The organism is Aliibacillus thermotolerans (assembly GCF_027853235.1).
Taxonomy (GTDB): Bacteria; Bacillota; Bacilli; order Bacillales; family Marinococcaceae; genus Aliibacillus; species Aliibacillus thermotolerans.
In genome coordinates this window covers 1-57,135 of sequence record NZ_WKJG01000108.1, presented here as the reverse complement: position 1 = coordinate 57,135, position 57,135 = coordinate 1, and the positions used below count along the sequence as shown (strand labels likewise).

Sequence of the window (57,135 nt, the reverse complement as noted above, 5' to 3'; positions counted from 1 at the left end):
AAATCGCGCTTCCAAAGCTTCCCATCAAGGACGCTTCTTCCAATGTTAATATCGGTTTATTTTCTTGCATAAACATTGCCATCATTTCTTCGTCTAACGGCTTGACGGAACGAGCATTCACGACCCGAACATGTATTGAGGATTTTTCCAATGTGCGTGCTGCTTCCATTGCCATTGGCAAGAGAGTACCGAATGTTAAAATGGTTGCATCGCTTCCTTCTTTTTCAACTTCCCACGATCCGATCTCAATTTCTTGAAATTCTTCATCCATTGGAATTCCGTAACCATTTCCCCGTGGATATCGAACAGCAATTGGTCCGTCATCATATTGAATGGCTGTGTAAATCATATGTTGCAGTTCATTCTCATCTTTTGGCATGAGTATTTTCATATTTGGTAAATGACGTAAATACGCAATGTCAAATACGCCTTGATGGGTTTCCCCGTCAGCACCAACGAGCCCTGCTCGGTCAATCGCAAAGAAAACATTTAAATTTTGTCGACATACGTCATGAACGAGCTGATCATACCCTCTTTGTAAGAAGGTAGAATAAACCGCAAAAACCGGTTTCATTCCTTGGGCTGCCAACCCTCCGGCCATCGTCGTGGCATGCTGTTCTGCAATACCGACATCAAACATACGATCCGGAAACTTTTCACCAAATTGGTCCAGCTTCGTGCCTCCTGGCATGGCAGCGGTAAGTGCCACAATCCGCTTATCTTTTTCTGCCAAACGAATTAACGTATTGCTAAAAACGGAACTATAGGAAGGAGGACCGGGTTTTTTTATGACTTCCCCGGATTCCATTTTATAAGGACCAAGACCGTGCCATGTTCCTTTCGCATCATTTTCAGCCGGGGCGTACCCTTTTCCTTTTTTCGTCATGACATGGACTAACACCGGACCGTTTGTATCTTTCGCATATTGAATGTTTGCGAATAAATCGTCATAATCATGTCCATCTACTGGACCGAAATAAGTAAATCCCATCTCTTCAAAGAACATTCCGGAAACGAGCAAATACTTTAAACTATCTTTCACCCGCTCTGCAACAGTAGCAATTCTTCCTCCAAAAGCAGGGATTTTTTTCAATAAATATTCGACGTCTTCTTTCACTTTTTGGTACTTTCCAGCTGTGCGAAGACGACCGAGAATACTGTGAAGAGCTCCTACATTCGGAGCGATGGACATTTCGTTATCGTTTAAAATAATCGTGATGTTTGTTTTTTCATGTCCGATGTGATTTAACGCTTCCAGAGCCATCCCACCAGTGAGAGCTCCATCCCCAATAATTGCAACGATTTCTTCGTCTGTTTGTTTTAAGTCTCGTGCGACAGCCATTCCCATCGCAGCGGAAAGAGAAGTAGAGCTATGGCCTGTTTCCCATACGTCATGCTCACTTTCAGATCGCTTCGGAAAACCGCATAATCCTTTATATTGACGCAGAGTATCAAATTGGTTTGCTCGTCCGGTTAAAATCTTATGAACATACGCTTGGTGACCAACATCCCAAATGAGCTTGTCCTTTGGGCTGTCGTATAACGTGTGCAGTGCAATCGTTAATTCAACGACCCCTAAGTTCGGACCAAGATGCCCACCGGTAACAGATAATTTTTCAATTAAAAATTGACGTATTTTTGTTGCGAGCGTTTCCAGGTCGTTACGACTACAATTTTTTAAAAACTTCGGGTCCTTTATTGTCTCTAGATTCATTCAATGGAACCCTCACTTTCGATCATGTATTCATGTGAATTATTTATTTTTTGTCGGATAGAAAACTTTTTTTATCCAGTGATACAAGTGCCCGACTTGAAAAATAATTTTATTTGCGTTCTCGATGGCAAAAGTTTTTCCGAGAGCTTTCCCTCCGACAGTAAGTGCAGCGACTAATGCGGTAAAAATAACATTGACAACGAACTGAAAAGTAGACCCATCCCCAGCATTTGCTGCCAAAGTTAATTGAATCACCACAGCAGAAGCAGCCGTCCCACTCACTACCCCGGACACATCTCCTACAACGTCGGCACAAAAATTAGCCACTTTGTCGGCATTTCGGTTAATGAAAACCGCTTCTTGTGCTCCTGGAATTTTTTTCGCTGCCATCGCATGGAAAGACGCACTCGTTGCAGCAGTAGCAGCTACACCGATAATATCAAAAAACACACCGATAAAGATGATGACCAAAACAACAAGCATGCCGGCAGCCCAGCCAACTCCAGATAATAAAGCGGTTGAGATGATTGTAAAAATAGCCGCTAACACGAACGTGATAACGGCAATTAAAATACTCCATTTCAGTGAGTTTTTCCACATATTATTCATTATTTCCCTAATCACCTAATATCGAGACGTCTTTTGGTTATCATAATTAAAAACTTGGCTTATCGCCAAGTTTTTGATGGCGAAAGCATATCCAACTATGTACGCGTTCGGATGGTCGGTAAAAGTGTAAATCTTGTGCCTTAGGTCCAGTAGGATTTCCCAATCACTTACCATGTGTTGCCACGATGGCGGTTTCCCTTTAAAAGTGATTTGATGCCGTCGCCGAACATCAGACTGGATTGCCACTTAGGACACACTGCAATCCACTTTTACCGTCCGAAGAGCAGTCTAGGAGCTTTCCTCAACAATTCCGTGCCACTCTCTTAGCCTCTTTTGCAGAGCAGGTTTCAGGTATAAAGAAAGCACTCGTTGGCCAGCGAATACTTTCTTTCTTTAGAACCATCCCCCTTGCTCCACTCAAGGCAGGCTACACTGCAGCCAGACTTTCCCACAGCCTGCCATGCAGGTCTAACCTTGTTCTTCTGTAGTATGTCCTGGAAAAACAGAGAACAAGGCCTCCGCGGCGAAAAGGGTTCACGCCCACATGCCATTGTAGATCGCCCTTAACGCCTTTACTCCCAACATTGACCCAAGGCTGGGCGCCTCGAGCCAACACCAGGAACTTCATCGATGTGCCCTTTAGCGGATTTTTAGGCCCGCCCTCGAGAATGGAGAATTGACTAGAATACTGCACCATCCGAATTTTGTACTTTTATTATATCATGGATATCAACACCTGCACAAACAAAATATCGCCCTCTTAGTGAGAGCGATTCGTAATGTATTCTACAAATTGCGCCAATAATGAAACATCCTTTTCGATCGAGTGTAAACTGGAAAGCGCTTGGTCGGCGTGTATTTGTAACTTCTCTTTTGCTCCTTCCAATGAGAGTAAACGTGGATAGGTGCTTTTAAGTTTACTTTCATCGGAACCTATTGCTTTCCCCATTTGATCAGGATTTCCTTCCACATCCAAAATATCATCTTTAATTTGGAAGACAAGCCCTAGCTGTTCTGAAAATGTCCGTAAATGAAAAATGTCTTCCTCCGTCGCTTTTGCTAAAATTGCTCCCGCTACGATCGCATATCGTAAGAGAGCCCCAGTCTTGTGATGATGGATATATTCCAATTCCTTTAATTCAAGCTCTTTTTTTTCCCCTTCCAAATCGGCAACCTGTCCTCCGACCATTCCTTCTGCACCGGAAGCTTCCGCCAATTGTTGTACTAATGTCATTTTCACTTCCGGGGAGACGCCTTCCAAAGTACTAACCAGTTCAAAAGCGCGAGTCAATAGCCCGTCTCCTGCCAAAATGGCCATCGCTTCTCCAAATACGCGATGATTGGTCGGTTTTCCCCGACGAAAATCATCATCATCCATCGCCGGTAAATCATCGTGAATGAGTGAATATGTATGAATGCATTCCAACGCACAAGCGACTTGATAATCTGTTTCCTCAATGTCACGGTACGTGGCAATGGTTGCTAACATTAATAATGGTCGTACCCTTTTCCCACCAGCGTTGAGAGAATACAACATGGCCTCTTTTAAACGGCCGGGGCAAGATAAATTTTCGATAAATAGCGGAAGCCTTTGATCAATTTCTTTTTTATATGCTTCGATAAATGTTTGTAGTGACGTCGTATTCAACCGTCGTCCTCCTCTGTCTGTAATGAGGTGATCTCCCCATCTTCCGTAATGATGCGATCCATTTGTTTTTCTACTGTTTTTAATTTTTGATGACATACGTTCGATAACGTCATCCCTTCTTGATACATTTGGATCGCTTTTTCAAGTGGTACTTCTCCTTCTTCTAGCGTTGTCACAATCTTCTCTAATTGTTCCATCGCTTCTTCAAAAGATAGCGTTTTTTCTTTGTGATCAGTCATTCTTCTCTCCTTCCTTTTCTTCCGGGAAAATCGTGTTTTTCGAGATAGAAGATACCGTTCCTTTCACCGTACCATCCGATACATACATCCGAAAGGACTGTCCGATTGATAGCTGATCGACAGAAGTAATGAGCGTGTCATCTTCAGTATAAGAAACTTGATATCCTCTTTCCATAATAGAAAGCGGGTTTAATAGTTCCAACTTCTGTAAGTTTGCATGAAAGCGTTCCTTCTTCATTTGGAAAAAGTGATTCATCCCTTGCGTGAGTCGTCGATTGTATTCTGTTAATTTTTCCGTTTCTCTTTTTGCCAATTGTAATGGATGCTCACGTTCCAGTCGTTTTTCTAACGTGCGTAATCGTTCTTCCTTTCCCCGTTGGATGTCATGCATCTGTTTATGTAATCTTTCTATTAACCGATCTAGTTCTTGTTCTTTTTGCTGCAAGAGACGGGCAGGATAACGAAAAGCATAAGAACGTTGTAACTGATACAGTTTGTCCCTACGGTGATTGATTTGTTCTCGTATGACCCGTTCCAGACGATGTTGCCATTGCTTAACTTTTTCGAGCATTTCTTTTTGTTCAGGAGCAACTAACTCCGCCGCTGCTGTTGGCGTTGCGGCCCGAACATCTGAGACAAAATCCGCAATCGTTACGTCGGTTTCATGTCCGACTGCTGACACAACCGGCATGGACATGGAAGCAATTTTTCTTGCTACGATCTCTTCATTAAAAGCCCACAATTCTTCGAGCGAACCTCCGCCCCGTCCGACAATAACAACATCAAACTCCCCCATTGCTTCCACTCGTTCAAGCCCCGTCACGATCGAATGTGGCGCTTCCTTTCCTTGGACAAGCACCGGGAAAAGAGTAATCCGAGCCGGTGGGAAGCGCCTTTTTAATGTTGAAATCATATCTTGAATTGCCGCTCCTGTGGGAGAAGTGACGATGGCAATTTCTTTCGGCAACTTTGGAAGTGGCTTTTTTCTTTCTGGCGCAAACAGCCCTTCTTTTTCCAGTTGCGTTTTTAATTGTTCAAAACGTACATACAGTTGCCCCAGTCCGTCTGGTTCCATCTGTTGGACGTACAATTGGTATTGTCCGAACGGTTCATACACGGAGACGTTTCCTACTACAAGTACGTTCATCCCATTTTCGGGTTCAAATTTTAAAAAACGGTTTTTCCCAGCAAACATCACAGCGGAAATGCGGGAACGTTCATCTTTTAAAGTAAAATACATATGTCCACGACTATGTCTTTTGAAGTTGGAAATTTCCGCACGCAACAAAACATGTTGTAATTGATCATTCATTTCGAGCGTCTTTTTGATTTGAGTCGTTAATTCCGTCACCGTCGCCCATTTTTTCTCTCCGGTCAACATAACTACTCCCTACCTAGTCGTTTTTTTGCAGATAACATCGTATTGTAAAGAAGCATCGTAATTGTCATCGGTCCGACGCCTCCCGGAACGGGTGTTATGTAAGAAGCTTTTTCTTTCACTTCATCAAATAAAACGTCTCCGCACAATTTCCCGTTTTCTTTTCGATTCATCCCGACATCGATAACAACTGCACCTTCTTTTACATGCTCTTTTCGAATCATTTCTTGACGTCCAACAGCTGCAATTAAAATATCCGCTTGGGATGTATACTTTTCTAACTGGGGTGTTTTTGAATGACAATAAGTCACCGTCGCATCTGCATTCAATAACAATTGTCCCGCCGGTTTTCCAACGATATTACTTCTTCCAATGACCACTGCATGCTTTCCTCGGACATTAATATCTTTATATTCAAGCATTTTCATGATGCCAAAAGGGGTACAAGGTAAAAACGCCTCTTGGCCAGTCATCATCCGACCTATGTTAATTGGGTGGAAGCCATCGACATCTTTTTCTGGAAGAATGCGTTCAATCACTTTTTTGTCCGATATATGATCCGGTAGAGGCAACTGTACTAATATGCCATGAATATTCGGGTCTTCATTGAAACGATCAACGGTACTCAGTAACGTTTCTTCCGACGTATCTTCGGGTAGTTCAACGAGCTCGGAGTGAATACCTACTTCTTTGGAAGCTTTTTCTTTTCCTTTCACGTAAGAGCGAGAAGCGGGATTATTACCGACTAAAATAACGGCAAGTCCAGGTGTTATCTCTTTTTTTAAGCGTGCCACTTCTTCTTTTATTTCTGCGCGTAAAGATGCTGCGACTTCTTTGCCATCAATAATTTCTGCTGTCATTGTTCCCTCTCCTTTTGTTTTACTTCATCTAATATTTTTGATAAGACACCGTTCACAAATTTACTAGGTTCTTCGCCACCAAATGCTTTTGCAAGTTCGACTGCTTCATTCACACTCACATGTAGCGGAATGTCTTCTGCAAACAACATTTCATACGTTGCAAGCCGGAGCACGGCCCGGTCCACATTCCCAATGCGTTCCATTTTCCAATTGGTGACGTTTCTTTCAATACATTCGTCAATTTCTTCTTGATGTTTCAGCGTCCCTTCTATAATTTCAAACAAAAATTCACTAGCTACTTCCCCGGGTTCCACCGTGTGACGCAAAGCTTCTTCCCAATTCGCACCGATTAAATCTACTTGGTATAATGTTTGGATTGCTCTCAGCCTTGCTAGACGTCGATTCATTCATTTAATCTCCTTTTTCCAAAACTTCGAGAAAAGAAAAGAGCCTATGATTGCTCGCTCTCTTCTGTCGTATTAAGCTGTACACCGACGATATGAACATTAATCGCCTCTAATGGAATTGCTGTCATCGTTTGAATGGCTTGATGAATGTTCTCTTGAATATTTTTCGCCACTTCCGGAATGGATACACCGTAACGAAGGGTAACAGAAATATCGATTGTCGTTCCTGATTCTTCACTTCCTAAGTCAACTTTGACGCCCTTGCCATGATTTTTCCGACCAAATCTTTCTGCTACATCCGTTGCAAAGCTTCCTCTTAGCGAATGTACTCCTTCCACTTCCGAGGCCGCTAAACCTGCGATCACTTCAATCACTTCCGGTGCTATTTCAATCGTGCCTAATTCATTTTTCGTGTTTTCTAAATCAATCGCACGGTATTCACTCAATCCATCCACCCCCATACTTTATTCTATGTCTTTTGCGTCACTTTCTGCCTGCTCCTTTTGAGCTTGTTTTTCTACGTATTCATATTTATATTGACGAAAAACCGGGTACTCTGATAAATTTTCCGGAATCTTGCCATTTTCTAATAAAATAATTTTCACGATGTTTTTATTTCTTGCCATATGATATTTTTCCCCGTATTCATTATGTTTCGTAAACTGCTTTAAATTCTCATAGTCTTCTTCTTGGATCGAAACGGTATAAGCGTTATCTCCTTCCCCATATTCATGTTCAAACCCAACTTCGAATTCGACTATTTGAATTTGATCATTTTTCATATTACGGGTCTGTTCTAACACGGCTTTGGCACCGTCTGTTAAATCATTCCATTCCATGAATAAAACCTCTCCTCAATGTTAGAATCCAACAAAGTGTTGGTTAAATTATATCATGCCACTTCTTAATTTTCATTATTTCCTTCGCGCACTCCTTTCATGTATCATATAAAAAGCTTCGGAGAGTGGTCTATATCTCCGAAGCCCTTCCTCATGTATTAATTGTAGTGGCCAATCACGACATCATCTACCCCTAAATGTTTTCTTGCTAAGCGATGAAGATGAGCGGCTTCCTCTTTCGATAACTCACTCGCTTTGACAATCACTCGTGTTTGCTGATTGCTTGTAATGACGACGGCATCTTCATAACCTTCCGCTTGTACGAGACTTTCTAACGTGCTTTCATTTTGCGCGAGTTGTTGTAGCCGTTCTCTTTCTTCATATGCTTTACTTTTTTCCTCCGCAGTAAAGTCATCGGAGGCAATTTGTTCTGTATATTGTTCATTTAAACGACTCCGGATCTCTTCTCTTTCCATACGCAATTCACTAAATAAATTGTTTCCTTCCGTGTACCCTTGCACTTCTTGAGCGCTATCCTCTTGTGGTTCGGTTTCTTCGATGATTGTTTCTAATTCTTCTTCATCAAGCCACGTGGTCCACTCTTTCTCTGTCATTTCTTCTTCCGTTGCTTCTTGGGCTGTTTCATCCGGAGACATGACATAATACACCGCAAGGACAATAGTTAAACTTAACATCGTCATGAGCCAAATCGTTTGTTTTTTTAATACCATGATTTTACTCCTTTCCTTTTTCTTTCGGCAGTACCGATACTTTATGGGGAGCGACATCCATCACCCGCGTCACCGCTTCCACGACCCATTCTTTTATTTGGGTATTCTCTACTCCTTCAGCAACGACGAGCACCCCGCGAATATCGGGATTTTTAGTTTGATAAAGTACAGGTTCCTCTCGATTTTCCTTTTGTAGGACAACCATCTCCTCTTCGATTTCTCCATCTTCTACTGTGCGGCTCCCTCCTTCTTGATCTTTCTCCTTTGTCGTCTGTTGATGTACGTAGCTGTTTTTTTCATATTCTTTTTTTTCACTGCCTTCGAACGTCACCATCACCGTCGCATTTTCAATGCCAGAAATTTTAGTAAGCATATCCGCCAATCTTTCTTCCATTTCTTTTTCCGTAAAAGAATCCTTTCCCTCCGGTTTCGCCCCTGTTTTCACCACTTCGTCTTGGGAGTGATGGAGATGATTCCAATCGTCTTCCGGCACATCTGTTTTATTGATCGTTCCGAATATCATTAAAGCGATGCCAAAGAAGAGAATAACGATAAGATACCAAGGAATCGGCTTTTTCGTTGATTCCTTTTGGCCCTTCAACAAATCTTTTAAAAAAGATATGCTCGTTTTCTTATCCTCTTCTGCCACGATGGTCCCCTCCTCCCATGGTGATTTGTAATTGGGTACTATCTACTTGCCACTCTTTTTCTAAATATTTAATGATTTCTCGTTTTTGATTTTCCCGTTCCGAATCATTTTCTTCCGCTAGTTCAACACGTATTGGTTGCGTGATGTGATCGTCGGCTATTTCCGTGAGAGAAAGTGTTATGACCCACTCTTTCACATCTTCTATTTCCTCTTCGTCATACGTTACTTGAATATCCTCAATCTCCCACCCCCATCTCGACACAATCGTTTCTTCCACTTGCGCTTGCATTTGTTTCGCTACTTGATTAGAAATATATGCATCTTGTCCAGCTTCTATTTCGGTTTTATGTGCATTTATTTCTTCTTCCATCGAAACAGGGAGATAGGAAAACAAGGCAATCCCTTCTTTTTCTAATTGATTCGGTACGTTCATGAAAGAAAGAATCGGTTCAATAATAAGAAGCATCAATATAAAGGAGAGAACGAGTCGAACGTAGGTGCGAAAGGAAGAGGAAGGAAGTAATATTTCAATGAGAAAGGCGGCAATTAAAAAGATGATAAGTTGACTCATCCATTCCCCTAACCATTCCATCGACTCTCACCTCACCATCAACGAAATATTTCCGGAAGCAACGATAAATGTGATCGCAATAAAAAACATGAAAGCAACGAGAGCTAAAGAAGCGAACATAAAAATAACCGTTTTCCCTAAAGTAGATAAAGAGTCTAACAACGGACCTTCTCCAATTGGTTGAATAACCGCTGCAGTAAAATGAAATATAAAACCGATGACGAGCACTTTTAAGGCCGGGAAAGCACAAATGACAAACAAAATGACGACCCCTGCTACTCCAATCGTATTTTTTAATAATACGGAAGCGCCTAAAACCGTATCTGCTGCATCCGTAAACATCCTTCCGATCACCGGAATAAAATTTCCGGCAAAATACTTCACCGTTTTTATTGCCATCCCATCTGTCACTGCCATCGTTGCTCCTTGAACAGAAATCACACCGATAAAAATCGTAAAAAAAAACCCTAAAATACCAACGGCTGTCTTTTGTAGTAAATCAGCTAATTTTGTTACTTTGATGTGATCATTTAAACTGCTTACAATACTCATGAGAGCAGAAAAAAATAGTAAAGGCAGCACGATATGTTGCACGAGTAACCCACTCGTTTGGATGAGAAACATGACGAGTGGATGAAACAAACCTGCGGAGGAAAGGGAACCAGTAGAGGCTAAAAGAGCTAACATGAGTGGAAGCAAGGCCGTCATAAAATGAACCATGTGGGCAATCGTTTCTTCCACATAAGACATCGCTACGTAAAAACTATTGATAGCAATAACAAGCATGACAATAAAGATGACACTATACGCTGTTTTATTTACTGCTTCATTTTCAAAAGCGTGTTGAAATGTTTTTACAATTGCACTAAACAAAGCAAGAAGGATTAACGTTCCCATTAATTTCCCGTTAGCAATAATTTCGTGTAAAATAAAGCGAAAAAAAGCAATGATCCATTCTTTCAACGAAAAACCCGTGTCTTCCCGTAAAAATTCATGAAAAGAACCTTTTTGTGACTCCGGCAAAAAAGGCCCATATTCTTTTAATAACTGATCCCAAAAAGTTTGAATGTCTTCTAAATTTAATTGCTCTAATTGCTCGTCTTTTATCGCGTCAATACTTCCTTCATTCTCCTGTTCCTCCTGTTGACTTTCATCCAGCGCCGCTACTATTTCTCCCATGCTGATACAGTGAAAAAGTAAAACGAGACAAACGACCAAGATTTTTTTCCCCATCATGTTCACCTCAAGCTCCCCGAGGCATGAGCGTTAAAATCGTTTCAATTAATACTTGAAAAATTGGTATCGCTAACATAATGATGATGAGTTTTCCCGCCAATTCTATTTTTGCTGCAATGGCTTCTTGATCCGCATCTCTTGCAATGTGCGCGCCAAATTCAGCAATATAAGCAACACCGATAATCTTTAAAAGCGTTTGAATATATATGGAATTCACACCAGCTTGTCCTGATAAAGAAGAAATTAATTGTAAAGCTGATTCGATTGGTGCCAATAAGTAAAGAAAAATAAAAGCTCCCGTTGCCAGACCAATGAGGAGGGCAACTTCCGGTTGTTTCGGTTGTAACAGAAGAATTAAAAAAGTGGCGATGAGCGCAAAACCGACAATTTGAACGATCTCAATCGTCATCGCCTCCTAACCTTGTAACAAGAAAACACTTCTTATTTTCTGAAATAAATCATCTACAATCGTTGCGACCATATACAACACCACAACAAAACCGATGAGAGTGACCCAATGCGCCCAGTCTTCTTTGCCCATTTGTTTTAACACCGTATGAATCATAGCAACAACAATCCCTATTCCAGCTATTTGAAAGATGGTATTCACATCATAGGCCACTGTCATGTCCTCCTTTAATCTTTTTTAAATCAACAAAATAATAAGGAGTAATCCTGCTAAAAATCCTAACGTTTTCGTCATTTTTTCATATTTTCTTTGCGTTTCGATTGCTTCTTTTTCTTCTTTTTCTAAATGAATGATCGCAAGGCGGATATGTTTTTGTTGTTGGTGTTTTTCGTGTTGACCGAGCGTGGCTCCAAATTGACGCATAATTTCTTTTTCTTGTTCATGCATTGCGGTAGCGGGCCATGTTTCATTTAAACTATATTCCCACGCCTCTTCTGCATTTTTCTCTCCTTGTTTTAATCGTCTCGAAAAACATTGAAAAATGTACGCAACAGGGATAGGAAGTTGACGGCTAATCTTTTCGCTTATTTCTCTTAATGGGCTCATTCCATACATCATTTCAGCTTCAAAAGTTTGCAAAGCTACCTTTAATTGTCTTAATTGACGAGGACGATCTGTTAGTTTTTTTGCAAAATAAAAACCTGTCCACGTTGAGCCACATAAAATGAAAAGCGCTCCAAGCCAACTCATTTTTCTATCACCGAAAACGACGGCTTGAAAGTACGTTCTTTCACTTTTACTTTCCCTAAAGAAGTTCTATGGAGCGTTAGTATATGTTTAAAAAGGACGTCAGAAAATAATCGTTTCATCGTTGGTCTCTTTTTCATTTCTTCTTCACTATGTCCGTGTACGGAACAAATGACCGTGACACCAGCATAAGCAGCTTCTAAAATCGCATCTACGTCTTCTTCTCTCCCTATTTCATCCACAATAATGACTTCCGGACTCATCGAGCGAATCATCATCATCATTCCTTCTGCTTTCGGACATCGATCTAACACATCGGTTCTTTTCCCGACATCAAAGGATGGAATTCCTTGGTAACACGCTGCAATTTCTGAACGCTCGTCGACAATCGCTACTTTTTTAGATATGTGTTGATCGTTCCATTCACCATTGCTTAAAATACGAGCAAGATCACGCAGAAAAGTTGTCTTCCCAGATTGAGGAGGACCAATAATTAACGTATGATCCACATGATAACGATATAAACGTTTTGCACTTGGAAGCGCAACTCCCGGACGACTTCGAGCAAGACGAATGTTGAAAAAACGAACATGTTTCATCGTTTGTACTTTTCCATCTTCTTGAACGACTTGTCCGCCAAGGCCTACTCGGTGGCCACCTTTTGTCGTAATAAATCCTTGCTTGAGTTCTTCATGAAAGGCATATATGGAAAATTCACTTAATTGATTTAAAATATAATCGACATCTTCTTCTGTTAGCACATATAAGTCTTCCTTCTCATCTCGGAGATAGTAGACGCCTTCGTTCGTAATCAATTCAATGGGTGCATGAATGCGTACGCGTATTTCTTCTATGAAAGAGGGGAGGGCATGATTTGCAAAATAACCTTGTAAATGAGGCGGGAACAGATGGATGACTTCATTCAAGAACAGTCCTCCTTTCCAAAAGAGGTGTTTGTACACTTTATTCATTTTTTCTTTACATAGAACTCCATAAGAGAAAAAGAGACCAATAAAAAAGATGATTTCGTTTTACGCACGAAATCATCTTTTTCTCGTTATTTAGTTGGCACGGGAGACGTATTCTCCACTTCTTGTATCGATGACCAGTTTATCTCCTTGGTTCACGAAAAATGGTACTTGTACTTTATAACCGGTCTCTAATACAGCTGGTTTGGAACCGCCGGATGCTGTATCCCCTTTAATTCCCGGCTCTGTTTCTACTACTTCCAGTTCAACGGTGTTCGGTAGTTCTACCCCAAGGGTTTCCGATTCATATGAAATAACATGTACCTCCATATTTTCTTTTAAGAAATTCAGCTGATGTTCAATTTGCTTACTGGATAACTCAATTTGTTCAAACGTTTCTGAATCCATAAATGCATGTTGATCGCCATTTGCGTATAAATATTGCATTTTTTTTCGTTCAATGTGAGCTGTGTTCACTTTTTCACCAGCGCGAAACGTTTTTTCTTGAATGGATCCGGTACGAAGACTGCGTAATTTCGAACGAACGAAGGCAGCTCCTTTTCCTGGTTTTACGTGTTGAAACTCCATCACTTGCCAAATATCGTTATCTACTTCAATGGTTAATCCAGTTTTAAAATCGTTGACAGAAATCATCGAATCATCCCTCCGAGCATGTTAGTTTTCAATAATGATCAGTTCTTTAGTGGATGTTGTTAATCGTTCATTTCCGTTTTCAGTAATGACGATATCATCTTCAATTCTCGTTCCACCAACATCTGGTACGTAAATTCCAGGTTCCACCGTAACGACCATTCCTGGCTGCAATACAGTTTTTTCATTTTTCGATAAACGAGGACGTTCATGTACTTCCATTCCCAGTCCATGACCTAAACTATGACCAAAATAAGACCCGTATCCTTTTTCTTCAATCACTTGTCTTGCGATCTCATCTGCTTCTTTTCCCGTCATATTCGGGCCAATGGTGTTTACCGCTTGGATTTGTGCATCATAGACAATGTCATAAATCTCCTTTAACTGAGGAGACGGTTCTCCAATGGCGACCGTTCGAGTAATATCGGAACAATATCCTTGATAATACGCTCCGAAATCCATTGTGACAAGCTCGCCTTTTTCAATTTTTTTCTCAGATGCTACCCCGTGCGGTAGAGCACTGCGCCAACCAGAGGCCACAATAATATCAAAAGAGGAACCATCGGCACCTTGTTTTCTCATGAAAAATTCCAATTCGTCGCGAATCTCACGCTCCGTCATCCCGCTTTTTATTTGTTTTGTCACATGTAAGAACGCTTCATCCGCAATTACAGCAGCTTTTTTCAACATTCGAATTTCTTCTTCATCTTTTATCAGACGAATATTTTCGACGATGTCACTAACAGGAAGCAACTCCGCTTTTACGTGATTCTTTAGCCATTCATATTGCGTATACGTGATATGGTCTTTTTCAAATGCAACTGTTTTTATGCCGGTTTTCGATGCCAGTTCTCCAATCGAATCGTAACGGGAAAGGGATTCGACAATATCGAAGGATGGGCATTGTTTTTTCGCTTGTTCTACGTAACGGAAATCCGTCACAAGATACGCTTCGGTTTTCGTGATGAATAAGGCACCGGCAGTACCAGAAAACCCTGACAAGTAGCGACGGTTCGCCTCGCTTTCTACAAAAATAGCATCCACATCTTGCTTTTCCAACGCACTTCTTAGCTTTTCAAGACGTTTACTCATTGCATCCCCCTTTAACTACCTCTAATGCTAATTCATATCCTTTGATGCCAAAACCAACGATTTGTCCTTTAGAGACTGGAGCGATCACAGAATGTTGCCGAAATGCTTCTCTATTATGTATGTTTGAGATATGTACTTCAATCACATCTACAGAAATCGCTGCTATTGCATCACGGATAGCATAGCTATAATGAGTGAAAGCCCCTGGATTGATAATCACTGCATCCACGTTTCCTTCTGCTTCATGCAACCAATCAATAATGTCGCCTTCATGATTCGATTGCTTACATGTTAATTCAATTCCTTTCGTGCGGGCTTTCTCTGTTAACATGTTTTCTATTTCTTCCAATGTTGTCTTCCCATACACATCAGGCTCTCTTTTCCCAAGCATATTTAAATTGGGGCCATTAATAAGCAACGCTTTTTTCATCTCTTCTTCCACTCCCTCTCCAAAGACAATCCCCTCTTCCGTTGTATTTTACCACAACAAGGAAAAACGCACTAGCTATGATTGGGAGCGTTCCATTTCTTCATACTCAAAAGAAATCGAGTATCCGATAAACACACCATAGAGGATATATAAAGATAAAGTAGTAATGATCGTATCGGCATCCAATTCAGTTACCGGTTTTAATGACGGGAAAATGGGATGAAAGAAATAAAAAACAATCCCCCATAAAACGACACCAAATATCACTCCCGGCCAAATGGATGATAGTTTTTGTAAAGTATAACGATATAAAAATGCAACTCCAATGGAAAGAATGGACAAAAATATGATGCCGACAAGATGTCCAATATACGTTTTTTTCCAATCCGGGAGGGCCCATGGATCAAGCGCCAAAGCAGGACCGACCGATGTAAAATTTAAATAAAAAAGGGCATATCCAACCATACTCCAAATGAACCCACCAAAAAAACCAATCGAAGCGACACGTTGATGATAGCTCCACATACTCCATTCCCCCTCAATCGAATTGTCTCCTTCTTTAGTTTTTCTCAAAGAAGGAGAAATTATGAAGTAGGAAGCATAAATTTTTGAAAATAAGGGAATGAGTAATGATAAGTATAGAGTAATCGCTCGATTTCATGTACAATATAAGTTAAAGAAACTTTTTTCACATGACCGATTCAACAATGAGCGGATTGCTAGAACCTTCTTTCCAAGCTGCGCGTTCAACAATTGCTAGCGTTTTTCGGAGGTGATTTTTTGTCCCGTTTGTTACGTCATCCACTACTTACCATTGTGTTGGGTCTGGCGATGATTGGTATTGGCTATCAACTTGTTCATAACCCATTCGCGCTACTAATGTATTTGCTTATTGGCGCGGCCGTTGCTGTCGGAATGTACTTTCTCTTCACACGTGTCATTATGAAGAAAATCACAATGAACCAATATCGCGCCTCTGTCCCTCGTTCGAATCCAAATGCGAAACAGATGAAAGTTGTGAAGTCAGGTATAAATAAGAAACCAATAAAAAAACGCCCCTCCAAGTCAATCCATAGACGTCGGAAAGAGCATAATTTAACGGTAATAGAGGGGAAAAAGAACCGGAAAAAGAACCGGGCTCTTTTTTAACCTGAGCCCTGTTCTTTTTTCTTTGGAGAGAAGGAGGGGGATAAAGGAAATGTGGCCTGCTATTCAAGAAATAATATCGGTATTCACCAATGAATGGTTCTACTTAACCACCATCGCGCTTCTTTATTGGACGGTTGATAAACATATTAGTTTTAAATTATTTATCGTTCTCACCTTAACGCTTTATATTCACGCTTTTATTTATCACTTAATTGCTGAGCATTCTTTTCCTTTTCTTCCCGCAGAACCTGTGCAATTGGCAACAGCGTTTTGGGGGTACTTTATCGCGGAAGTGAGTAACCGAAAATTCACACTATTTGCTTGTGTGGTGATTTTTCTCGTCTCGCTGGTTACACTTCTCCATGGTTTTTATACACTTCAACATGTGATCATCGCAATGTTATTAGGGGTTTTTATTATTTATGCGGTGTATCGCACCCGCGATTGGATGAACAGTGCACCTGAATCACTCGTTTTTTCTTGTTCACTCGTATTACCATCAGCGCTTTTACTTCTTTTTCCTGAAGGAGCTGTCGCCTGTGGTCTTCTTCTCGGTGGAGGGGTCGGCTATAGTGTGGAAACGATCAAAAATCGCATGGTTTATCCGCACCAACTAATGAAAAGAGTCATTGCTGGCGTCATTGGTTTCATCGGATTATTCCTTCTCATTTATTTACACACATGGTTGTTTCATTCCGTTTTAACGACCTTTTTACACAGTGCGCTCGTAGGATTGTGGATTACGCTCATCTATCCACTACTGATGATTTACTTTGGCTGGTATAAACAAGACGGAGGATTGATTAGTAAATCATCATAATATTTATTTAATAAGTCCATTTTTTTAAAAAATCTTCCGTATACGTTTTCCCAATTTGAATTAATAATTCCCGATCTTTTTGCGACAAATCAAATGATGTTGTTTTTACTTGATCTACCGGTAAAAACACAATATCTTTGGCATGATACTTCGAAATATATCGTAAATCATAGGCATTTCTCATCGTATGAAACAGCGACTGATATAAATCAAGCGCATTTTTAATTTTCTTTTTTTCTTGTTCAAATATAGAAGGGGTCAATTGAAATCCGAGAATAGGACGCTTTTCTTTTTTCTTTTGATGCCCTTTAAAGAGCCACATCGGAAAATTACTTAATAAACCACCATCTACGACGAGATGTGGTTCTTTTTTCTTTTGAAAATGACAAAATTTCACCGGTTGGAAAAAATATGGAATCATGCAACTCATCGTCACTGCTTTAGCAATTGGAAAAGTTTCTTCGGTGTATCCGTATTTTGGAAGGTCGTCGGGAAAAACGATGATACTCCCCTCGGTAATATCAGAAGCAACAATTTTTAACGATCCTTTTTTTATATCTGCAAAACTATAGATGTTTTTTCTTTGCAACAAGCCTTTGATCCAACGTTCAAATACATCCCCTTTATAAAGACCTAACCTCCAATAGACAGAGAACCAAGCGACCCACGGCAAATACGTATTCAGCCACGTTTCGTTCATGATATCTGAAGATTCAAGAGACATGCCTATTTCTTTTAATTCCCGAGACGTATAGTTCGCTTGAATCAATGTGGCAACCACTGCGCCTGCGCTCGTTCCAGCTGTTCTTTCAAAACGAAAACCGTGACGCTCTAACACTTCTAACGCACCAACAAACGATAACGCTTTGACACCGCCCCCTGCAAACACACCATCAATTTTCATCCGCTCTCCGCCCCATTCATCAGTTGATATGTTGCAACGTATGAGAACAGCCGAGCGGATATGAGTCACTTAGACGATGATTTTTCCTCTTCTTCATTTTTCCGATGAATCTCACGTAAATGCTTAATTCTTTCTTCATCTTCTTGAAAATATTGCACAACATCTCCAATCCGGTCGATCGCATCCCAACTTAAATGATGTTCGATGCCTTCCACATCTTCGTATATATACTGCTCATCGACACCGATGATATTTAAAAAGTCTTCCAACAGCTCATGGCGATACACAAGACGCTTTCCGATCTTTTTTCCCTTTGGTGTCAATATGAGCCCACGGTATTTTTCATACACTAAATAATCTAATTTATCGAGTTTTTGTACCATTTTTGTCACAGAAGACGGGTGCACTTCTAGCGCCTCTGCAATGTCTGACCCGCGTGCATACCCTTTTTCTTCGATTAGCATATAAATTCGTTCTAAATAGTCTTCCATACTAGGAGTTGGCATGTTTTTGTTCCTCCCATATCTGTGTCTATCTGATTTGATATTTACATATGTAAAAAATGTTGCATTCTCTTTAGTTTACACTATTTTATGTTTATCAACAAATTTGCCAATACTCTTAAAAAGAGAAAATCTCACCCCATCTCCATCAATTTAGTATTGTGTCGAAAAAATAACAATCTTTGTAATACACGAATAAATCATCCCCATTTAATAGACAAGGAATAAAAAGATCGCAAATACCATGATAGGAGATTTGCGATCTTGTTTCATCATCAAGATTTCACTTATAATCCACATTTTAATTGAGCACCACAGTTCGTGCAAGTGTTACAGCCGCCAACTTCTTCTACCGTTCCTTCTCGACAGACAGGACACGTATCACCAATTTCATTTCCAAAATTGACTGTCGTTGCTCGTAAATCTTTAATTGTATTTACAAGGACTACTTTTTTGTCTTCACTTTCTTCTTCTACTTCCGTGTCATAGGAATCTTCTTCCATCATATTTTCTTCCGCTTTTAAACTTAATACTTGGGCATCCCGACTACCGTCAACGTACACGGTACCGCCTTTCGCTCCCCCTTTGTATAAACGTTCATATACTTTTTGTACTTGTTCCACCGTATAACCACGGGGAGCATTTACCGTTTTAGAGAGGGAACTATCGACCCATTTTTGAATAATGCATTGTACATCTGCATGCTCTTCTGGCGTAAGATCCATGGAAGAAACGAAGAACGACGGTAAATTATCACTCGTTTTGTCTGGATTGCGTTCCAAATATTCCTCGACAATTTCTGCGTTCACTTCAATAAACTTGCCAAGGCGACCACTTCGATAATATTTAAAGGAAAAATAAGGTTCTAATCCTGTGCTTACTCCGACCATCGTTCCTGTGCTACCCGTTGGCGCAACGGTTAATAAATGAGAATTGCGAATGCCATACTTTAAAATTCCTTGACGGATATCTTCCGGCATTCTTTTCATGTAACCAGATTGAATAAACCGCTCTCGTAATTTTTTCGTTTCTTCTTCCGTCTCTCCTACTAAAAATGGAAAGCTCCCTTTTTCCTTAGCAAGTTCAATACTCGTCCGATATGCCGTCGTAGCAATTGTTTCAAAAATTTTATCAATCAGTTCATTTCCGTCTTTCGATCCGTATCTTGTTTCCGTATAAATAAGCAAATCATGAAGCCCCATCACACCGAGACCGATTCGTCTTTCTCCTTTTGCTTGCCGCGTATTTTCTTCCAAAAAGTATGGAGTAGCATCTATCACATTATCTTGCATCCGAACTCCAACCGCGACGGTTTCTTTTAATTTTTCGAAATCGACGGTTTTCTCTTCTTTATTTGCCATTTGTGCCAGATTAATCGCTGCTAAGTTACAAACGGAATACGGAGCCAATGGTTGCTCTCCACAAGGATTGGTTGCGACCACTTTTTGACCATACGCTTGCGCATTTGTTTCATCATTTGCGTTATCAATAAAGAAAATACCAGGTTCTGCCGAATACGTTGCACATATATTAATTAATTTCCATAATTCCCTTGCTCGAATCGTACGATACACCCGAATGGCGTGGCCTCGTTTTTCCCATTCACGAACGTCTCCACATTGTTGCCACTCTTCGTTGTATATTCTCATTTCGTCTTCATCGTAGTTCTCTACATCCGGAAAGCGCAAATCGTACGTATCGTCATTTTCGACTGCTTCCATAAATTCTTTCGTCAGACAGACGGAGATATTGGCTCCCGTTAAAAAGTCCGGGTTATTTACTTCATACCTTCCACCTAATCGTAGCTTTTCTTCCGCTTCCCGAATCACTTTTTTCGGGAAACCCCCGTGTCCTGGAATGTTTTTATAATTTAATATTCCTTGATACATCGCTTCTTCGGTTTCAGACAGCGGCACAAATTTTAGCTTTTCTTGGATGAGTCGTTGAATTTGTTCATCCTCGGTATTTTCTAACAAATATCTTAAAATACGCGGGTTTTGCATTTTGGAAATAATAAATTCAAAAATGTCTGGATGCCAATCTGCCAGCATGATCATTTGCGCACCACGTCGCGAACCACCTTGCTCGACAAGATGAGTGAGCTTAGCAATATCGTCTAACCAAGACACGGAACCAGACGACTTCCCGTTAACACCACGAGCCAATGTATTACGGGGACGCAAGGTAGAGCCATTTGTTCCTACTCCTCCGCCGCGACTCATAATTTCCATGACTTGTTTCCGGTGTTCAGAAATCCCTTCCCGTGAGTCTTCTACATAGGGCATGACGTAGCAATTAAAATAAGTGACATCCGTTTCTGCTCCGGCACCGTATAGCACCCGACCTGCAGGAACAAAGTTCATCGCTCTTAATTCTTTATAAAATTTGCAAAACGATTCTTCTCGTTTTTCTTTTGTTGGTTCTACTGCTGAAAGACCAGTGGCGTTTCGTTTTGCAATTTGTTCGTAATAAATTTCCAGCGGTTTTTCGATCACATCAATTGGTCGCTCGACAATGCCTGTTTCTCCTTCTTCCCCTTCCAATACATGGTGAAAATCAGGATCTACTTTTACTTTTGCTTTGTTCTCTTTCCAGTTTAGTTCTATAACAAATCCGTACCCCCGTGCGGGAAATTTCGGATCTTCTTTTACTGTTAATACGACAAAATCACCTGTTTTTAGTGTCTTTTTTTCCGTATCCTTAAACGTATACCGATCGAGCATCACAAGACGAGAGACACCTTTTCTCGTAATATGCATGTCTTCTGTAATGGGATGCACTTGCGGAAAAAGGCGAATATCCTCATTTAAACGTGCTACATTAATTTTCATCTCTTCTACTGTCACACCCATGTACTCGTCCTCCATTCATTTCTAATCGTATGGTAACCATATCATACTTCCGTAAAGAAAATCAATATATAGTATTTATTTTAAAGTTACTCATACTATATATTGTGTAATATTCATTTTGTCAACTATTGTTTTTGGAGGTAGAAAGAGAAAAAGAAAGCATGGAGCGCATATTGGAATATTCTTCGCTATTTTCGACAAATTTGTTTCTTGTATGATTTTCCTATTTGTAGTCTCCACTTATTCCAATATATGATACAGTGGATATGACGCTAGGAATAAGGAGGAATGAAAGTGAGTCGTTATGTCTGGCTACATGACAAAATGATAAAAGAAGAAGACGCTCATCTTCCTTTTTTTGATCGCGGATATTATTTCGGGGATGGGGTTTATGAAGTGATTCGAATATATTCCGGTAAACCGTTTATGTTAACCGCTCATTGGAAACGCTTGGAACGAAGTGCATCGGAAATCAATATAGAAATGACTGTGACAAAGCAAGCGTTTTCTGATATCATCTTTCAACTGAAAGAAAAAAATGAGATACATAATGGGTATGTATATTTTCAAATGACGAGAGGAATAGAAGAAAGACAACATCTATACAGCAACGATTTATCTCCAGTTATTACGGCGTTTGCTAAAGAAAGCGACATTCCTCTTGATAAACAAAAACATGGTGTCTCTCTTTGGGCAATGGAAGATATCCGTTGGCTCCGTTGTGATATTAAAACCATTCATTTGCTCGCAAATGTCATGGCAAAAAACACCGCTTTTACCCACGGAGCGGAGGAAGCACTTTTACACCGAGGAAATACGGTGACAGAAGGTGCATCAACCAATATCTTCCTAGTAAAAAACGGTGTTATTTATACCCACCCAGCAGACAACTATATATTAAATGGAATTACAAGACAAGTGGTGATTGAGCTTGCGAAAGAAAATCGCTTTCCGCTCAAAGAAACACCTTTCTCCCTCATAGACATTTCTGAAAATGATGAAATGTTTATTACGAGCACGACGTTGGAAATCGTTCCTGTCACCTGTATCCGCGGTTCCATCGAAGTGACATTACAACCTGGAATCGTTACCCGAAAACTGCAAGCAGCCTTTCAAGCACGAGAAAAATAAAACCTGTCCGAAAAATCGGTAAAACCCAAGCATGTTCAGTCTTCCACATGCTTGGGTTTTTAGTCCATCCCAGACCCCTGATTCATTTTATCTACGGAAATTCCACTCATCGCTTTCATATTTATTTTTTGCTAACTCTAATATTTCTTCTTCTTGTTCTTTACTGAATGCGTATGGGGTCATATGTATATCGAGTCCCTTTTCAAACCCTTTCTTAAATGCTTCCGTCACTTCTTCTATCGACACTTTCGTACCGGTTAAATCGTTAATGGACACCGCCTTGTTTTTAAACGCGCGTTGCATGCGCTCGCGCACTCGTTCGGAAGGATATTTAAATAAATCAAATAATTGATCTTCATTCATGTCGATGACGATCGAACCATGTTGCAAAATCACGCCTTTTTGTCTCGTTTGTGCACTTCCTGCAATCTTTCTCCCTTCGACCACGAGTTCGTACCAAGACGGCGCATCAAAACAAACAGACGAACGTGGATTTTTTAACTGCTCTTCTTCTTCTTTTGTCTTTGGCACCGAAAAATACGCGTCTAACCCTAAATATCGAAACCCTTGCAACACCCCTTCTGAAATGACACGATATGCTTCTGTCACCGATTTTGGCATCGATGGATAAGACTCCGTGACAATCACACTATACGTTAATTCTTCGTCATGTAAGACAGCGCGACCTCCGGTAGGTCTCCGGACGAATCCGAGTTGATGCTTTTTCACCGCTTCCATATTGATTTCTTTCTCTACTTTTTGAAAAAAACCAATGGACAATGAAGGAGGATTCCAACCGTAAAAACGAACAACAGGAGGGATGATTCCTTCGCTGTGCCACTCTAATAACTTCTCATCTGCTGCCATATTGTAGGCAGGAGATTGATTGCCGCTATTGATAAAATACCAAGTTTGCTCTTGATCCATGTTACCACTCCTACTATCACGATAAAATAACTATCTTTTTAAAAAGAAAAAGAGGATGATTTGATTCAAAAATCCTATTTTACACTATTGACATAGTGTAAAAAGGATAATATACTAAAAATGTACGAAAGAACAGTGGTTAGGGAGTCCCCTCCCCTCATCGTTCTTTTCTCAATATGATTTACTCCCCTTTTTAAAAGATTTCCCTCCCCCAGGAAATCTTTTTTTGCTTTTTTTCTAAGCTGAACTCGGCGACAAGCCGAGTTTTCTTATGTTTAAAATCCGTTTAAGAAAGGATTGGTATCCATTTCGTGACGAATATTCGTTACTGGTCCATGTCCGCATGCCACCGTCGTCTCTTCAGGTAACGTCAATAGTTTATCGTGAATAGACGTCAATAACTGTTCGTGATTCCCTCCCAATAAATCAGTGCGTCCAATACTTCCATAAAACAATGCATCTCCAGAAAAAACCGTACTGGATGCTTCATGATAAAAAGAAACGCTTCCAGGGGAATGACCAGGTGTTTCAAGTACATCAAATGTAAATGAACCAATGGACAGCTTTCCTTCTTCCTTCAAAAGATGTTCAGCCGGTTTTGCCGTAATCGCATTCGCACCGAGAAATGAGCCGGAGCCATTTTTATGGGGATCCATCAACCAGTCTTCTTCTGCTTCATGAAGGTACACTTCAATATTGTAAGTCTTCCTGATGTGATCAACTGCGCCAATGTGGTCAAAATGAGCGTGGGTTAATAAAATAGCAGCAGGCTTTACCTTTTGTTGCTCTAGCCATGATTCAAGCTGAGGTGCTCCCCCACCAGGATCGACCACGATTGCTTCTCCTTCATGATGAAGAACGTAACAATTTGTCTGTAAAGGGCCGAGAGGAATTCTTTCCCATTTCACTTTATCCGACCTCCTCTTTATGTATCATTTCTCAACTATTATACCAATTGACAAGAGGAAGTAAAAATTTTTAATGCAAGGGTTAGGAAAAAAAGGTATAATGAAAAAGGAATCTGTATATCATACATGTGATCGTAGTTATCATACATAAAAGGGGGGAGTGCTCATGGCTGTAGGTGTAATCATGCTCGTCGTTGCAATATTAGCTGTCTTCGGCACTTTTCGCAGTTTAAAAGACAGAAACTTTTTAGCAGCAGCATTTGCTGGAATTTCTGTCCTCGTATTTGGTTGGTTCTCCATTATGACAATATTCGTAAGCGGAGCTCCTTCTATGTAGAAAAGCGAAAGCAATGGACAGTCACGGTCAAAAGAGAAGTCGATCTTTGACTTCTGACCTAACTAGATAACATAATAAACAAACTGTCCCTGTCTTTTTGTGAGTCAGGGACAGTTTTTATGAAGAAAAAGCAAAGTCTTGTAAGTAAAAGAGTCCGTAGTTCACAAGTGTCACTTGAATGTTAGGTTGGTACTGCGACATGATCGCTTTCTTTTCTTGTACATACTCTTCCTCAGAAAGAGAAGTCGCTTCATAGTATGCTTTTAACGTGTCCAATTCTTCTTCCATCCGTTTTTTTGCAACGGCTGCCCATTCATGCGTTTCCGATTGCAATTGCATCTCGAGGTGACGCTTTATCCGAGCGAGTCCACTTGCAGGCTTAATCAGTGACTTCATCGTAAAGGCATGAGGAGAAATGTCCTCACGCAAATTTTTTTCTTGTAATTGTTCCATCGCTTGGAGTACTATTTGTCCATGAATCAATTGGAGTCCATAAGAATACAAAACATCTTTTCGCTGATGCGAAAGGTAAGAGACCTTTACATTGGCAATGAGCCAAGGATAGAGTGCTGTCGGTTTTTGTTGCGGTAACGCCACTTGTTCATACAAACAAGTATAGATACCTGTATTTTTTGCTAATTGAAAAATTTGTTGCAAACGAGGAGAGCCAATGTGCAACCATTCACCTGTTTTTTCTTCCTGCTTGGCACTTGTCACAAATGAAAGAATCATCGGTTCCGGTGTTTGACCAATCTGTTTCATATATTGCCAATAAAATGGTCGGTTCATCAGCGCTTTATCCAAAGTTTCCGTTAAGCGAACTTCGAAGCCATCCTCATCTTCTTTTAAAATATCTGCTTGGTGCGAAGTAAAAAAACGTTTCGCAAATTGAACAATTCTTTGCTGTTCCATCTCTTTATTCTCTTCCCCCTTGTTCTAAGGCGTATGTCAACTGTTTCATTTTTAAGGCCATTTCTTTTTTTGAATGAGAAGTCTCTAGTACGTTATGGATGTATTTTTCCACAGACATCACTGAAGTAGAAGAAAGGATCGTATCCAATTGACCGATCACATTCTCAAATAATGCAATTTTTTCATACAACAAAGAAAGAATATGTTCTTCAATCGTTTCATTCACTGCAAAATGATAAATTTGGACGTCCTTTTTTTGCCCAAGCCGATGCAAGCGCCCAATTCTCTGTTCTAACCGCATTGGGTTCCAAGGTAAATCATAATTAATGATGATGTTACTAAATTGTAAGTTAATTCCTTCTCCTCCTGCTTCCGTTGCGATAAGCACTTTTGCTTTCGTTTGAAAAAGCTGTTGCATCCATTCTTTTTTACTTCTCTTAAATCCACCTCGAAAAGGAACAGAAGAAATGCCATGTTGAGCAAAGTACCATTGCAAATATAATTGGGTTGCTTTATATTCGGTAAATAACACAACTTTCTCTTCTTCACTCGTCGAAGCAATAATCTCTAATGCTTTTTCCGCTTTCGTGTTTTCTTTTACTTTTTCCACGGCAGAAATGATACGAGTAAACACATCTTCCGTGATAACATTTTCTTCGTATAAATTTTTCAACGTCAAATACACTGCTTCTTTACTGCTACACGCTTCTTTGAGTAATGTCGTCATCGTTAAACCTTTTAAAGTGGCATCTTCTTTTAAAGAAAAAAGAAGGTTGTATAATTCTCTTTCTTCTTTTGTAAAATCTAAATATATCGAAGAAACACGCCGTTTTGTCCATTGAAACCCCGTTTCTTCTCTGCGATGACGAACCATTACTTTCGCCACCATATGCTTTACTGCTTTTTCACCACCTTGTTCAAATAAAGTTCGGAATTCTTTATAACTTCCTAACAACCCCGGTTTCAGTAAATGTACGAGATGATACAATTCACCAGGATGATTTTGAACAGGGGTTGCGGTTAACATTAAACAAAATTTTCTTTCTAAAGAACGGGCAAATTGATAGTTTTTTGTTTTGGCATTTTTTAAACGATGGGCTTCATCAAAAATAATCATGTCATAAGATTGTTGTAAAACAATATCACGATGTGGGGGGCGTTTTGCTGTATCAATGGAGCCGACAACGATAGGATGCGCTTTCCATACGTAAGATTTTTTTTGTTCGACAGCTGGGATGTGAAATTTTTCATTTAGTTCCTTTACCCACTGCCTCACAAGGGTAGCAGGAACGAGAATTAACGCTTTGTTAACCAATCCGCGTACCATGTACTCTTTCAAAATAAGCCCTGCTTCAATGGTTTTTCCTAAACCGACTTCATCTGCCAATATCGCCTTCCCATCCATTTCTTCAATGACGCGTTTTGCTGTTCGTTCTTGATGAGGATATATGTCTAGTTGAGGGAGATGTTGTTTACAAAGTAATCCGTCAAAGGTGGGGATACTCGTCCAATTTGTCGCTTCATACGCAAGCTGGAACTGCTCCCATGTAGCTTGTTGTCTCTGGTCCTTTTTCCATGCCTCATTCCAGCTATCACTAAATTGAATATCTACTTCCATCGTATCTCCCCCTTCTCTACGTCCTTCACCATTAGTATGTATCCTTAACGCTTCTTGTTATGCATGAATCATCAAATTATCAATATAAAAAGGGATGGCCATCCATCCCCAAAATTCCACGTGTCAAAAGTAATATACGAGTTGCAAAATGATTCCGATGACTCCTACCAGGAGCCATATATAAACCCCGGGTCATATCGGTGGAAACTTATTTTCTTTCCGGGGTTTTTGATCGATTCCTCATGTACCTGTTTGACACGGATTTTTTTCTTTTTCTTTCATAACGCAACACCTGCTTTCGTTTTTATTTTCATCTTATACCCCTATATGTATAATGTCAAATCAAATGAAAGATGACCTCGAGCTTGAGGTCATCTTTTTGACTTATATTTCCTTCATCGTCCAGAATAGTAGTTGTAACCATTACCATCACACAGTTTTGGATTTCACCAATATCCATTTGCAAGCGGATTGAGCGGAAACATTCATCCGTTGTTGCACTGCGATGATATCCGATAAGAGACTTTTTCGGAGACAAAAACTCGTGACAATCTTTGTCGGGACTTTGCTTCTACCCGTACGAGCGCGATATGGGAACTCAAGGTCAAAAATCTGATTTTTATTTTTTAATTTTCCCTGTCCACTTTCTAAATCCTTTTTGTAAGTGGTAAATATCTTCTGTCCCTCGTTCTTTTTTTATGATACGAGCTGCTTGGCGACTGCGGTTACCTGATTGACAATATAAATAAACGGGCTGGTCTGTGCGAATTTCATTTACTCGCTGTTTTAATTGTGATAACGGAATGTTTCTCGCTCCGAGGATATGTCCCGTTTTATACTCTCTCGGTTCACGCACATCGATTAACTGTGCTTTTCGATATCCTTCTTTAAATTGTTCGTTCGTAAGATTTGTTAAGTAACGAGGGCCAACGGAACGGCGAATCATCCAAATAACGATAATGGCTAGTATGATCCCCCATAAGATCCAATCCATCATTCAACTCCCACTCCTTTAATCTTTGAAGCCTCTCTTTACATTATAATCCGCTTTATTTTGTGAGACAAAACATATACATCATTCTCAGATTGAAAAAAGAGCGGAAGGCTCCGCTCTTTTTTCTCGTATATGTAATTGTTTCGGCAATTAAGAGAAGGCTGGTTCCATCACGAACATGGTGTAGTAGGTAAATCCAGCAAAAAAGACTGTCAAGTAAGCTCCGAAAACATACATATACATGCGCTCCGATAACTTCATGTACCCAAGACCGACAAACATCACTGTTTGGGCAAAGAAGAGTACCGCCATGCTGAACATGTCCCCTACAAAAAATAAAATTGCGAAAATTGCAGTCCAGAAACCAAGCATACGATACATGCGATCCATTGTCTCCAACCCTCCTCTTCTCAATATGGAATGAAACATTTTTACAAACACTCTATTTCATCATAGCAAAAAAAGAATAATAATTCACCTTCGTCATGGACCGTGACGATTGTTTTTCTCTCATTATATCGGTGTTCAAAATAGTTGTAAATAATGTTCAAGAATTCTTCTCATTTAAATGATGGCAGTTGTATAGGAACAAAAAGAAAAGTCTCCCGAAGACATGAGCGTTTCTTCCTTAAGGGAAGCTTCCGGAAAAACTTTTTGAAACATCCCTTCTAACATCGCGTGGTGCATGCTGCATAAAAAATGACCATGTTCTTCTACCATTTCTTTGAACGGACAGTTATATATACGAAAATGAACGGTATCTTTGTTTTTTCCTAACGTTATTTCCGGATTTAAGCCTTGTTGCGTCGCTACCATTCGTAAGCATTCGATTTTCTCTTCTGTGCTTAGTTCATCTATATCTTGTTTTAATGAATATACGTGGCGTTCGAGGGCTTCTTTACCAAATTTTTTCCCTATGTTTTGTAATGCCCGTAATCCATCCTCACCAAACTGTAGAAGTGCTTCCATTGCCATCTTTGCCAACTGTTCATAATCCCGAAAAGGAAATTGGATTTGGACGACTTGGTCTGAAATGGTGTAGTACCGACTTGGGCGTCCACCTTTCCCACTTTTCTTCGTTTTTGACTTTAACATATCTACATCTTCTAATTTCGTCAAATGAAGACGTGCAACATTTGGATGAATATGAAAAGCATCCGCAATATCTTGAACAGTCACTTCCCGGTGACGTTTCGATATATATTGATAAATAGAAAACCGTGTCGGGTCCGAAAGCACACTCGTTAATTTTAATGTTTGTTCCAACTGGATACACCCTCCTTACTATTACTATTATAGTATAGGAGGAAGACATCTTGAATACCTTTGACTAAAATAACCATTAACGTTTTCTTTTCTGTATAAAAATATAAAGTGATAAAGGAATCATGCCAAACCATTTCACCCATTTATTTTCCTTCTTTTTGTCTATCTTGTCTGTTGATTTCGTCGTCAATCGTTTATCCATTGCTTGGACAAATTCTTCTGTTAAATATTTAACGAGTGGATGAGGTTCGATACGATCACATCCTTCCACATCATTCTTTTAACAGTGTTTCCTCTTCTTCATTTTCTATACTTTCTCTCATTACATCGACGTAAAAAGCATAGGTTCGCTGATGGCCTTCTGAATGGGTAGCTCGTAGCTGTACGATCAGTCTATCTTTGTTTTGATAGCGGCTTTGATACGTGACTTTTCCATTTGGATAATGAAAGACCCCTTCATCTTCTTCCATCCAGAGATCGCTTTTCGTTTCGATCCATTCTCTTTCTCCATTTCGCAAAAGCCAATCTAGCATGAGTACTTGTTCTTGATCGGCAACCTGTTGTTTTTCATTCATGTAAACGGTCACTTCAAAGATGATCATCGCAGAAAATAAAAAGTAAATGATTAACATGAGTGGCATGACAGCTCCTCTTTCACCCAAAACCTCTCCCCCTTTTCTAACGATGGCCGAAATCCTATCGGTTGTCGCCAAACAACGCCATGAACATCCGTTACGTATATATCCGCTCCATAAGATGTTTTCTTCCCTTGAAACTGTTTAATATTTTTTAGTGCAATTTCATGGCCTTCCCCATTTTTACGACGAATAACGTTATTACCAGACTGAAGAAACGTGTAGCGATTGCCGCTATCCTCGGTAATATCGATTCGGGCCTCCGTTACGTCGATTTTGTAGGCATGCATCATATCTTCTTTCACCAGTTGAAAAAACATTTGAATTTCTTGACGATTCGTGTTGTCTATTTGAAAAAAAGGAAGATACAACAAAAAGAGATGCGTACATACGAGGAGTATGAGAAAAGAGATTAAAACTTCAAATAATGTCATTCCTTTTTCATCGTTTCCATACGAAAAGACACGTTTCATATTGTCTTTTATTAGCCCCTCTCCAACGGACACATATGTCAACTCCTTCTTTTTTTACATTTTTGTGAAGGACATATTCCGTATCCATTTTTTCTATGTGAATTTTCTCTTCTTTCTTTTCGATTTCTCCTTGCAATGCCTCACGTTCCAACAGTTCATATGCTACGCGTGTTTCAGATAAAGTCTGTTTTTCTAAGAGAAGAGCCGAATAAATAGGGAGGAGGATCGTTGCAACAAAAGTTATCAAACTTAATGTTGCAACTGCTTCGATGAGAGTGAGTCCCTTTTCATTATTCAATGTAAAAACCTCCTCTACCAATGAGAAAAACTAATCGATATCTTTTCTTTGGTGTCTCAATATGAATCGTACCTGCTTTAGAGACATTTCCTTTTGAATTAAATCGTATCTCATTTGGACTCATAGTGAATGGATGAAATGCGACCGATTTCATGACAGGACGGGCAATTAACGGTTCCGTTCGGCCACTTGCCCGCACTTCATACTCGTTTCCACGAAAGCGAAAATAAACGACGGTCTCATGAGCGTAGGCATATTGTTGTGCAAAGCGAATATCTTCACTGAAAATATTTAAAAATTGATCAATCCTTGTTTTTTCGGAAAGAGAAGAGAAGGATAACATCGGCAGGAGCAGAAAAACAGAAAGAAGTAATAACACGAGGATCATTTCTATGAGAGTGTGCCCTTGAAGGTCTTTCCAAACATTTCTTATTCGGATGATTTCTTCACCCGACCATTCTCTAACATAAGAGGGGTATTGTCAGGACAAACAATGCGATCAACATACCCTTCTTCTTGTAATTGTTCTAAGGATGATGGTTTTTCTAGTTTCTCAACTTCATAAGCACCTACTTGTGCTTCCAAAAGTTGAATGGTTGCCTCGCATCCTTTGGATTGAGCAACATGGTTATTTTTCACCATGTTCGGAACTGCAATTAACAATAACACCGTAATAATTAATAAAACAATCATCATCTCAATCATCGTAAAACCTCGTTCATGAATAAAAATACTTTTCTTCATTCTCTTCTTCCTTTCTATTTTTGTTTTCCACCATTTGTAAGAAAGCTATAATGTCGACTTCTTTCGATTCTTCTAATTGAGAAAGTCGTTTCTCGATTTCATACAATTTTTCCATAAACGCATAGGAAATATTTTTCATGGTTGCCTCCTTTTACAGCGTTGTCATTAATTGAAACATCGGTAAAAATACAGACAGAAACATACTTAATACGAGGAGTCCAATGAAAGTAAACAAGGTCGGTTGCAATGTCAAAAGAAAGCGTTGGACTTTTTCTTCTAACGATGAAAAAACACGCTCACTATAATGGTACAAATCATCTCCCAATTTTCCTGCAGCTTGACCATGCTGAATGACATGTTTCATTTCGCGCCGATACCATTCCCTGTTATCCAATACTTCGTAAAGAGGGATCCCTTGTTCTAATTGGGCGCTAATCTCTTTTCCCTCTTCTTGAAAAAAAGGAAAATGATGTTGTGTTTTAAAAACAACAAAAGCTTTATAAATTGACAACCCTCCTTTTAACATACTGCTTAGTTGAATGGAAAAATAGTAAGTTAAAAACATGGAAATGAAAGTGGAAAGATACGGAAGTCGATATAACTTTTTCATTTGCTCGGATGCTGTATAATGACGAAAATGGTGAAAGTAGTAATAAAAAAGAACCAAAAACAGGGTAAATAAAACGATCATGATAAAAGGAGAATATCGGTACACTTGCAGCATGAACTTCGTGAAAAGAGGAATCTCTATATGCAAGGATGAAAATAATTCATGAAATTGTGGGAATAAAAATTGCAGCATGACGATGGAAACGAAGAGTAATATCCAAAGCAATATCATCGGATAACGTAGCATTCTTCGCAGTTGACGAAACATGATGATTCTTTTCATATACAACTGCCCAGCACCTTGGAGTCCGGTCGCTAATGAACCGTATTGTTCTGAAAAATAAATGTATGCACTCACATCTGCTGGAAATCGGTAGGTAGATAATACTTCGTGAAACTTTTTCCCTGAACGCAAATTTTCTTGCATGTTAGCGATCTTATTTTTCACTTCCTCCCGCTCTTCCCACGTAAATAACTGCAATGCTTCTTCTAACGGATAACCTTGTTCCAGCAATTCTCCAATTTTTAAAAGAAACTTTGCTTGTTCATCCTTTTTCCACTCTTTTCTCACGCTTCTTCCGCCCCTTTCCATACGGAAGGAGGAAATATACCAAGGGCCATTCCTTTTTTCAACTGGTCACGGGAAGAATAAGTGTAGCTCTTGTTTTTGTCCTTTTGTTTGCACAATCCTGCTTTTAATTGTTCATTTGCTAATATGTTAAAAACAGGGACACGGGAGCGATCATTCCAATGATTACAATAAGGAGAACAATAAGAGGGATAACAAAAGGGGCAAATGCGAGGAAGCAACCGTTGGGAGATAATCGCTAACAACGTCTCCTCAAGATCATTGCGGGAAAAACCAAAATCATAGAGACGTTCTAATGCACCAAAAGGAGATATGGCATGCATCGTGGTGCAAACTAAATGACCAGTAAGGGCGGCCCGTATTGCAATATGAGCAGTCGCTTTGTCACGGATTTCTCCGATCATTAATACGTCTGGATCATGTCTTAAAGCGGAACGAAGCATTTCTTCATAAGTGACTTTTGCCGTTACATTCACTTCGGACTGAATAAAAGCGTCATTTCTCATTTCAATCGGATCTTCTACACTGATGACGCGAGAATGTTTCGCCATTTCACTCATGAAAGCATACAACGTCGTCGTTTTACCTGAACCGGTAGGTCCTACTAAAAGAATGATTCCACCAGGTTGATGAATTAGGGAATGAAAAAAATGTTGCAGAGGGGGAAAAAAAGATAATGTCGCTAATGTAATTCTTTGTTGTTGAGGTAAAAGACGGACAGATAAACTTTCATGGTAAAGAGAAGGGATGGTAGAAAAGCGGAGGTTGATAGGATACTTTTCCGTTTCGATTTGTAAAGAGCCGTCTTGAGGACGTCTTTCTTCTCCGATATCCATTCCTGCTCGGTACTTGAAGTGAGCAATGAGCCGGGTTGCTTCTTTTTGCTGGAGCGTTGCCATTTCGTATAATTTCCCGTGAATGCGATACATGAGCGCTGTAGAAGATTCTTTCGGATGGAAATGGATATCTGTAGCATGTAAAGCGAGGGCACGTTCAATTAACATCTTACTTTCTTTTTCAACATTTTTCACTCTCGTTAACACCTTCCTTTCTTTTATTCCATCGTTCGATTATTCTATTCTACCTCTATGTCTATTTTCCTTCTTTTTTGCAAAATTTTTTTGGAAAAAGAATAAAATTGCTCCAAATTGTCTAGGCTAAGGGATAGCAATCGTTGGGATGTAGCCAAGTGGTAAGGCAACGGACTTTGACTCCGTCATTTCGCAGGTTCGAACCCTGCCATCCCAGCCAATAAAAAAATCTTGAAGAGGCTGTCTAATAAGTCCTGAAAAATAAATCGAGCGTTCCTTTCAACAATCATTTAGCGCTGAAACGATGTCATACATCGTGCATGGATTGCTTTCATCAGACATTTTTGAATGAAACAGTATTATGAGCCATTCATGGCTTGCTTCCATTAGCTATTTTTATATGAAACGATAGCATGACTATCCATGATTTACTTCCATCAACAATTTGGTGTTGGAAACATGCCATGATTCGACCAAGAGGCGTTTCCAGAAGCAATTTTTGATGAAGCGGTAACAAAAAAATGTCCAAAAATCACCAATCATGACTTTTTGGACAGCTCCCTTAAGATCATTCAGTCACGCCATTTTTTTCTTTGCGGAAGCTAATTTTTCTTGTATCGATTGTTCTTTGCCATCTCTTCGATCATCTATGCGAATGTTCGTAGCAACACGTTTTGCTCCTTGCTGGAAAGGCAATTCATGGATTTCTTTTACAATCGCAAAAATATCATCTAAATCTCCTTCCATCAAAGTACTCATGGCTGTTTGTTCATAGCGTATCTTGCCTTCATATTTTTCGAGCATGTTCCAAATGGCAGCTACTTCCTCACTCATACTGGTGGAAGCAGTTCCAAGTGGGGTAACCGTCAAATCAATCATCGCCATTCTCATTTTCCTCCTTTATAGTGCGTTTAGAAATCTTCGAACCGTTCCATCACCCAAAAAAACGATTCATTCCCCTTATCTATACCCTGAAATTCTCTTTCAAAAAACCTCGGATCTTTGGAGACGAGTCCATCATGATGTTCCCACGTATGTAAATAACTAATAATGGCACGTTTCGGAGAAATATCACTGCGAATGGCAATGTGAACTGTACCACTTTCACCAATGACTTTATTTTCCTCTAAGTCGTTAGGAAAAGAAAACAAAACACCACTACCGACCAATTCCCCTTCCCGAATTTGCTGTTCGTGATTCACTTCTAATTCATATACTTCGTACTGTTCGGCAGGAATTAGATGTCCATTGGCATCAAGTAAACTTACCCCTATGTAGTCTTCTCCTCTTACTCCATCGGATGGTAAATGCCCCCAACTCCAAGTTGCTTCTAACGAAAAAATATCTCCTGTTTTCGACGTATGTATATTCCAACTTACTTCCTCTTTTAACGTTTCATTTGTCACTGAATCTGCTTGTAGTAAATAGACGCCACCTAATACCGTTAAAAATACAACTACAATGAGCGGTAATATGACAACGAGTCGGTTCCCCGAAAACATGTTACTTCTCCCTTTCATACTCCTTTTCAATCAAGCTACTTATATAAAGAAAGTAAACCTGGTTTTCCAACAGAAAACCAGGCTTACTCTCCATAAATAAATCTAGCCCCAGCGATTCCCGGATTGGTCATTTCTTTTGGATCTAAAATTTCATCTAATTCTTCTTTTGTTAAAATACCCCGTTCTAAACAAATCTCACGCACACTTCGCCCCGTATCAATGGCCTCTTTTGCTATTCTAGCTGCTTGTTCATAACCGACATGTGGATTAATGGCAGTAATAATTCCGACGCTGTTTTCAACCAATTCACGCGAACGAACCACATTTGCGGTAATTCCTTTAATGGCAAGCTCTCTAAAGACATCTAAACCATTTGCTAGAATGGATAAAGATTGCAATAAATTAAAAACAAGGACAGGCTCCATGACGTTTAATTCAAATTGTCCCGCTTCCGACGCCAAACTAATTGTTTGATCATTGCCAATAACTTGGAAAGAGATTTGGTTCATGACTTCACACATCACAGGATTTACTTTCCCGGGCATAATGGAGGAACCAGGTTGACGAGCCGGTAAATTAATTTCATTCAGCCCAGTCCGCGGACCTGAACTCATCAAACGTAAATCGTTTGCTATTTTTGATAAGTTGATTGCGTGTACTTTCAAAGCGGAAGATAATTCTGTATAAGCATCTGTATTTTGAGTGGCATCCACAAAGTCCTCTGCCTTTTTGAGAGGTAATTTTGTCAGCTCTCTTAAATATTCCGCTACTTTATCAATGTATTCTGGCTTTGCGTTTAAGCCGGTTCCAACCGCGGTTGCACCCATATTGATGGAATATAGTTCTTTTAACGCTCGTTCTATTCGTTTTAAATCCCGTTGTAATACCCTGCGGTAAGCGCCAAATTCTTGACCGAGACGAATGGGAACTGCATCTTGCAAATGGGTTCTGCCCATTTTAAGGACATCATCGAATTCTTTTTCTTTCTCTTCTAATGCCTGTAATAATTTGCTTAGTGAAGTCGTAAGTCTTTTGGCGAGATAAAGTGATGCAATATGAATGGAAGTCGGGAAGGCATCATTGGTCGATTGTGCCATATTGACATGAGTGTTCGGACTCACCATCGTGTAATCGCCTTTTTTTCCGCCTAATAATTCAATGGCACGATTTGCAATCACTTCATTGGCATTCATATTAAAAGACGTTCCGGCGCCGCCTTGAATGGCATCAACAATAAACTGATCGTTGAACTTCCCATCTATCACTTCATCAGCAGCTTGAATAATCGCATTCGCTAACTTTTTTGGCAGTACCCCGACATCTCGATTGGCCATTGCAGCTGCTTTTTTTACATATCCAACCGCTTTTATTAACTCCGGATGGGGAGGATACCCTGTAATAGGAAAGTTTTCTTTCGCTCGAATCGTTTGTATGCCATAATACACTTCTTGTGGTACTTCTTTTTCTCCTAAAAAGTCTCTTTCTATGCGAAATTCCGTCATGAGTAAATCTTCTCCTTCATCTCGAAGTTACAACAATTTTTCTCCTAATAAAGAACTAATTAAATCGACTGTTTTTTCAGCCGTTTTATTTCTTTCATCTAAAATAGGGTTCACTTCAACAAACTCTGCTGACGTGATGATGTTTTCCCGATGTAAGAGTTCCACGGCGATTAAACTTTCCCGGTACGTCAGTCCACCGTTCACAGGGGTGCCAACTCCCGGAGCTTCATCAGGATCAAGACTATCCAAATCAAAGCTTAAATGCACCCCATCACAATGTTTTAAGTAGTCAACGGTTTGTTTCATCACTTCCGGCATGCCTAAAAGATCGATTTCATGCATAGTAAAGACTTTGATGCGATGCTTTTTTAAAAACATTTTTTCTCCCGGGTCTAATTCCCTTGTCGCAATTAATACGACGTCTTCCGGTCGAACTTTCGCACTTGTTCCATAAATGGAAGTTAACCCTTGATCTCCATAACCTAGCGAAATCGCTAAAGGCATCCCGTGAATATTACCAGATGGCGATGTCTCCTTCGTATTGACATCCCCATGAGCATCAAGCCAAATCACTCCGAGCCGTTGAAAATGAGAGGCTGCACCTGCGATTGTACCAATCGCAATGCTGTGATCGCCACCGAGAACAAGTGGAAAACGTTTGTTTTGAAAAATGGAAGAAACTTGATGCGCCAACTTCTCATTCACTTGTTTAACGGCTTGATAATGGTGGTAATCAGGTTGTTGTTTTTGAAGCAATCTTGAATTTTTTTCTATCGGTAAATCACCTAAGTCTTCTACTTCATAACCAATCTCTTCTAATCTTTCTAACACTCCTGCATAGCGAATGGCGCTCGGTCCCATATCCACCCCGCGTCTCATTTGCCCAAGGTCCATTGGTACTCCAATCATCGACAGCTGTTTCATCCTAATCCCTCACTTGACTTCTGTAACTTTCGACGTTCACGACGGATGACGAAAAGTGCTTCCATATATTTTTCTTTCTCAAGTATACCGTACTCGTATGCTTCTTTTAACTCAGATTCCAAAATATCCAAATCCAATGCACGATCTTTCGTATACACAATCATGCGAAATTGAAGCAACCATTTTCTAATGCTTTCAATAGAATCCATTTCTTTCACCACATCTGTTATTATAGCAAGAAAAGAACGGAAAAGAAAAGCAAGGTGATGAAAGGAAGAAAGGAAAGAAATCGATATTTTCGCACCGTTCGTTCCAGCTGTCCTTGGACCATATTCCCAATTACAAAACTGAGCAGAAAAACAATAAAATAGGAGATAAAACCGACGATAGATTGAGTTACCTGTCCGACATGCCATCCTATAAAGAGAAATATGAATGAAAGCCCAAGCCACAACGAATGACTATCGCGATGAAAATAGCCTTGTAACGGGGTGTAGCAATAAAAAGCAAAAGCGATAAAAACGCCCGCCATGATCACCCGTATCCACGCAATCGCCACGGTATTATCCACTACAAACCACGAAAGATTCGTTAAGAGAACCCCAACAAACATGCAAAGGAGCAGTAAAATAGAAATAGAAAAAAATAACCGCCTTTGTTCAAAAAAAGAATACACTGATAGGCCGCCTATGACCATTCCAATGATAAGGACATCTCCCATTGCTATAAGCATAACTTCCTCCTCATTTCATCTATTGCTAGAAACTTATGATGAAAAGAGGAGAGACATACTTCAAGTTTTCTTCCTATCTTTTAGGCGGAGTGCAGCAGGACGTCTCTCTTGTAGCGGAATTGGTTTCCGTTTGAAAATATCTCCAAGGGAAAGGTAAGAAAAAGGAAGAAACGGCCAAACGTACGGTACTCCTAATGGACGTAAACGAATGAGATGGAGCACCCACACGACAACAGCGCCAAAAAACCCAAGAAGCCCCCACCATGCGGTCGTTAATAAAAAGATTACTCGCCATAAACGATTCGCTAAGCTGAATTCATAACTCGGAGTTGCAAAGGTACCGATAGCAACCACCGCTAAATATAAAACAACTTCCGAAGAAAAGAGACCTACTTGGATAGCAATTTCCCCAATCAAAATCGCAGCCACAAGTCCCAATGCGGTTGCTAACGAAGAAGGGGTGTGAATAGCCGCCATTCTTAACATTTCAATTCCTATTTCAGCAATCATAAATTGTGCTAATAAAGGAACTTGTCCAGACTCTTGAGCCCCAATGTATTGTAAATAATGAGGAGGTTCTACCCCTTTCGATGCAAATAAAAACCAGATTGGCAATAAAAATAAGGAGGCAAAGACAGCGATATGACGGACGAAGCGATGCATCGTACCAATCATCGGTTTTTGGCGATATTCTTCCGCATGTTGCAAATGATGCCAAAAAGTAACTGGGGCAATGATCACAGAAGGAGAGCCATCAACAAAAAGCAAGATATGACCTTCCAATAAATGAGTCGCTGCCGTATCCGGTCGCTCTGTATAGCGCACAAGAGGATATGCATTCCAATAATGTTTAAATAAATATTCTTCGATCGTTTTGTCTGCCATCGGTAGCCCATCGACAACTATCTCTTCCAAGCGAGTCTTTAATTTTTGCACCATCTGTTCATTCGCGATATCTTCCATATAACTTATACATATATCTGTTTTCGACCGTTTCCCTACTGACACGTACTCCATGATTAAGTGGCGATCACGAATGCGTCTTCTCATTAACGCTGTGTTAAACACAATCGTTTCCACGAACCCATCTTTTGCTCCTCGAACGACTTGTTCCGTTTCTGGTTCGTCGAGACTTCGTACCGGATATTCCCTTACATCCAACAAAATTACACGATCAATGCCGTCAATAAACAATGCCACCGGGCCGCTTAATATTTGATCAATAATATCGTCAAAATCGTCACTCGTATCAATCTCCACATAGGGAATATACGTTCGTAACAGTTGTGTAAATAAATCGACGTCTTTTAACTGTTCCGGCTCTATCCGTGTCAGCGTTTGTTGAATACGCGTTAACGCATCATCTTTTACAAAACCGTCAACCATGTAAAAGGACATGTCCGTACCAGCATAAAAAACATGACGTTCAAGAATATCAAAATTTTTATCTATCCGAAGTTCTTTCTGTAAATATTTACGATTTTTCTCAATTCGCAAATCGACTTGTGCCACTTTCACCACCTCTTCTTTTCAGCGTTTCCCAAAAAGAAGAAAACATGTATCCCCCTGGCATAAAAAAAGGAAAGCTCCTTTCAGCCTTCCTTTTTTATCTTTCTTTTAATATTTCTTCAATTTTCTCCACCTCTAATTCTTGCCGTAAGTGTGGAGGAGAAGTGGTTTTAAACTGCTCAAATGCTTCCTTTGCTTCTTCATAACGATTTGTTTCGATATAAACAATCGTTAAATTGTAGTATACTTCTGCAAAAGAATCATCAAGTTGAATCGCTTTCTCATACAAAGGAATGGCTTCCTCTTCCTTTCCTCGTTCCACTAGAATATTTCCTTTCAAAAAATAAGCATGAGCATTTTCTTCTTCCGCTAACACATTCTCCAAGACTTGTTCCGCTCGTTCTAACTCCCCATTTTCCAAATAAGATTGCGCAATTTGTACATCTAACAATGGAGAAGATACTTTATTGTCATTGACCATCCCATATCCAAAAAGTAACATCGTCATTCCCGATGTTGCAAGAAACACTCCCGCTTGTCGCCATTTCATTTTTTGTTTAGGTAAATGCAAAAAAGCAGAAGCTAAAAAACCACCAACTAAACCGCCGATATGGGCGCCGTTATCGACGGCAGGCACAACGAAACCAAACACTAGGTTAATACCTAAAATCATAAGGACATTGAAGCCCATCGTACGAAAAAACAATTGTCGGTGAATCAATCCAAAATATAAAAGAGCACCGAAACAACCGAAAATAGCACCAGATGCTCCCGCCGAAACTTGTTCGTTAAAAGCAAAACTGGCAAGAGAACCAAATAAGCCGGCAACGAAATAAATGACAATAAATCGTATGGTGCCGTACATTCTTTCGACAGCACTTCCTAAATAAAAAAGCGCTAAGGAGTTCATAAATAAATGCAAAAAGCCGATATGAAGAAACATGGCAGAGAAGAAACGCCACCATTCTCCCTGTTCTATCGCTGGATTATATTTTGCACCGAATTCAATTAACGTAAGCAGATTTGTACTGCCTCCGCGCTGTTCAACGAGGAAATACATGAGGATAATCGCACCGAGCAACACGTAAGTAAAGCGAGGTTTTCCGTGCATCAAAATCGTCTTCGCTTTATTTTCCCATTCTTTTTGTTTATTTAGAACTATGCCCCGGTAACGGGATGCGTATTCCCGATGTTCTTCCTCAGACAAATGTTCCGGTATTGCTTCCCACGCTTCATCAATTCCTAATGCATCATACACATCGACAGGATGATCCGCCACCATCCGCGCTCCATCGTCTGCAATAAAAAAAGTGCGGACGTTTTTTTCCTCGTTTCTATCCGACAAGCGTTCGTTTAAATCAACCGGTGGATACGTAGATACGTACACATTATAAAATGTTGGATTTCTTGCAGGGAGCAGCCTTTTTATTCGTTGGAACATGAATTGTGCTTGCTCTTCGTCATCTTTCACCTTACTCACCCAATCGTATTCTACCCGAGCAAAACGAACAACGTGCTTTTGTTTTCCATTTGAATATTCCAACCATACTTGCTTTTTATCCGGAGACATATCGATGATGCGTAAACCGTGCGTTATCGTTAAATGATAAATCATTTTCCAAAACAAGTGGTTCGCGATCACAAACGGTCATCCTTTCCCAAAAAGATCCGATTCCCTTCCCGCAGACGGACTGTTTCAAGAATGTTTTTCGTTCCTCATTATACCAATCCCGCGCACGTATATCGAATGTTTCAAGAAAAAAAGAAGTTGTCGAATAACAAGCAACTTCTTTTCCTTTCTTTATGTGGATAGGGAAGTATAAAATGGCGCTAACATTTTCCTTCTCAATATCGGGATACGAAGCATCAACGCAATGACTGTTCGGCGAATAGGCGGACAAAGAATCGCCAACCGAACGAATCGAACCCTTAGAAAGAACAACATCATCAGAACAAGACAAAGACCTATAAACCAATTCCATCTTCTCATTGCCATCGATCCTTTTTTACTGTTATGTTTCTCCCGGTCTATTTTTCTTATACATGACGAGTGTCGTTCTCTCTGTAACGAATTCCTTCTTCGGTAATAAGTGCGTCCAATGGAATATCATGGGGTTCTGTTGGTAAATGATCCACCAGTTGAAAATCCAAAGCCAAGCCGCAGAGAAATATATGCTTCCCTTGTAAAAAACGATCGTAAAACCCTCCACCGAATCCGAGCCGAAACAATTGTTGGTCAAAAGCAAGTCCCGGAACAATCATTAACTCCAACCGCTCTGGTGGAACGGGAGAACAAAGCGAAGGATCTGGTTCATAAATATCGGCAAATTGCTGTTTCGTTTCTCTAAAAGAACGAATCTTGTAAAAATGTAAATGATGTTGCTTAGGCTCGACTTTCGGGACTGCAATCCACTTACCTTCTTCCCATCCTTTTTCAATAATAGGTGTTGAATTAATTTCAAAAGCAGTCGAAATCGTCGTCGCAACGACTTTCGCTTGTTGCCAATAAGACCAAGAAAACAAGTGGGTATAAAGGCGTTCACTTTTTGCTTGAAGAATCGATGGATCGGTTGTTTGAAAAATTTGTTGAATTCGTTTTCTCAACTCTTTTTTTTCTTTGGCAATGCTCACCCGATGACCTCCTGACACCGTACAAAAAAACAAAAAGCAGCGGAGAACGACCTCCCTGCTTTTTTATTTTGTCTCCCGATGTAACGTATGTCTTTTCAATCGTGGACAATATTTTCTTAATTCGATACGCTCAGGATTCGTACGTTTATTTTTCGTTGTAATATAGTTACGATCTCCTGTTTCCGTACAAGCTAACGTTACTTGCACACGCATGAGAATCCCTCCCTGTCATCTATTCATACTTTTTAATCTTAGCAAATGGGTCTTCCCCAAGCAAGGATTTTTTCCGAAAAAGTCAGATTCTCACATCGTTGAGAAAGATGTATAATATGGAAGAGAAATGAAAGTGAGGGTAAAAACATGGAATGGTTGATTATCGCTTTATTCACTGCCAGTTTCATTCTATTTCTTCTCTCCTTTATCATAAAAGACAAGGCGCAAGAACGCACAGAAACAGTGGAAGAATTGTCTTTAAAAGTAATGGGAGAGATGTATCAATTAAAGAAACGAGTAAAATTGTTAGAAGAAGAGCTTCTTTCCGTTTCCCCTTCTCCCTTGTCAACAAAAGAGTTAGAAATGGAAGCGTACGACTTTTACCAACAAAACCTATCGATGGAAGATATCGCGCAAAGAATGGGATTACATACCAATGAAGTCGAGCAACTCTTAAAAAAATATACAAAGGGGAATAGCCAATGAATCGGTCAACAATGCGATCGTTTTCCTTTGGATTGTTTCTCGCGACCTCATTCTTTGCAAGTTTTTATTATTTTATCGAAACAGATGCTGAAGTGGAACAGAAGAACGAACAGTACGCCACACTAACGAAAGAAGAAATGATTACATCCCTTGAACAAGAAGGCTACTTTATTCTTACCGAAGCAGAAAAGAAAGCCATTGAAGAAGAATCCGCTAAAGATAGCAATGCTTCCACTACCCGCGCCATTTTACATATTGAAGAAGGAATGTCAAGTGATGAAGTCATTCAGCAATTAGCAAGATTACAAATGATTGAGGACGAAGAAGCTTTTCAAACAATGTTAGCAGAAAAAAATGCCAGCACGATGTTACAAACTGGCTACTATGAATTACATAGTGAAATGGATATGGAGAAAATCATTGAAACAATAACAAATAAATAATGAAATAGAACATAAGTAGTACAAACGAAGACATGGTTTGTACTACTATTTTTTTATATTAGAAAGGGGAAGAGAATCCAAATAATCACGTAGTTCCATTAATGTCTACCCTTATTTTAAAAAAATCTGTGATCTATGGTGTTTTTATACACGTTTGCGCTAAACACTTCTTGGCATCGATTCACAATCAGTTTTAGACTGAAGAGACGTCATGAATTTGCATGAGATGTTGCAATTTGGTGTTAAAAGGTTGCCATGACTCGTCATGGCTTCCTTTCAACAATCACTTAGCGCTGAAACGGTGCCATGATCCATTCATAGCTTGTTTCCACAATTTATTTTTGAATGAAACGGTGCCATGAGCGATTCATGACTTGCTTCCATTAACTATTTTTATATGAAACGATGGCATGACCTATCCATGGCTTGTTTTCATCAGACATTTTTGAATGAAACAGTGTTATGAACCATTCATGGCTTGCTTCCATTAGCTCTTTTTATATGAAACGATGGCATGACCTATCCATGACTTACTTCCATCAACAATTTGGTGTTGGAAACATGCCTATTCGGCCAAGAGGCATTTCCATAAGCAAATTTTAATGAAGCGGTAACAAAAAATGTCCAAAAAGTCACCAATCATGACTTTTTGGACTGCTTCTCTTTTCTTATTATTGCTCTTCTGTTGTCTCTCCCTCCATCCCTGGGCGGCTTTCTTTTAATTCAAAGTAGGCATCCAAAGATCTACGTGCGATTGTATTTGCAATTCCACCTCGCGCCGATTTATACAAACCAGGGACAATTACTGCAACAGTCACTTCGGGATTTTCGTACGGAGCGTAAGCAACAAAAGCTTGGTTATTCCCTTCCACCGAAGGCCCTGTACCATTGATGCGCTCTGTTATTTCCGCTGTTCCTGTTTTCCCTGCTGCGGTATAAGGTGCATCGACAAAATAACTTCTCGCCGTACCTCGCGAACCGTTGATAACGCGCCAAAAACCTTGCTGTACCATTTCAATATATTCCGGGGCAATCTCGACGCGATTAAGCACTTTCGGTTCGAATTGTTGGAGAATTGGTCCAAGTTGCGTCTTATCGGAATTCGGCTCTCTTATTTCTTTCACTAAACGCGGCTTCATTCGATATCCCCCATTGGCAACGGTCGAGATGTATTGTGCGAGCTGAAGAGGCGTATACGTATCAAATTGTCCGAAACTTAAATAAAGCAAGTTCCCTGGATATGTGGTTGCACCTTTAATTCCGATCGTCTCAGACGGTAGATCAATTCCTGTATACGTTCCTAATCCAAACTGACTGTAATAATATCGAAATGTATCATACGCTTCGTGATAATTTGTTGTATTCCAGCTTTGTGTCACACCTAACCGATAACCAGCAACCTCCATCGCAATTCGTGCCATATATATGTTGGAAGACCGCTCTAATGCCGTTAAATAGTTTACAGGTCCAAGCGCAGACACCGAAGAGATTGTCGGAGTGTACGGTAAATCCAATGGGCTGTCATAAATGACCGTATTTGGAGTAACGACCCCTTCTTGGAGTCCGATTAAGACAGTGGCTCCCTTCACCGTTGATCCCATTTCAAAAGAACTCGATACGGTTCCTAGATGATCGTCGTAACCGGCAATCGCTAATATTTCTCCCGTGTTGGGATCCATCATCACAACGTACGCTTCCGGTTTGTTAATAAAACTTCCTGCAGTACGACCGATTTCTTGATTAATAATTTCTGTTACTTCTTTTTGCAATGCCATATCAACGGAGAGAACCAAATCATTTCCTCTACTGCCTTTACTTTCCTCTGCGCTATTTTCCTCATCCGCTCCATATACTTCCCCTTTTTTCCCTCGCAACGTCTCTTCGTATTGCTCTTCTAAGAAGCTAGTTCCTACCTCGTCTGAACGATCATATCCCTTGGCGAGATATTCATCTAAATGTTCCCGTGGAATTGAGCCTGTTTGACCGAAAAACGAAGGAAAAATATCTTTGTAAATATAGTTTCTATTGGCATCTCTAATAATGTCTACTCCCGGTAATTGATCGAGACGTTCACTAATTTGATGTGCTTCTTTCTCGGTAATTCCTTTTTTGATACGTTCAGGAGTATGGTAATAGCCACTAATCATTTCTCTCCATATGACTACTACTTCTAGTTCGTCCTCTAATGACTGTAATTTATCTTCTCCAATCCGCTTGAGTTGCAGTTTATAAAGCTCTTGATCTTCCTCTACTTTCTGGCGATCTTCCTTCGTAATTAATGCTTGCGCTTCTTCCGGGTGTGTCGCAATCCAATAATCTTTTTTATCTCGATCGGGGATTTTTTCTTTTTCTTCTTCATCAATCTCAATCAATTTGCTTAATTCCTTTGCAATTCGGATCCTTTCTTCTTCCGAAACTTCGGGACGGTTCGTGTATGTAAGAGAAAGGGTTAATTCATTATCAACCACTAGCTCACCGTTGCGGTCATACATTAATCCGCGGGGAGCATCAATTCGAAATTCTTCCGCACTTGTTTCTTCCAAGTCTCGTTCAAAATCATCCCCTTGGACAATTTGAATCAAACCGAGACGAACGATTAATACGGAAAAAAGTACAAACACGACAAAAAATAAAATATTGAGACGAAAAGGAATTTGACTGATCCCTTTATTTTTCTTTTTAGACACTTTTTTCGCTCCTCCATATGTAAAAACGAGCTTTATCCGCTGATAGTATTTTATCATATCAAAATTCAAAGGGAAAAGAGAAGAAAAGTCATCGTTCGTCAAGTTTTTTCGCCATCATCATTAAAAGAGAAGGCCCCTTTTTCTAAGTGAGAGTGCCTTCTCTTTGTTGACTTTATGAAAAAGTATGAGGGATTTCCACTTTTCGAATGACGGGATAAATAAAAAAGGACCCTGCTCCTAAAACAACCATCAACACAGGGATAATGAATTGCTCTTCGAACAGTAAAAGTCCAACAAGTAGTAACAAAATGGACATCACTCTCCCTGCATTAATAAACCATTCTTTCGTAATTAAATATTCTACTCGAAGCAAACCTGCTTGATTGGCTTTTCCTAATACATCATATGTGAGTGACATATATGGAACTAATAATAATGGATAGGCGACCGAAATAATAATCCCGTACAACATTAAAAGCACATAGGTCGGCTCGAAAATGATGAAAAATACAGCAAAAAACAGGAGGGCGCCCCCACAAAGAATGGCTTTTTTTCTATCTTTTCGTTTTAGAAATCTGCTCACGAGAAAATATCCTAGAAATGACACCCCCGAAGTGACAAATCCGTAGGCGCCTAATGCCATTTCACTGTTCGTTGTCATATACACCCACAAAATAATGATAAAAACAAAAATCCCTTCTCGTAACCCTTGCAAAAAATGAGAATAAAGAACGCGACGCCATGCCTCGTTTTGTTTCCATTCATTCACTGCAAGTTTTACTTGTAGCGGTCCTTCTGCTTTTCGATGCTTCATCCGCAAACTGAGAACGACCGCTGCAATAAATAATGCAAATGAAATAAAGAAAATGACATGGTATCCATCACTTTCAGGCATCCATGAAATGACTGCTCCGGCACTAATTGGCCCAATCATTCCGGCAAAAGACGTCAGCAAACCGGCAAAACCGTTAAAAAAATCCCGCGTTTCCGGTTCAGTAATTTCAAACGTAAGCACATTGTAGCCGAGCCAATAAAAACCAAATCCGAGACCTAACAACACGCCTAACAATACTAAAAACTGATCGGCACGGTCTCCTGCAAGCAACACAGTTAAATAAAACGCGGTTAAAATGAAAACACCAAGGCGTAAACTATAGATGCGATCCCATTTTTTAGCCATGTACCCCGCCAGTAAAAACGATAGCGGCTGGGTCATAACAGAAGAAAGTTGATACAAGGCAATCGCAAATATCTCTCCTGACTGCTTCCACAAATAAATATTCACAAACGTGTTAGAAAGCGCGATCGAGATCGCATATAAGCCCCCGATCACTAACAACAAAATTAAATTTTTTGAGATCCGTACATTTCCAAAAAAAAATTTCCATATGACATCATTCATCGTTCTCCACCGCCCTTACCCACTAGTGTGTGCAAAGGCGAATGGGCTATACAAAAAGTTGCTATAAGTTCACATCAATTTTCTGCGGTTCATCTTTATCAATCCCGATATATTTTAACGTTTCAGATGGTGTCGCATGATGAAAACGTTTTTGAATAAGAGAAATAGCGACCCCTTTAATATAGGCATGATAGCCAAAGGTTTTTCTCAGGGTATGAGTACCAATTTTTTCTGTTATGCCAACACTTCTCCCGGCTTCGTTTACAATTCGGTAAGCTTGCTGACGGGTAATCGGTTTGTCGGAATGAGTGGACTGAAATAAAAAAGCATCATAAGAAAATCCTACTGTTTGAAAATGGTACTGTAATGCTCGTTTCACTTGTTCATTCAGGAAAATTTGCTCCTCTTTCGTGTGAAGAAACTGTAAAATCGTACCATCTGGGTTGCTTACATCACACACTTTTAATTGTAGAAGTTCACCGATTCTTAAACCGGTGTTAATACCGAAAACAAATAATAAGTAATCTCTAGATGATTTTTTCTTCAATTGCTTTTTCATTTCACGAATAAGATGTATTTGTTTAATCGGAGACACGTATTCCATACCGTCACTTCCAGTCCTGAAGACATATCATACTTCATTTTGTCGGTCTTGATAGACTGCTTTTAAATCATCTTTTGCACTCGTTTCCGTAAGCTTGACACCAGAGCGATATGCCGAACGACAAATTAAATGACCAGCTACCGGAGCCGTAATAAATACGAAAACAATGCCTAAAATAAGTCTTATACTCACATAATGCTCTGTCAAGAGAAAATAAAGAAAGCCCCCAATTAAAATGGATAAAAGCCCTAACGTAATACTTTTCGTGCCAGCGTGATTACGAGTGTAAACATCAGGTAAACGAATAAATCCTAAAGCACTTAATAAGCTAAAAGCCGTACCGATCAATACAAAAATACTAACAATCACTTCAATCGCTACGTTCATAATCAATCACAGTTCCTTTCTCAATGAACTTTGATAAAGCGATCGTACCAAGAAATGCCAAAATACCAATTAACAAAATGACCTCTAAAAACGCGAGCGTATGTAACAAGATGGAAAGAACGGTAACAACCCCGATAATATTAAAGCCAATCGCATCGAGAGCGAGCACCCGGTCCGGTCGAGTCGGTCCTTTAACCAATCGATAAAGACAAATAAAAATGGAAATGGATAACAGAAAGAGAGCAATGAATAATATTGTGTGAAACATTAGCGGGTCACCTCCATAATGGCACGTTCAAATTTTTCCTGTGCTTTTAAGACAAGCGCTTCGCTTTCAGGGATGTCCATTGCATGGATAAATAACACTTTCTCCTCCATCGCAATTTCTATTACGACAGAGCCCGGTGTGAGCGTGATTAAACTTGATAAAAGTGTAATTTCCCAATCCGATTCTAAGTTTGTATGCACTTTAAATATCCCAGGTGTAACATTAATCGTGGGGCGTGTTACTTGTTTCGCGACAAGAATGCTGGAAGAAATCAGTTCAGAAATAAACAAGAAGACAAGCTTCACCACCGCAATCACTGTGTATCCATAAAAGCGTGTCGGAAAAAACCGTCTTAACGCGAAGATAAAAAGAAAACCGATGAAATAGCCGCTAATAAACGTAAGAGCATTCCAGGCATCATGAAGAAACATCCAGATGATTGCAATAATGAAATTAAATAAAATTTGAACGGCCAAAAGCGTCACTCCTTTCTTCGCTGGCTACTCTCGGGTTAGTCATGTAACACCGCTTGGATATAAAAATTAGGATTCATTAACCCTTCAACCGCTTGCTCAAAATAGACATACGTCCACTCTGCTCCCAGTCCTAACAAAATAGTGAGGGCGGCTAAAATAGAACATGGCAATAACACATTTTTCACTTTACCTTCTTCTTTTTTACTTAATATCGTCTCTCCCCAAAATCCGTTCAAAAATATTTTCATGACGGAATACAACACTAACAAACTCGTAAATAACCCAATGCCGGCGACGATATAATCCCCATTTTCCAAACCACCTTGAGTAATAAATACTTTTCCAATAAAGCCACCGAACGGCGGAATTCCAGCTAATGAAAGAGCAGCGATGAAAAACAACCAACCTAAATAAGGGTGATGGCGAATTAAACCGCTAATTTCGTGAAGTTTGTGCGTTCGCGCAATGATAATGACCGCACCTGCTAATAAAAAGAGAAGCGCTTTAATAATCATGTCATGCACGAAATAATAGAGGGATCCGATAAGAGAAACGGAAGAAAAAACACTTAAACCGAAAATAATAAGCCCAACTGCAACGATGACGTTGTACACAATAATTTTTTTCACGTCCCAATGAGCAACAGCACCGATCGTTCCTAAAATCATCGTCAGCGCAGCCATCCACATCATCAATGTATGGGTCACTTCCGGTTGGTGGTAGAAAATAAGAGTAAAGGTTCGAAAAATCGCGTATATCCCTACTTTTGTAAGTAAAGCTCCAAACAAAGCCGCCACAGCGGGTGGTGGAGCACTATATGAACCTGGTAGCCAAAAATAGAGAAAAAGTGCTGCTTTCAAACCGAAAACGACTAAAAATAGCAAACTCACTGTAGTAAGCAATCCGTCTTGTCCGATTTCTGCCACTTTTACAGACAAATCTGCCATATTTAACGTGCCGGTAATTCCGTATAAGTAAGCAATCGCAAGAACAAAAATCATGGAGGAAATGATATTGATTAGTAAATATTTAATCGTTTCTCTCAGCTGGATTCTTTCTCCCCCTAAGCTAAGTAACACGTAAGAAGAAATGAGCATCAATTCAAAACAAACAAATAAGTTAAATATATCTCCGGTGAAAAAAGAACCGTTCACTCCGGCAACAAGGAAAAGAAAAAAAGAGAAGAAGTAAAATCTCTCTCTATTTTTTCCAACTGTTCCAAAAGCATAATAAAGGCAACATAAACTGACCATCGCGGTCGTTAACACGAGGAGTGCGGCAAACATATCTGCCACTAACGTAATCCCATAAGGCGCTTCCCATCCACCCAACTGCAACGTGAGAATACCATGAGTAGAAATGAGATGGATGATGTAAGCGGATACTCCTGTCGTTACTATAAGAGCAATGGCACTGATCCATTTTTGCAGTGGAATACTTCGAAAAAATATTAAAAAGATCCCTGTCAGTAACGGAATGAGAATTGGTAATGTAATGATATTATTCATATTTAGAACCCCTTAGTTGATCCATGTCGTCTGTGCCAAACGTTTTGTACGTACGATAAGATAAGACGAGAAAAAAGGCAGTCAAGGCAAAACTAATAACAATCGATGTTAACATGAGTGCTTGCGGAATTGGATCGGTATATGCTGCTGCATCTTCTCCTAAAAGTGGGACAGCACCGGTTTTTAGCCCTGCCATCGACAAGAGCATGATGTGTACGCCGTGAGTGAAAATAGATGTCCCTAAAACGATACGAAGTAAACTTTTCGTTAAGATCAAATAGGTGCCAATTGATAGAAGGATTCCTGCAGTAATTGTCATTAATGTCTCCATCGCTAAACATCCTCACTAATGCTAAGTATAATTGTCATGACCGAACCAATCACAGCTAAAAAGACACCGACATCAAAAAGAAGAGATGTAGCAAGTTCCGTTTCCCCAAACAGAGGAAGATCGACATACGTAAAGGATTGTGTAAGAAATGGAACATCAAAAAGAAACGAACCTACACCGGTTGTCACTGCAATCAAAGCTCCAAAGGCTCCTATTTTCCGAAAGTTTACGGGGATGACTTCCCTAGCAGTGACAACGTCAAAAGTCATATAAAACAAAACGATGGCGGCGGTCATCACGAGACCTCCAATGAAACCTCCACCCGGATTGTGATGCCCCGCAAAGAAAAGATAAGTGGAAAAAGTTAGCACGATAAAAATAATGATTTTCGTTGCGGTTTCTAACATAACATTACTAAATTTCATTCCTTCTCCTCCCGAGAGGTTGGACGCAATTTAATTAAAGTAAACACGCCCAATCCAGCAATTAACAACACAATCACCTCAAACATCGTATCGTACCCTCTAAAATCGACCAAAATCGCATTCACCATATTTTTAGCTCCTGCCAGCTCATAAGCGTCTTCGAAATAATGAGAAATAGGTGGTAGTAAACGGTGACCTTGAACGGATAACCCAATGAGAGTAAAGATGAGCCCGACCCCAATCGCAATAAGGAGATTAGTGACTTTCACACGAACACGACTTATTTCTTTCTTCAATTTTGGTAAATAAATGAGACATAGCGCAAATAAAGTCGTCGTTATCGTCTCTACGACTAATTGAGTCAAAGCTAAATCAGGTGCTCGTAAAATCACGAAAAACAATGACAACATATATCCTACCGCGCCAACCGCAATGACTGCCATGACGCGTGACGTCGACAAAATCACGTAAAGTGCTGCGAGAACCATGACAACAACAAGTACAATTTCATAGATCTCAATCGGACCATTCCCCTGAAAGTGAAAAGAAAACACTTGAAAATGGAGAGCGGATGAACCAATCAATACAATCACAAACGTAAATAAATATACGAGGTAGTCTCTTACATACCCAGTCATATGCAAATCAATGATCTTGGAAGAAAATTTCTCCATTCCGGATAGTCCCGCATTATACAGATCATTGATATTTAATTTTTCAGGAAGATGATCATAAATGGCCGACCATTTCTTTAAAGTGAAAAATAAAATAGTCCCGAACAAAACAACTCCGATCGTCATCAATAGTTCCATATTCCACCCGTGGAAAGCGGTAATGTGAACGTGAAATTGCTCACCGGTATTAAGCAAGAAAGGTAAAATCGATTGCATGGCCGGTTCCAACACGGTATAGGATAGAGTATTTGGGAAAAAGAAAAAGACAACGACGAAGGAAGCTAAAATAATAGGAGGAATAAGCATCCCCACCGGAGGTTCTGCCGGCTTTTTATCCAGTTTTTCTGGTTGATACGATCCTGCAAACGTCTTTAAAATGATGATTAAACTATACACAAACGTGAATACGCTTGCCAACCAAGCAACATAAGGAAATAAAGTTGTCCAGGACCCAATACTCTCTGCAGCATTCAACATACCAGTAAAAAACATCTCCTTACTTAAAAAACCGTTAAACGGTGGTAATCCCGCCATCGATAATCCACCGATGACAGTAATCGTAAAAGAGATGGGCATGATGCTCATTAATCCACCTAGACGGCGAATATCACGCGTCCCTGTCTCGAGATCAATGATCCCAACAATCATAAATAGACTACCTTTAAACGTCGCGTGATTTATCAGATGGAACAACGCAGCTAAAATGGCAGTGGAGAGAAGAATGGACGCTTCTTCTGTCCCTGGATAAAGTGCCATCGAGCCGACTCCTAAAAGACTCATAATCATTCCTAGTTGGCTCACCGTAGAATAAGCAAGTAGAGCTTTTAAGTCTGTTTGTTTCACCGCTAAAAAGGACCCCCAAAATAGTGTCACGAGTCCACAAATGCTAACCGCCCACATCCATTCCGTTGCTCCCCCAAATATCGGCGTAAAGCGAGCCACTAAATAAATGCCTGCTTTTACCATCGTTGCAGAGTGTAAATATGCACTTATTGGAGTAGGCGCTTCCATAGCATCCGGAAGCCAAATATGAAAAGGGAATTGGGCCGATTTCGTAAAGGCTCCAAGTAAAATCAAGAGCATGGCAGGGAGAAAAAGTGAGTGGTGAAAAATTTCCTCTCTCATCCCAATCATTGCTTGAATGCTAAATGTGTCCGTCACAATGGACAACAAGAGAAAACCCGCCAGCATAGATAAACCACCGAAAATGGTAATTAACATCGATTTTTGAGCACCATAACGGGATCCTTTCCGCTGATACCAATAAGCAATTAATAGGAATGACGAAATACTCGTAATTTCCCAAAAAACATACAACACAATGACATTATCAGAAAGAACGACACCGAGCATCGAACTCATGAATAGCATTAAATACACGTAGAAATTGTGAAGTGCTTCCCGTTCTTTCGACATATAATAAATCGAATACAAAATGACTAAAGAGCCGATACCGGTAATAATTAAAGAAAATAACAATCCTAATCCATCTAAATAAACCGAAAAGTCAATTCCTAATGAGGAAATCCATGATAGTGTATGTAGGACAGGTTCTTGATTCATGACGGACGGGACTTGTTGAAGAAAGTAAATAAATAAAACAATTGGGATACTTAATACAAACCATCCCGTATGAATACGAGGAAAGATTTTATAAAGAATAGGAATGAAAACGGAAAACAAAATCGGAACGAGGATAAAAAAATGTATCCAGGACATGGGAAACCCCCTCAGGCAGATAGATTCACATGTTACAAAATATCGTTTTTTATATGGTTATGTCTACTTTTTTATGATGACGTATTTTTTTCTACATTGCAAGTGATAAGGGGTTCAAAATTTTCACTATTTTTCTTTTTCCCTTCCTGAATGAATTTCATCCGTGTTTTTTATTTGTTCATTTAAAAAGCGGTATAGGTTGCTTTCACGCAACACTATACCGCTTCTGATTATTGATCAAGTTTATGGGCATCGGTTACTTCATCATCGACAATATCGAGATGAATTAACCTGTTATTTTTCATCAGCTTGAAAATACCATTATTAAAATCCGTTCCTACTTCTTTAAAAAAGATCCCTTCATAGATAACTTCATCGGTATGATTAAAACTCAATTTGAATGTATCTTCCTCTTTCACTAAATAGGAACGGACCCCTCTTTCATACTCTCCTTCTTCTTTTTTCAATTGTCGTGAGACAGAAACGATATGGAGATCAATAAAAGGAAGCTCATGCAAGAGGAGGTTAATAAAAGATCCTTTCGTAATTTCTCTCCAACGGCTTTGCGCTGTTTGACCGATAATCACTTGGGTAATATGCTTTTCTTTCGCTACTTCTCCAATCACTTTGGCAGCTGGACGTTTTTCATTATATTTAATAATAAAATCTTCCGCACCGTATTTTTCCGCAAGTTCTCCCCAAGTTTCGATGTAGTTACTTTTCTCAATATCCAATTCATCTTTTGGAGAAGGATCCACTGTTAAAATCCAAAAGGGGCAATTCAAAAGACTAGCAAGTTTTCCTCCTCTTCGAATCAACCGCTCCCCATTTGGACCATAATAAACACAAACCAATATTCTTTCCTCAGGCTTTTTCATCTTTTACACCCCTTTTGACCCTATCATTCCTTATTCATCCAACCGCTATGGTGTGACTGAGAGGGATGATTTCTCGGTCATTATACAACGATATAACGAATATCTCAAATTTGTCCAAAAAAAATGTAAAGATTTTTCCTGACGATAAAAAAAAGCCGCCTGTATAAAACAGGCGACTAAAGAATCATATATTATTTTGCCGCTTGGTAACGTTTTTCTACTTCTTCCCAGTTTACGACGTTCCAGAATGCATCGACGTATTCTGGACGACGGTTTTGATATTTTAAGTAATATGCATGCTCCCAAACGTCAAGACCTAAAAGCGGTGTTTTACCTTCCATTAACGGGGAGTCTTGGTTTAGCGTGTCTTGAATTTCAAGCTCTCCATTGTTTAGAACGAGCCATGCCCAACCAGAACCGAAACGGCCTGTAGCTGTTGCTTTAAACTCTTCTTTAAACTTATCAAAGCTTCCCCATTTTTTCTTAATTGCTTCACCAACTTCTCCTGTTGGCTCGCCGCCACCATTTGGACTTAAAATTTGCCAGAAAAGAGAGTGGTTTGAATGACCGCCGCCGTTATTGCGAACTGCGGTACGAATGCTATCAGGAAGAGCGTCTAAATCTTTAATCAACTCATCTACGTCTTTGTTTGCAAGTTCTTCATGACCTTCTAATGCTGCGTTCAGTTTTGTTACGTAAGTATTGTGATGTTTCCCATGATGAATTTTCATCGTTTCTTCATCAATGTGAGGTTCAAGTGCATTTGGTGCATAAGGTAATTCTGGTAGTTGATGATTTGCCATTATTGATCTCCTCCTAAAATATTGTTTGTCTTATAATAGACTGTGAATTCAACGTTACCAAAATTGTTAAACTTTTTCAACAGATAAGCATTAGTTGAATCATCGCTACTCGTTAAAGTACCCTTTATGTATATTTTATAAACAAGGTTTTAAAATCCCCTTGCCATTCTTTAAATCGACAAGGGGAAAATAATACAACAATTTAGTTCATAAACTTCACAAAAGTAGTCTTTTATGTGAATTTTCTACATAATTCGATGCATACAATGGATATTTTCATAATAAAAAAGCCCCGATTATTTAAGATCAATAATCGGAAGCTTATTTACTCTTGTTAGAAACTTTCTGTAGCATGTGGGAAAATCGCCCTTTTTCATTGCACATACTAACTTTTTACTTCGTGTTACTTTTTTCCATAGTAATAATTGTAGTCGTTTTGCTTCTGCTTTTTTCATTCAGGACGACACCAAGTACCGCTTCTTCCCGTCCGGTTTTGCCGCTGCTTACAACCAGAACGACCCCATCACAATAATCAGTTAAAATTTGCGCATCAGTAACCGCAAAAACAGGAGGTGAATCAAATAATACAAAATCATAGTACTGAAGCGTCTCTTCTACTAGTTCGTGCATCGTTTTTGTGCCAAGAAGTTCCGCCGGATTCGGGGGGTGAAGTGCAGATGACATAAACTTTATAAAAATATATAAAAGTCAAAAATTATTGTTGAAATACCTCCTACTTTCTTGTATAATATACAAAGTAGGAGGTTGTAAAATGAAATATTACAGTATAGGAAAGTTTGCGAAAATTATAGGAAAATCTGAACAGACATTAAGAAATTGGGACAAAGAAGGGCGTTTAAAGCCTCATCATGTAACACCTAGTGGTTATCGCTATTACTCTCAAGAGCAAGTGAATCATTTTCTTGGCATGAGTAATACCAAGCCTAAAGATAGAAAAACAATTGGATATTGCAGAGTATCTTCCCACAAACAAAAAGACGACTTAGAAAGACAAATAGAAAATGGGGTGTGTCAATAATTTTGTGTAAATAACCCTATTTCCGGTAGAAAAGTTAGCCTGCTTATTTTAGTTGATAAAACTTCTATCTCTAGGTTAAACACAGAGCCACAGCGGTAGCTGCTTGTCCTTGA

The 57,135-nt window shown here is 39.6% G+C and carries 69 protein-coding genes, 1 tRNA gene and 1 pseudogene (1 of these 71 only partly in view); 8 read left to right on the top strand and 63 right to left on the bottom strand.

Translation table 11 applies throughout. The features are described 5' to 3' along the window. The 21 genes from dxs to GJS40_RS14235 all read right to left on the bottom strand — a co-directional run. Positions 1-1,714: the 5' portion of a 1-deoxy-D-xylulose-5-phosphate synthase gene (gene dxs / locus GJS40_RS14335; protein ID WP_270898530.1), read on the bottom strand. The gene continues 176 nt to the left of window position 1, outside the view; only the first 1,714 of its 1,890 coding nucleotides appear in the window; the start codon lies at positions 1,712-1,714; its stop codon lies beyond the left edge, outside the window. A 39-nt stretch (positions 1,715-1,753) separates the two neighbouring features. Next, positions 1,754-2,323 (bottom strand): hypothetical protein, encoded by a 570-nt coding sequence (locus tag GJS40_RS14330; protein WP_270898529.1) that lies wholly within the window; start codon positions 2,321-2,323, stop codon positions 1,754-1,756. Between the two features lie 760 nt (positions 2,324-3,083). After that, on the bottom strand, positions 3,084-3,971 hold the full coding sequence (locus GJS40_RS14325) for a polyprenyl synthetase family protein (RefSeq protein ID WP_270898528.1): 888 nt from the start codon (positions 3,969-3,971) through the stop codon (positions 3,084-3,086). Further along, positions 3,968-4,210, bottom strand: a complete 243-nt coding sequence (gene xseB, locus GJS40_RS14320; RefSeq protein WP_270898527.1) for an exodeoxyribonuclease VII small subunit — start codon at positions 4,208-4,210, stop codon at positions 3,968-3,970. The genes GJS40_RS14325 and xseB overlap by 4 nt, the downstream gene beginning before the upstream one ends. Beyond that, positions 4,203-5,588: an exodeoxyribonuclease VII large subunit gene (xseA, locus tag GJS40_RS14315; protein ID WP_270898526.1), complete on the bottom strand. Its 1,386-nt coding sequence runs from the start codon at positions 5,586-5,588 to the stop codon at positions 4,203-4,205. The genes xseB and xseA overlap by 8 nt, the downstream gene beginning before the upstream one ends. Before the next feature lie 5 nt (positions 5,589-5,593). Beyond that, a complete protein-coding gene (folD, locus tag GJS40_RS14310; protein ID WP_270898525.1) occupies positions 5,594-6,448 on the bottom strand; it encodes a bifunctional methylenetetrahydrofolate dehydrogenase/methenyltetrahydrofolate cyclohydrolase FolD in 855 nt (284 codons plus the stop codon). Beyond that, positions 6,445-6,855, bottom strand: a complete 411-nt coding sequence (gene nusB, locus GJS40_RS14305) for a transcription antitermination factor NusB (protein WP_270898524.1) — start codon at positions 6,853-6,855, stop codon at positions 6,445-6,447. The genes folD and nusB overlap by 4 nt, the downstream gene beginning before the upstream one ends. 44 nt (positions 6,856-6,899) lie before the next feature. Beyond that, positions 6,900-7,301 carry an Asp23/Gls24 family envelope stress response protein gene (locus GJS40_RS14300; protein ID WP_270898523.1) on the bottom strand — a complete coding sequence of 134 codons (402 nt, stop codon included), beginning with the start codon at positions 7,299-7,301 and terminating at the stop codon, positions 6,900-6,902. 18 nt (positions 7,302-7,319) lie between these two features. After that, positions 7,320-7,694 carry a hypothetical protein gene (locus GJS40_RS14295; protein WP_270898522.1) on the bottom strand — a complete coding sequence of 125 codons (375 nt, stop codon included), beginning with the start codon at positions 7,692-7,694 and terminating at the stop codon, positions 7,320-7,322. A 158-nt stretch (positions 7,695-7,852) separates the two neighbouring features. Then, positions 7,853-8,425, bottom strand: a complete 573-nt coding sequence (locus GJS40_RS14290; protein WP_270898521.1) for a SpoIIIAH-like family protein — start codon at positions 8,423-8,425, stop codon at positions 7,853-7,855. A 4-nt stretch (positions 8,426-8,429) separates the two neighbouring features. Then, positions 8,430-9,074, bottom strand: a complete 645-nt coding sequence (gene spoIIIAG, locus GJS40_RS14285; RefSeq protein WP_270898520.1) for a stage III sporulation protein AG — start codon at positions 9,072-9,074, stop codon at positions 8,430-8,432. Continuing rightward, positions 9,058-9,666 (bottom strand): stage III sporulation protein AF, encoded by a 609-nt coding sequence (spoIIIAF, locus tag GJS40_RS14280; RefSeq protein ID WP_270898519.1) that lies wholly within the window; start codon positions 9,664-9,666, stop codon positions 9,058-9,060. Before spoIIIAF ends, spoIIIAG begins: the two co-directional genes overlap by 17 nt. A gap of 6 nt (positions 9,667-9,672) precedes the next feature. Next, positions 9,673-10,878 carry a stage III sporulation protein AE gene (gene spoIIIAE, locus GJS40_RS14275; RefSeq protein ID WP_270898518.1) on the bottom strand — a complete coding sequence of 402 codons (1,206 nt, stop codon included), beginning with the start codon at positions 10,876-10,878 and terminating at the stop codon, positions 9,673-9,675. A gap of 10 nt (positions 10,879-10,888) precedes the next feature. Further along, complete coding sequence (gene spoIIIAD / locus GJS40_RS14270; protein ID WP_270898555.1) at positions 10,889-11,284, bottom strand: stage III sporulation protein AD; 396 nt, start codon at positions 11,282-11,284, stop codon at positions 10,889-10,891. Between the two features lie 12 nt (positions 11,285-11,296). After that, on the bottom strand, positions 11,297-11,503 hold the full coding sequence (gene spoIIIAC / locus GJS40_RS14265) for a stage III sporulation protein AC (RefSeq protein ID WP_270898517.1): 207 nt from the start codon (positions 11,501-11,503) through the stop codon (positions 11,297-11,299). Positions 11,504-11,527: 24 nt separating this feature from the next. Continuing rightward, positions 11,528-12,040, bottom strand: a complete 513-nt coding sequence (spoIIIAB, locus tag GJS40_RS14260) for a stage III sporulation protein SpoIIIAB (protein WP_270898516.1) — start codon at positions 12,038-12,040, stop codon at positions 11,528-11,530. After that, positions 12,037-12,963, bottom strand: coding sequence for a stage III sporulation protein AA (gene spoIIIAA / locus GJS40_RS14255; RefSeq protein ID WP_270898515.1), 927 nt, complete (start codon positions 12,961-12,963; stop codon positions 12,037-12,039). The genes spoIIIAB and spoIIIAA overlap by 4 nt, the downstream gene beginning before the upstream one ends. A gap of 135 nt (positions 12,964-13,098) precedes the next feature. Beyond that, positions 13,099-13,659 (bottom strand): elongation factor P, encoded by a 561-nt coding sequence (gene efp, locus GJS40_RS14250; protein WP_270898514.1) that lies wholly within the window; start codon positions 13,657-13,659, stop codon positions 13,099-13,101. A 21-nt stretch (positions 13,660-13,680) separates the two neighbouring features. Next, the gene (locus GJS40_RS14245; protein ID WP_270898513.1) at positions 13,681-14,748 is read right to left on the bottom strand and encodes a M24 family metallopeptidase; all 1,068 of its coding nucleotides are present in this window, start codon (positions 14,746-14,748) and stop codon (positions 13,681-13,683) included. Further along, a complete protein-coding gene (gene aroQ / locus GJS40_RS14240) occupies positions 14,741-15,178 on the bottom strand; it encodes a type II 3-dehydroquinate dehydratase (protein ID WP_270898512.1) in 438 nt (145 codons plus the stop codon). The genes GJS40_RS14245 and aroQ overlap by 8 nt, the downstream gene beginning before the upstream one ends. Before the next feature lie 75 nt (positions 15,179-15,253). After that, entirely contained in the window at positions 15,254-15,703 is a 450-nt protein-coding gene (locus GJS40_RS14235; protein ID WP_270898511.1) for a YqhR family membrane protein, read from the bottom strand. A gap of 255 nt (positions 15,704-15,958) precedes the next feature. On the opposite strand from GJS40_RS14235, the gene GJS40_RS14230 reads away from it, so the two are divergent. Together GJS40_RS14230 and GJS40_RS14225 are read left to right on the top strand one after the other, a co-directional pair. Next, complete coding sequence (locus tag GJS40_RS14230) at positions 15,959-16,327, top strand: SA1362 family protein (RefSeq protein ID WP_270898510.1); 369 nt, start codon at positions 15,959-15,961, stop codon at positions 16,325-16,327. A gap of 49 nt (positions 16,328-16,376) precedes the next feature. Further along, positions 16,377-17,147 carry a phosphatase PAP2 family protein gene (locus tag GJS40_RS14225; protein ID WP_270898509.1) on the top strand — a complete coding sequence of 257 codons (771 nt, stop codon included), beginning with the start codon at positions 16,377-16,379 and terminating at the stop codon, positions 17,145-17,147. Between the two features lie 7 nt (positions 17,148-17,154). Here GJS40_RS14225 and GJS40_RS14220 read toward each other — a convergent pair whose 3' ends face one another. The 3 genes from GJS40_RS14220 to GJS40_RS14210 form a co-directional block, all read right to left on the bottom strand. Further along, the gene (locus GJS40_RS14220; RefSeq protein WP_270898508.1) at positions 17,155-18,051 is read right to left on the bottom strand and encodes a patatin-like phospholipase family protein; all 897 of its coding nucleotides are present in this window, start codon (positions 18,049-18,051) and stop codon (positions 17,155-17,157) included. A 65-nt stretch (positions 18,052-18,116) separates the two neighbouring features. Beyond that, a complete protein-coding gene (mntR, locus tag GJS40_RS14215) occupies positions 18,117-18,557 on the bottom strand; it encodes a transcriptional regulator MntR (protein ID WP_270898507.1) in 441 nt (146 codons plus the stop codon). 284 nt (positions 18,558-18,841) lie between these two features. After that, positions 18,842-21,406: a vitamin B12-dependent ribonucleotide reductase gene (locus GJS40_RS14210; RefSeq protein WP_270898506.1), complete on the bottom strand. Its 2,565-nt coding sequence runs from the start codon at positions 21,404-21,406 to the stop codon at positions 18,842-18,844. A gap of 294 nt (positions 21,407-21,700) precedes the next feature. Here GJS40_RS14210 and dat point away from each other — a divergent pair, with 294 nt between their 5' ends. Next, a complete protein-coding gene (gene dat, locus GJS40_RS14205; RefSeq protein ID WP_270898505.1) occupies positions 21,701-22,537 on the top strand; it encodes a D-amino-acid transaminase in 837 nt (278 codons plus the stop codon). A gap of 87 nt (positions 22,538-22,624) precedes the next feature. Here the strand turns inward: dat and GJS40_RS14200 are convergent, their stop codons facing one another. Further along, on the bottom strand, positions 22,625-23,464 hold the full coding sequence (locus GJS40_RS14200) for a lipoate--protein ligase family protein (RefSeq protein WP_270898504.1): 840 nt from the start codon (positions 23,462-23,464) through the stop codon (positions 22,625-22,627). 275 nt (positions 23,465-23,739) lie between these two features. Then, a complete protein-coding gene (locus GJS40_RS14195) occupies positions 23,740-24,372 on the bottom strand; it encodes an MBL fold metallo-hydrolase (protein WP_270898503.1) in 633 nt (210 codons plus the stop codon). A 166-nt stretch (positions 24,373-24,538) separates the two neighbouring features. On the opposite strand from GJS40_RS14195, the gene GJS40_RS14190 reads away from it, so the two are divergent. Continuing rightward, positions 24,539-24,709, top strand: a complete 171-nt coding sequence (locus tag GJS40_RS14190; RefSeq protein WP_270898502.1) for a DUF2759 domain-containing protein — start codon at positions 24,539-24,541, stop codon at positions 24,707-24,709. Positions 24,710-24,826: 117 nt separating this feature from the next. On the opposite strand, the gene GJS40_RS14185 is transcribed toward GJS40_RS14190, so the two are convergent. From GJS40_RS14185 to comGA, 14 genes are all read right to left on the bottom strand, one after another. Then, on the bottom strand, positions 24,827-25,621 hold the full coding sequence (locus GJS40_RS14185) for a YqhG family protein (RefSeq protein WP_270898501.1): 795 nt from the start codon (positions 25,619-25,621) through the stop codon (positions 24,827-24,829). A gap of 4 nt (positions 25,622-25,625) precedes the next feature. Next, the gene (locus tag GJS40_RS14180) at positions 25,626-27,239 is read right to left on the bottom strand and encodes a DEAD/DEAH box helicase (protein ID WP_270898500.1); all 1,614 of its coding nucleotides are present in this window, start codon (positions 27,237-27,239) and stop codon (positions 25,626-25,628) included. 619 nt (positions 27,240-27,858) lie between these two features. Continuing rightward, positions 27,859-28,233, bottom strand: a complete 375-nt coding sequence (locus GJS40_RS14175; RefSeq protein ID WP_270898499.1) for a rhodanese-like domain-containing protein — start codon at positions 28,231-28,233, stop codon at positions 27,859-27,861. A gap of 150 nt (positions 28,234-28,383) precedes the next feature. After that, the gene (locus tag GJS40_RS14170) at positions 28,384-28,623 is read right to left on the bottom strand and encodes a DUF2626 domain-containing protein (protein WP_270898498.1); all 240 of its coding nucleotides are present in this window, start codon (positions 28,621-28,623) and stop codon (positions 28,384-28,386) included. Between the two features lie 174 nt (positions 28,624-28,797). After that, complete coding sequence (locus tag GJS40_RS14165; protein ID WP_270898497.1) at positions 28,798-29,499, bottom strand: helix-turn-helix transcriptional regulator; 702 nt, start codon at positions 29,497-29,499, stop codon at positions 28,798-28,800. A gap of 76 nt (positions 29,500-29,575) precedes the next feature. Further along, positions 29,576-29,770 carry a YqzE family protein gene (locus GJS40_RS14160; RefSeq protein WP_270898496.1) on the bottom strand — a complete coding sequence of 65 codons (195 nt, stop codon included), beginning with the start codon at positions 29,768-29,770 and terminating at the stop codon, positions 29,576-29,578. Between the two features lies 1 nt (position 29,771). Continuing rightward, a complete protein-coding gene (comGG, locus tag GJS40_RS14155) occupies positions 29,772-30,161 on the bottom strand; it encodes a competence type IV pilus minor pilin ComGG (protein ID WP_270898495.1) in 390 nt (129 codons plus the stop codon). Beyond that, entirely contained in the window at positions 30,125-30,640 is a 516-nt protein-coding gene (locus GJS40_RS14150; protein WP_270898494.1) for a ComGF family competence protein, read from the bottom strand. Before GJS40_RS14150 ends, comGG begins: the two co-directional genes overlap by 37 nt. Continuing rightward, positions 30,576-30,905, bottom strand: coding sequence for a prepilin-type N-terminal cleavage/methylation domain-containing protein (locus GJS40_RS14145; RefSeq protein WP_270898493.1), 330 nt, complete (start codon positions 30,903-30,905; stop codon positions 30,576-30,578). Before GJS40_RS14145 ends, GJS40_RS14150 begins: the two co-directional genes overlap by 65 nt. Continuing rightward, on the bottom strand, positions 30,898-31,284 hold the full coding sequence (gene comGD / locus GJS40_RS14140; RefSeq protein WP_270898492.1) for a competence type IV pilus minor pilin ComGD: 387 nt from the start codon (positions 31,282-31,284) through the stop codon (positions 30,898-30,900). The genes GJS40_RS14145 and comGD overlap by 8 nt, the downstream gene beginning before the upstream one ends. Positions 31,285-31,334: 50 nt before the next feature. Continuing rightward, entirely contained in the window at positions 31,335-31,649 is a 315-nt protein-coding gene (comGC, locus tag GJS40_RS14135; RefSeq protein ID WP_270898491.1) for a competence type IV pilus major pilin ComGC, read from the bottom strand. Next, complete coding sequence (locus GJS40_RS14130) at positions 31,624-31,788, bottom strand: hypothetical protein (RefSeq protein WP_270898490.1); 165 nt, start codon at positions 31,786-31,788, stop codon at positions 31,624-31,626. Before GJS40_RS14130 ends, comGC begins: the two co-directional genes overlap by 26 nt. Positions 31,789-31,800: 12 nt before the next feature. After that, on the bottom strand, positions 31,801-32,829 hold the full coding sequence (comGB, locus tag GJS40_RS14125) for a competence type IV pilus assembly protein ComGB (RefSeq protein ID WP_270898489.1): 1,029 nt from the start codon (positions 32,827-32,829) through the stop codon (positions 31,801-31,803). Beyond that, positions 32,826-33,878: a competence type IV pilus ATPase ComGA gene (comGA, locus tag GJS40_RS14120; RefSeq protein ID WP_270898488.1), complete on the bottom strand. Its 1,053-nt coding sequence runs from the start codon at positions 33,876-33,878 to the stop codon at positions 32,826-32,828. Before comGA ends, comGB begins: the two co-directional genes overlap by 4 nt. Before the next feature lie 144 nt (positions 33,879-34,022). On the opposite strand from comGA, the gene GJS40_RS14115 reads away from it, so the two are divergent. Further along, positions 34,023-34,098: transfer RNA gene (locus tag GJS40_RS14115), tRNA-Gln, on the top strand. Positions 34,099-34,454: 356 nt separating this feature from the next. Here GJS40_RS14115 and GJS40_RS14110 read toward each other — a convergent pair. The 10 genes from GJS40_RS14110 to rpmG form a co-directional block, all read right to left on the bottom strand. Further along, positions 34,455-34,763 (bottom strand): MTH1187 family thiamine-binding protein, encoded by a 309-nt coding sequence (locus GJS40_RS14110; RefSeq protein WP_270898487.1) that lies wholly within the window; start codon positions 34,761-34,763, stop codon positions 34,455-34,457. A 26-nt stretch (positions 34,764-34,789) separates the two neighbouring features. Further along, on the bottom strand, positions 34,790-35,380 hold the full coding sequence (locus GJS40_RS14105; protein ID WP_270898486.1) for a hypothetical protein: 591 nt from the start codon (positions 35,378-35,380) through the stop codon (positions 34,790-34,792). An 83-nt stretch (positions 35,381-35,463) separates the two neighbouring features. Next, entirely contained in the window at positions 35,464-36,882 is a 1,419-nt protein-coding gene (aspA, locus tag GJS40_RS14100; RefSeq protein WP_270898485.1) for an aspartate ammonia-lyase, read from the bottom strand. A gap of 27 nt (positions 36,883-36,909) precedes the next feature. Then, entirely contained in the window at positions 36,910-37,806 is an 897-nt protein-coding gene (gene rocF, locus GJS40_RS14095) for an arginase (RefSeq protein WP_270898484.1), read from the bottom strand. Further along, entirely contained in the window at positions 37,803-38,015 is a 213-nt protein-coding gene (locus GJS40_RS14090; protein ID WP_270898483.1) for a YqgQ family protein, read from the bottom strand. Before GJS40_RS14090 ends, rocF begins: the two co-directional genes overlap by 4 nt. Before the next feature lie 20 nt (positions 38,016-38,035). Further along, positions 38,036-38,539, bottom strand: a complete 504-nt coding sequence (locus GJS40_RS14085; RefSeq protein ID WP_270898482.1) for a hypothetical protein — start codon at positions 38,537-38,539, stop codon at positions 38,036-38,038. Between the two features lie 60 nt (positions 38,540-38,599). Further along, positions 38,600-40,060 carry a spore germination protein gene (locus GJS40_RS14080; RefSeq protein ID WP_377902102.1) on the bottom strand — a complete coding sequence of 487 codons (1,461 nt, stop codon included), beginning with the start codon at positions 40,058-40,060 and terminating at the stop codon, positions 38,600-38,602. Between the two features lie 85 nt (positions 40,061-40,145). Continuing rightward, positions 40,146-41,690 carry a rhomboid family intramembrane serine protease gene (locus GJS40_RS14075; RefSeq protein WP_270898480.1) on the bottom strand — a complete coding sequence of 515 codons (1,545 nt, stop codon included), beginning with the start codon at positions 41,688-41,690 and terminating at the stop codon, positions 40,146-40,148. Positions 41,691-42,085: 395 nt separating this feature from the next. Further along, entirely contained in the window at positions 42,086-42,679 is a 594-nt protein-coding gene (locus tag GJS40_RS14070) for a 5-formyltetrahydrofolate cyclo-ligase (protein WP_270898479.1), read from the bottom strand. 63 nt (positions 42,680-42,742) lie between these two features. Further along, positions 42,743-42,892, bottom strand: coding sequence for a 50S ribosomal protein L33 (gene rpmG / locus GJS40_RS14065; RefSeq protein WP_270898478.1), 150 nt, complete (start codon positions 42,890-42,892; stop codon positions 42,743-42,745). Positions 42,893-43,039: 147 nt separating this feature from the next. On the opposite strand from rpmG, the gene GJS40_RS14060 reads away from it, so the two are divergent. Then, entirely contained in the window at positions 43,040-43,378 is a 339-nt protein-coding gene (locus tag GJS40_RS14060) for a hypothetical protein (RefSeq protein WP_270898477.1), read from the top strand. Beyond that, entirely contained in the window at positions 43,375-43,821 is a 447-nt protein-coding gene (locus GJS40_RS14055; RefSeq protein ID WP_270898476.1) for an endolytic transglycosylase MltG, read from the top strand. Before GJS40_RS14060 ends, GJS40_RS14055 begins: the two co-directional genes overlap by 4 nt. Before the next feature lie 671 nt (positions 43,822-44,492). Here the strand turns inward: GJS40_RS14055 and GJS40_RS14050 are convergent. The 13 genes from GJS40_RS14050 to GJS40_RS13990 all read right to left on the bottom strand — a co-directional run bounded on the left by GJS40_RS14050 (position 44,493) and on the right by GJS40_RS13990 (position 56,667). After that, entirely contained in the window at positions 44,493-46,508 is a 2,016-nt protein-coding gene (locus GJS40_RS14050) for a peptidoglycan D,D-transpeptidase FtsI family protein (RefSeq protein ID WP_270898475.1), read from the bottom strand. Positions 46,509-46,680: 172 nt separating this feature from the next. Then, complete coding sequence (locus GJS40_RS14045; protein WP_270898474.1) at positions 46,681-47,910, bottom strand: MFS transporter; 1,230 nt, start codon at positions 47,908-47,910, stop codon at positions 46,681-46,683. 61 nt (positions 47,911-47,971) lie between these two features. Then, entirely contained in the window at positions 47,972-48,514 is a 543-nt protein-coding gene (locus GJS40_RS14040) for a tyrosine-type recombinase/integrase (RefSeq protein ID WP_270898473.1), read from the bottom strand. A gap of 27 nt (positions 48,515-48,541) precedes the next feature. After that, positions 48,542-48,901, bottom strand: a complete 360-nt coding sequence (mnhG, locus tag GJS40_RS14035) for a monovalent cation/H(+) antiporter subunit G (RefSeq protein WP_270898472.1) — start codon at positions 48,899-48,901, stop codon at positions 48,542-48,544. Continuing rightward, positions 48,885-49,169 carry a Na(+)/H(+) antiporter subunit F1 gene (locus GJS40_RS14030; protein WP_270898471.1) on the bottom strand — a complete coding sequence of 95 codons (285 nt, stop codon included), beginning with the start codon at positions 49,167-49,169 and terminating at the stop codon, positions 48,885-48,887. The genes mnhG and GJS40_RS14030 overlap by 17 nt, the downstream gene beginning before the upstream one ends. Continuing rightward, the gene (locus GJS40_RS14025; RefSeq protein WP_333723950.1) at positions 49,169-49,654 is read right to left on the bottom strand and encodes a Na+/H+ antiporter subunit E; all 486 of its coding nucleotides are present in this window, start codon (positions 49,652-49,654) and stop codon (positions 49,169-49,171) included. The genes GJS40_RS14030 and GJS40_RS14025 overlap by 1 nt, the downstream gene beginning before the upstream one ends. 26 nt (positions 49,655-49,680) lie before the next feature. After that, entirely contained in the window at positions 49,681-51,153 is a 1,473-nt protein-coding gene (locus tag GJS40_RS14020; protein ID WP_270898469.1) for a Na+/H+ antiporter subunit D, read from the bottom strand. Continuing rightward, complete coding sequence (locus GJS40_RS14015; protein WP_270898468.1) at positions 51,146-51,484, bottom strand: Na(+)/H(+) antiporter subunit C; 339 nt, start codon at positions 51,482-51,484, stop codon at positions 51,146-51,148. Before GJS40_RS14015 ends, GJS40_RS14020 begins: the two co-directional genes overlap by 8 nt. Positions 51,485-51,486: 2 nt before the next feature. Further along, positions 51,487-51,909, bottom strand: coding sequence for a Na(+)/H(+) antiporter subunit B (locus tag GJS40_RS14010; RefSeq protein ID WP_270898467.1), 423 nt, complete (start codon positions 51,907-51,909; stop codon positions 51,487-51,489). Beyond that, positions 51,906-54,302: a Na+/H+ antiporter subunit A gene (locus tag GJS40_RS14005; RefSeq protein ID WP_270898466.1), complete on the bottom strand. Its 2,397-nt coding sequence runs from the start codon at positions 54,300-54,302 to the stop codon at positions 51,906-51,908. Before GJS40_RS14005 ends, GJS40_RS14010 begins: the two co-directional genes overlap by 4 nt. 230 nt (positions 54,303-54,532) lie before the next feature. Then, complete coding sequence (locus GJS40_RS14000; RefSeq protein ID WP_270898465.1) at positions 54,533-55,180, bottom strand: adenine nucleotide alpha hydrolase family protein; 648 nt, start codon at positions 55,178-55,180, stop codon at positions 54,533-54,535. Between the two features lie 191 nt (positions 55,181-55,371). Beyond that, positions 55,372-55,983: a superoxide dismutase gene (locus GJS40_RS13995; RefSeq protein ID WP_270898464.1), complete on the bottom strand. Its 612-nt coding sequence runs from the start codon at positions 55,981-55,983 to the stop codon at positions 55,372-55,374. Positions 55,984-56,376: 393 nt separating this feature from the next. Beyond that, the gene (locus GJS40_RS13990) at positions 56,377-56,667 is read right to left on the bottom strand and encodes a P-loop NTPase family protein (RefSeq protein ID WP_270898463.1); all 291 of its coding nucleotides are present in this window, start codon (positions 56,665-56,667) and stop codon (positions 56,377-56,379) included. 88 nt (positions 56,668-56,755) lie between these two features. On the opposite strand from GJS40_RS13990, the pseudogene GJS40_RS13985 reads away from it, so the two are divergent. Beyond that, positions 56,756-57,007, top strand: a pseudogene (locus GJS40_RS13985) (MerR family DNA-binding transcriptional regulator); the annotation flags it as partial. Positions 57,008-57,135: the final 128 nt, after the last annotated feature.

Excerpts from the sequence above, each read along its gene's own strand:
- GJS40_RS14185 (WP_270898501.1), bottom strand. The coding sequence starts at position 25,621 with ATGGAACAGCAAAGAATTGTTCAATTTGCGAAACGTTTTTTTACTTCG.
- GJS40_RS14245 (WP_270898513.1), bottom strand. The coding sequence starts at position 14,748 with ATGAGTAAACGTCTTGAAAAGCTAAGAAGTGCGTTGGAAAAGCAAGAT.
- GJS40_RS14170 (WP_270898498.1), bottom strand. The coding sequence starts at position 28,623 with ATGGATCGCATGTATCGTATGCTTGGTTTCTGGACTGCAATTTTCGCA.
- rpmG (WP_270898478.1), bottom strand. The coding sequence starts at position 42,892 with ATGCGTGTGCAAGTAACGTTAGCTTGTACGGAAACAGGAGATCGTAAC.
- GJS40_RS14220 (WP_270898508.1), bottom strand. The coding sequence starts at position 18,051 with ATGAAAATTGATGGTGTGTTTGCAGGGGGCGGTGTCAAAGCGTTATCG.
- GJS40_RS14290 (WP_270898521.1), bottom strand. The coding sequence starts at position 8,425 with ATGGTATTAAAAAAACAAACGATTTGGCTCATGACGATGTTAAGTTTA.
- aroQ (WP_270898512.1), bottom strand. The coding sequence starts at position 15,178 with ATGAAAAAAGCGTTGCTTATTAATGGCCCCAATTTAAATATGCTTGGG.
- spoIIIAF (WP_270898519.1), bottom strand. The coding sequence starts at position 9,666 with ATGGAATGGTTAGGGGAATGGATGAGTCAACTTATCATCTTTTTAATT.
- GJS40_RS14045 (WP_270898474.1), bottom strand. The coding sequence starts at position 47,910 with ATGAATGATGTCATATGGAAATTTTTTTTTGGAAATGTACGGATCTCA.
- GJS40_RS14105 (WP_270898486.1), bottom strand. The coding sequence starts at position 35,380 with ATGTTTTCGGGGAACCGACTCGTTGTCATATTACCGCTCATTGTAGTT.
- spoIIIAB (WP_270898516.1), bottom strand. The coding sequence starts at position 12,040 with ATGAGTTGGCTTGGAGCGCTTTTCATTTTATGTGGCTCAACGTGGACA.
- GJS40_RS14235 (WP_270898511.1), bottom strand. The coding sequence starts at position 15,703 with ATGTGGAGCTATCATCAACGTGTCGCTTCGATTGGTTTTTTTGGTGGG.
- GJS40_RS14110 (WP_270898487.1), bottom strand. The coding sequence starts at position 34,763 with ATGGCGATGATTGATTTGACGGTTACCCCACTTGGAACTGCTTCCACC.
- spoIIIAE (WP_270898518.1), bottom strand. The coding sequence starts at position 10,878 with ATGGGGAAAAAAATCTTGGTCGTTTGTCTCGTTTTACTTTTTCACTGT.
- GJS40_RS14020 (WP_270898469.1), bottom strand. The coding sequence starts at position 51,153 with ATGAATAATATCATTACATTACCAATTCTCATTCCGTTACTGACAGGG.
- GJS40_RS14175 (WP_270898499.1), bottom strand. The coding sequence starts at position 28,233 with ATGGATTGGATCTTATGGGGGATCATACTAGCCATTATCGTTATTTGG.
- GJS40_RS14295 (WP_270898522.1), bottom strand. The coding sequence starts at position 7,694 with ATGGAATGGAATGATTTAACAGACGGTGCCAAAGCCGTGTTAGAACAG.
- GJS40_RS14330 (WP_270898529.1), bottom strand. The coding sequence starts at position 2,323 with ATGAATAATATGTGGAAAAACTCACTGAAATGGAGTATTTTAATTGCC.
- GJS40_RS14010 (WP_270898467.1), bottom strand. The coding sequence starts at position 51,909 with ATGAAATTTAGTAATGTTATGTTAGAAACCGCAACGAAAATCATTATT.
- GJS40_RS14180 (WP_270898500.1), bottom strand. The coding sequence starts at position 27,239 with ATGGAAGTAGATATTCAATTTAGTGATAGCTGGAATGAGGCATGGAAA.
- GJS40_RS14000 (WP_270898465.1), bottom strand. The coding sequence starts at position 55,180 with ATGAAAAAGCCTGAGGAAAGAATATTGGTTTGTGTTTATTATGGTCCA.
- GJS40_RS13990 (WP_270898463.1), bottom strand. The coding sequence starts at position 56,667 with ATGTCATCTGCACTTCACCCCCCGAATCCGGCGGAACTTCTTGGCACA.
- GJS40_RS14130 (WP_270898490.1), bottom strand. The coding sequence starts at position 31,788 with ATGAAAAATATTTCCTATGCGTTTATGGAAAAATTGTATGAAATCGAG.
- nusB (WP_270898524.1), bottom strand. The coding sequence starts at position 6,855 with ATGAATCGACGTCTAGCAAGGCTGAGAGCAATCCAAACATTATACCAA.
- GJS40_RS14005 (WP_270898466.1), bottom strand. The coding sequence starts at position 54,302 with ATGTCCTGGATACATTTTTTTATCCTCGTTCCGATTTTGTTTTCCGTT.
- xseB (WP_270898527.1), bottom strand. The coding sequence starts at position 4,210 with ATGACTGATCACAAAGAAAAAACGCTATCTTTTGAAGAAGCGATGGAA.
- folD (WP_270898525.1), bottom strand. The coding sequence starts at position 6,448 with ATGACAGCAGAAATTATTGATGGCAAAGAAGTCGCAGCATCTTTACGC.
- GJS40_RS14190 (WP_270898502.1), top strand. The coding sequence starts at position 24,539 with ATGGCTGTAGGTGTAATCATGCTCGTCGTTGCAATATTAGCTGTCTTC.
- mntR (WP_270898507.1), bottom strand. The coding sequence starts at position 18,557 with ATGCCAACTCCTAGTATGGAAGACTATTTAGAACGAATTTATATGCTA.
- GJS40_RS14055 (WP_270898476.1), top strand. The coding sequence starts at position 43,375 with ATGAATCGGTCAACAATGCGATCGTTTTCCTTTGGATTGTTTCTCGCG.
- GJS40_RS14060 (WP_270898477.1), top strand. The coding sequence starts at position 43,040 with ATGGAATGGTTGATTATCGCTTTATTCACTGCCAGTTTCATTCTATTT.
- GJS40_RS14040 (WP_270898473.1), bottom strand. The coding sequence starts at position 48,514 with ATGGAATACGTGTCTCCGATTAAACAAATACATCTTATTCGTGAAATG.
- GJS40_RS14210 (WP_270898506.1), bottom strand. The coding sequence starts at position 21,406 with ATGGGTGTGACAGTAGAAGAGATGAAAATTAATGTAGCACGTTTAAAT.
- GJS40_RS14015 (WP_270898468.1), bottom strand. The coding sequence starts at position 51,484 with ATGGAGACATTAATGACAATTACTGCAGGAATCCTTCTATCAATTGGC.
- GJS40_RS14085 (WP_270898482.1), bottom strand. The coding sequence starts at position 38,539 with ATGCTTATAGCAATGGGAGATGTCCTTATCATTGGAATGGTCATAGGC.
- GJS40_RS14030 (WP_270898471.1), bottom strand. The coding sequence starts at position 49,169 with ATGTTTCACACAATATTATTCATTGCTCTCTTTCTGTTATCCATTTCC.
- GJS40_RS13995 (WP_270898464.1), bottom strand. The coding sequence starts at position 55,983 with ATGGCAAATCATCAACTACCAGAATTACCTTATGCACCAAATGCACTT.
- efp (WP_270898514.1), bottom strand. The coding sequence starts at position 13,659 with ATGATTTCTGTCAACGATTTTAAAACTGGATTAACCATTGAAGTAGAT.
- comGC (WP_270898491.1), bottom strand. The coding sequence starts at position 31,649 with ATGAAGAAAAGTATTTTTATTCATGAACGAGGTTTTACGATGATTGAG.
- GJS40_RS14090 (WP_270898483.1), bottom strand. The coding sequence starts at position 38,015 with ATGGATTCTATTGAAAGCATTAGAAAATGGTTGCTTCAATTTCGCATG.
- GJS40_RS14200 (WP_270898504.1), bottom strand. The coding sequence starts at position 23,464 with ATGGATCAAGAGCAAACTTGGTATTTTATCAATAGCGGCAATCAATCT.
- GJS40_RS14225 (WP_270898509.1), top strand. The coding sequence starts at position 16,377 with ATGTGGCCTGCTATTCAAGAAATAATATCGGTATTCACCAATGAATGG.
- mnhG (WP_270898472.1), bottom strand. The coding sequence starts at position 48,901 with ATGAACGTAGCGATTGAAGTGATTGTTAGTATTTTTGTATTGATCGGT.
- rocF (WP_270898484.1), bottom strand. The coding sequence starts at position 37,806 with ATGAAACAGCTGTCGATGATTGGAGTACCAATGGACCTTGGGCAAATG.
- aspA (WP_270898485.1), bottom strand. The coding sequence starts at position 36,882 with ATGACGGAATTTCGCATAGAAAGAGACTTTTTAGGAGAAAAAGAAGTA.